The 41,355-nt window shown below is 74.0% G+C and carries 44 protein-coding genes, 1 pseudogene and 1 riboswitch; of the genes and pseudogenes, 28 read left to right on the plus strand and 17 right to left on the minus strand.

The window, feature by feature from the left end:
* The first annotated feature begins 95 nt into the window (after positions 1–95).
* The gene (locus tag ACFHW0_RS24255) at positions 96–752 is read left to right on the plus strand and encodes an MOSC domain-containing protein (protein ID WP_416611094.1); all 657 of its coding nucleotides are present in this window, start codon (positions 96–98) and stop codon (positions 750–752) included.
* Positions 753–824: 72 nt separating this feature from the next.
* Here the strand turns inward: ACFHW0_RS24255 and ACFHW0_RS24260 are convergent, their stop codons facing one another.
* The 3 genes from ACFHW0_RS24260 to ACFHW0_RS24270 all read right to left on the minus strand — a co-directional run bounded on the left by ACFHW0_RS24260 (position 825) and on the right by ACFHW0_RS24270 (position 3,706).
* Positions 825–1,760, minus strand: coding sequence for a phytanoyl-CoA dioxygenase family protein (locus ACFHW0_RS24260; protein WP_121400220.1), 936 nt, complete (start codon positions 1,758–1,760; stop codon positions 825–827).
* A 189-nt stretch (positions 1,761–1,949) separates the two neighbouring features.
* Positions 1,950–2,810: a hypothetical protein gene (locus ACFHW0_RS24265; RefSeq protein WP_416611096.1), complete on the minus strand. Its 861-nt coding sequence runs from the start codon at positions 2,808–2,810 to the stop codon at positions 1,950–1,952.
* A gap of 98 nt (positions 2,811–2,908) precedes the next feature.
* Positions 2,909–3,706 (minus strand): enoyl-CoA hydratase-related protein, encoded by a 798-nt coding sequence (locus ACFHW0_RS24270; RefSeq protein WP_416611098.1) that lies wholly within the window; start codon positions 3,704–3,706, stop codon positions 2,909–2,911.
* A 20-nt stretch (positions 3,707–3,726) separates the two neighbouring features.
* Here ACFHW0_RS24270 and hemW point away from each other — a divergent pair, with 20 nt between their 5' ends.
* Positions 3,727–4,950, plus strand: coding sequence for a radical SAM family heme chaperone HemW (gene hemW, locus ACFHW0_RS24275; protein ID WP_416611099.1), 1,224 nt, complete (start codon positions 3,727–3,729; stop codon positions 4,948–4,950).
* Between the two features lie 40 nt (positions 4,951–4,990).
* On the opposite strand, the gene ACFHW0_RS24280 is transcribed toward hemW, so the two are convergent.
* The gene (locus tag ACFHW0_RS24280) at positions 4,991–5,653 is read right to left on the minus strand and encodes a DUF4870 domain-containing protein (RefSeq protein WP_416611101.1); all 663 of its coding nucleotides are present in this window, start codon (positions 5,651–5,653) and stop codon (positions 4,991–4,993) included.
* 242 nt (positions 5,654–5,895) lie between these two features.
* Here ACFHW0_RS24280 and hrcA point away from each other — a divergent pair, with 242 nt between their 5' ends.
* From hrcA to ACFHW0_RS24295, 3 genes are all read left to right on the plus strand, one after another.
* The gene (gene hrcA, locus ACFHW0_RS24285) at positions 5,896–6,918 is read left to right on the plus strand and encodes a heat-inducible transcriptional repressor HrcA (RefSeq protein WP_416611103.1); all 1,023 of its coding nucleotides are present in this window, start codon (positions 5,896–5,898) and stop codon (positions 6,916–6,918) included.
* 73 nt (positions 6,919–6,991) lie between these two features.
* Entirely contained in the window at positions 6,992–8,137 is a 1,146-nt protein-coding gene (gene dnaJ / locus ACFHW0_RS24290; RefSeq protein ID WP_192581261.1) for a molecular chaperone DnaJ, read from the plus strand.
* Between the two features lie 48 nt (positions 8,138–8,185).
* Positions 8,186–8,920, plus strand: a complete 735-nt coding sequence (locus tag ACFHW0_RS24295) for a 16S rRNA (uracil(1498)-N(3))-methyltransferase (RefSeq protein WP_416611105.1) — start codon at positions 8,186–8,188, stop codon at positions 8,918–8,920.
* Positions 8,921–9,045: 125 nt separating this feature from the next.
* On the opposite strand, the gene ACFHW0_RS24300 is transcribed toward ACFHW0_RS24295, so the two are convergent.
* The gene (locus ACFHW0_RS24300; RefSeq protein ID WP_416611107.1) at positions 9,046–9,807 is read right to left on the minus strand and encodes an SDR family NAD(P)-dependent oxidoreductase; all 762 of its coding nucleotides are present in this window, start codon (positions 9,805–9,807) and stop codon (positions 9,046–9,048) included.
* Between the two features lie 95 nt (positions 9,808–9,902).
* Between ACFHW0_RS24300 and ACFHW0_RS24305 the strand changes: the two genes are divergently transcribed.
* The 8 genes from ACFHW0_RS24305 (at position 9,903) to ACFHW0_RS24340 (ending at position 17,390) form a co-directional block, all read left to right on the plus strand.
* Positions 9,903–10,262 carry a histidine triad nucleotide-binding protein gene (locus tag ACFHW0_RS24305; protein WP_088998892.1) on the plus strand — a complete coding sequence of 120 codons (360 nt, stop codon included), beginning with the start codon at positions 9,903–9,905 and terminating at the stop codon, positions 10,260–10,262.
* A complete protein-coding gene (locus ACFHW0_RS24310; RefSeq protein ID WP_416611109.1) occupies positions 10,259–11,635 on the plus strand; it encodes a serine hydrolase domain-containing protein in 1,377 nt (458 codons plus the stop codon). Before ACFHW0_RS24305 ends, ACFHW0_RS24310 begins: the two co-directional genes overlap by 4 nt.
* A 216-nt stretch (positions 11,636–11,851) precedes the next feature.
* On the plus strand, positions 11,852–12,907 hold the full coding sequence (locus tag ACFHW0_RS24315; RefSeq protein WP_311413805.1) for a PhoH family protein: 1,056 nt from the start codon (positions 11,852–11,854) through the stop codon (positions 12,905–12,907).
* Positions 12,908–12,922: 15 nt separating this feature from the next.
* On the plus strand, positions 12,923–13,396 hold the full coding sequence (gene ybeY, locus ACFHW0_RS24320) for an rRNA maturation RNase YbeY (protein ID WP_121400228.1): 474 nt from the start codon (positions 12,923–12,925) through the stop codon (positions 13,394–13,396).
* Positions 13,372–14,784, plus strand: coding sequence for a hemolysin family protein (locus ACFHW0_RS24325; protein WP_416611151.1), 1,413 nt, complete (start codon positions 13,372–13,374; stop codon positions 14,782–14,784). Before ybeY ends, ACFHW0_RS24325 begins: the two co-directional genes overlap by 25 nt.
* Positions 14,777–15,163 (plus strand): cytidine deaminase, encoded by a 387-nt coding sequence (locus ACFHW0_RS24330; protein ID WP_101412356.1) that lies wholly within the window; start codon positions 14,777–14,779, stop codon positions 15,161–15,163. Before ACFHW0_RS24325 ends, ACFHW0_RS24330 begins: the two co-directional genes overlap by 8 nt.
* On the plus strand, positions 15,160–16,056 hold the full coding sequence (gene era / locus ACFHW0_RS24335; protein WP_121400230.1) for a GTPase Era: 897 nt from the start codon (positions 15,160–15,162) through the stop codon (positions 16,054–16,056). Before ACFHW0_RS24330 ends, era begins: the two co-directional genes overlap by 4 nt.
* Positions 16,057–16,232: 176 nt before the next feature.
* The gene (locus ACFHW0_RS24340) at positions 16,233–17,390 is read left to right on the plus strand and encodes an acyltransferase family protein (protein WP_416611113.1); all 1,158 of its coding nucleotides are present in this window, start codon (positions 16,233–16,235) and stop codon (positions 17,388–17,390) included.
* Here the strand turns inward: ACFHW0_RS24340 and ACFHW0_RS24345 are convergent.
* A complete protein-coding gene (locus ACFHW0_RS24345; RefSeq protein ID WP_416611115.1) occupies positions 17,377–18,207 on the minus strand; it encodes a DUF4097 family beta strand repeat-containing protein in 831 nt (276 codons plus the stop codon). The two genes, ACFHW0_RS24340 and ACFHW0_RS24345, sit on opposite strands and share 14 nt — an antisense overlap.
* Positions 18,208–18,307: 100 nt before the next feature.
* Here ACFHW0_RS24345 and recO point away from each other — a divergent pair, with 100 nt between their 5' ends.
* The 4 genes from recO (at position 18,308) to ACFHW0_RS24365 (ending at position 20,642) form a co-directional block, all read left to right on the plus strand.
* On the plus strand, positions 18,308–19,150 hold the full coding sequence (recO, locus tag ACFHW0_RS24350) for a DNA repair protein RecO (protein WP_416611117.1): 843 nt from the start codon (positions 18,308–18,310) through the stop codon (positions 19,148–19,150).
* Between the two features lie 8 nt (positions 19,151–19,158).
* Positions 19,159–19,962: an isoprenyl transferase gene (locus tag ACFHW0_RS24355; RefSeq protein WP_121400234.1), complete on the plus strand. Its 804-nt coding sequence runs from the start codon at positions 19,159–19,161 to the stop codon at positions 19,960–19,962.
* A gap of 64 nt (positions 19,963–20,026) precedes the next feature.
* Entirely contained in the window at positions 20,027–20,212 is a 186-nt protein-coding gene (locus tag ACFHW0_RS24360; protein WP_311413809.1) for a hypothetical protein, read from the plus strand.
* Positions 20,213–20,420: 208 nt separating this feature from the next.
* Positions 20,421–20,642, plus strand: coding sequence for a thioredoxin reductase (locus ACFHW0_RS24365; RefSeq protein ID WP_416611119.1), 222 nt, complete (start codon positions 20,421–20,423; stop codon positions 20,640–20,642).
* A gap of 193 nt (positions 20,643–20,835) precedes the next feature.
* Here ACFHW0_RS24365 and gndA read toward each other — a convergent pair whose 3' ends face one another.
* Complete coding sequence (gndA, locus tag ACFHW0_RS24370; protein WP_416611153.1) at positions 20,836–22,278, minus strand: NADP-dependent phosphogluconate dehydrogenase; 1,443 nt, start codon at positions 22,276–22,278, stop codon at positions 20,836–20,838.
* 465 nt (positions 22,279–22,743) lie between these two features.
* Here gndA and ACFHW0_RS24375 point away from each other — a divergent pair, with 465 nt between their 5' ends.
* Entirely contained in the window at positions 22,744–22,989 is a 246-nt protein-coding gene (locus ACFHW0_RS24375) for a hypothetical protein (protein WP_416611121.1), read from the plus strand.
* 154 nt (positions 22,990–23,143) lie between these two features.
* Here the strand turns inward: ACFHW0_RS24375 and ACFHW0_RS24380 are convergent, their stop codons facing one another.
* The 3 genes and pseudogenes from ACFHW0_RS24380 to ACFHW0_RS24390 form a co-directional block, all read right to left on the minus strand.
* Entirely contained in the window at positions 23,144–23,944 is an 801-nt protein-coding gene (locus ACFHW0_RS24380; RefSeq protein WP_416611123.1) for an energy-coupling factor transporter transmembrane component T family protein, read from the minus strand.
* A 64-nt stretch (positions 23,945–24,008) separates the two neighbouring features.
* Positions 24,009–25,421 (minus strand): annotated as a pseudogene (locus ACFHW0_RS24385) (ABC transporter ATP-binding protein); the annotation flags it as partial.
* A 124-nt stretch (positions 25,422–25,545) separates the two neighbouring features.
* Positions 25,546–26,139: an ECF transporter S component gene (locus ACFHW0_RS24390; protein ID WP_121400241.1), complete on the minus strand. Its 594-nt coding sequence runs from the start codon at positions 26,137–26,139 to the stop codon at positions 25,546–25,548.
* 73 nt (positions 26,140–26,212) lie between these two features.
* A riboswitch (TPP riboswitch) is annotated at positions 26,213–26,318 on the minus strand.
* A gap of 193 nt (positions 26,319–26,511) precedes the next feature.
* Here ACFHW0_RS24390 and ACFHW0_RS24395 point away from each other — a divergent pair.
* From ACFHW0_RS24395 to ACFHW0_RS24420, 6 genes are all read left to right on the plus strand, one after another.
* Positions 26,512–27,519 (plus strand): permease, encoded by a 1,008-nt coding sequence (locus ACFHW0_RS24395; RefSeq protein WP_416611155.1) that lies wholly within the window; start codon positions 26,512–26,514, stop codon positions 27,517–27,519.
* A complete protein-coding gene (locus ACFHW0_RS24400; RefSeq protein ID WP_416611125.1) occupies positions 27,516–28,292 on the plus strand; it encodes a TIGR03943 family putative permease subunit in 777 nt (258 codons plus the stop codon). The genes ACFHW0_RS24395 and ACFHW0_RS24400 overlap by 4 nt, the downstream gene beginning before the upstream one ends.
* Before the next feature lie 55 nt (positions 28,293–28,347).
* On the plus strand, positions 28,348–29,178 hold the full coding sequence (locus tag ACFHW0_RS24405; protein ID WP_416611127.1) for an alpha/beta fold hydrolase: 831 nt from the start codon (positions 28,348–28,350) through the stop codon (positions 29,176–29,178).
* Between the two features lie 55 nt (positions 29,179–29,233).
* Positions 29,234–29,998: a sugar isomerase domain-containing protein gene (locus ACFHW0_RS24410; protein WP_416611129.1), complete on the plus strand. Its 765-nt coding sequence runs from the start codon at positions 29,234–29,236 to the stop codon at positions 29,996–29,998.
* Between the two features lie 121 nt (positions 29,999–30,119).
* Positions 30,120–30,620 (plus strand): DUF6328 family protein, encoded by a 501-nt coding sequence (locus tag ACFHW0_RS24415; RefSeq protein ID WP_416611131.1) that lies wholly within the window; start codon positions 30,120–30,122, stop codon positions 30,618–30,620.
* 115 nt (positions 30,621–30,735) lie between these two features.
* Entirely contained in the window at positions 30,736–32,769 is a 2,034-nt protein-coding gene (locus ACFHW0_RS24420) for an acyl-CoA dehydrogenase family protein (protein ID WP_416611133.1), read from the plus strand.
* Between the two features lie 159 nt (positions 32,770–32,928).
* On the opposite strand, the gene ACFHW0_RS24425 is transcribed toward ACFHW0_RS24420, so the two are convergent.
* The 7 genes from ACFHW0_RS24425 to ACFHW0_RS24455 form a co-directional block, all read right to left on the minus strand.
* Positions 32,929–33,534, minus strand: a complete 606-nt coding sequence (locus ACFHW0_RS24425; protein ID WP_416611135.1) for a hypothetical protein — start codon at positions 33,532–33,534, stop codon at positions 32,929–32,931.
* A 158-nt stretch (positions 33,535–33,692) separates the two neighbouring features.
* Positions 33,693–34,085: a Fur family transcriptional regulator gene (locus tag ACFHW0_RS24430; RefSeq protein ID WP_199729578.1), complete on the minus strand. Its 393-nt coding sequence runs from the start codon at positions 34,083–34,085 to the stop codon at positions 33,693–33,695.
* Between the two features lie 2 nt (positions 34,086–34,087).
* Entirely contained in the window at positions 34,088–34,387 is a 300-nt protein-coding gene (locus tag ACFHW0_RS24435; protein WP_088998913.1) for an ArsR/SmtB family transcription factor, read from the minus strand.
* A gap of 43 nt (positions 34,388–34,430) precedes the next feature.
* Positions 34,431–35,297, minus strand: coding sequence for a metal ABC transporter permease (locus tag ACFHW0_RS24440; RefSeq protein WP_416611137.1), 867 nt, complete (start codon positions 35,295–35,297; stop codon positions 34,431–34,433).
* 1 nt (position 35,298) lies between these two features.
* Positions 35,299–36,060, minus strand: coding sequence for a metal ABC transporter ATP-binding protein (locus ACFHW0_RS24445; protein WP_416611139.1), 762 nt, complete (start codon positions 36,058–36,060; stop codon positions 35,299–35,301).
* A complete protein-coding gene (locus tag ACFHW0_RS24450; protein ID WP_416611141.1) occupies positions 36,057–37,088 on the minus strand; it encodes a metal ABC transporter substrate-binding protein in 1,032 nt (343 codons plus the stop codon). The genes ACFHW0_RS24445 and ACFHW0_RS24450 overlap by 4 nt, the downstream gene beginning before the upstream one ends.
* Positions 37,089–37,142: 54 nt before the next feature.
* The gene (locus ACFHW0_RS24455; RefSeq protein WP_416611143.1) at positions 37,143–37,400 is read right to left on the minus strand and encodes a hypothetical protein; all 258 of its coding nucleotides are present in this window, start codon (positions 37,398–37,400) and stop codon (positions 37,143–37,145) included.
* Between the two features lie 27 nt (positions 37,401–37,427).
* Between ACFHW0_RS24455 and ACFHW0_RS24460 the strand changes: the two genes are divergently transcribed.
* The 4 genes from ACFHW0_RS24460 (at position 37,428) to dusB (ending at position 41,096) form a co-directional block, all read left to right on the plus strand.
* Positions 37,428–37,769 carry an antibiotic biosynthesis monooxygenase family protein gene (locus ACFHW0_RS24460; RefSeq protein ID WP_416611145.1) on the plus strand — a complete coding sequence of 114 codons (342 nt, stop codon included), beginning with the start codon at positions 37,428–37,430 and terminating at the stop codon, positions 37,767–37,769.
* Positions 37,770–37,895: 126 nt separating this feature from the next.
* Positions 37,896–38,369, plus strand: a complete 474-nt coding sequence (locus tag ACFHW0_RS24465) for a hypothetical protein (RefSeq protein ID WP_416611157.1) — start codon at positions 37,896–37,898, stop codon at positions 38,367–38,369.
* Between the two features lie 114 nt (positions 38,370–38,483).
* Positions 38,484–39,863, plus strand: coding sequence for a glycine--tRNA ligase (locus tag ACFHW0_RS24470; protein ID WP_101412337.1), 1,380 nt, complete (start codon positions 38,484–38,486; stop codon positions 39,861–39,863).
* Positions 39,864–39,923: 60 nt separating this feature from the next.
* Positions 39,924–41,096 (plus strand): tRNA dihydrouridine synthase DusB, encoded by a 1,173-nt coding sequence (gene dusB / locus ACFHW0_RS24475; RefSeq protein ID WP_416611147.1) that lies wholly within the window; start codon positions 39,924–39,926, stop codon positions 41,094–41,096.
* Positions 41,097–41,355: the final 259 nt, after the last annotated feature.

Consider the following 41,355-nt stretch of genomic DNA (forward strand, 5'->3'; position numbering starts at 1 on the left):
CCCGCACCAGGACCATGCGAGGAAGGGCTCTCGTCGACGAGGGCCCTTCCCTCGCGTGTCGGAGGGCGTCCCGGCCGCGGGCTAGGCTGACCGCCATGACGGGCAGGCTGGCTTCGGTGAACCTCGGGGGCGTGACCGAGGCGGATTGGGCGGGCGACGCGAGCGGTCGCAGCGGCATCGACAAGCGGCCGGCCGACGGCCCGGTGCTGCTGCGCGCGGACGGGGTGGTTGGCGACTTCATCGGCGAACGTGCCCGTCACGGCGGCCCGGACCAGGCGGTCTACGCGTACGCCGAGGAGGACGCGTCCTGGTGGGCGGGGGAGATGGGCGGCAGCATCCGCCCCGGCGGCTTCGGGGAGAACCTGACCACGTACGCGGTGGACGTGACGGGCGCCGTGATCGGCGAGCAGTGGGCGATCGGGTCGGCGCTGCTCCAGGTCACCAAGCCGCGCACGCCGTGCACCACCTTCGCCGGCTTCTGGGGCGCGCCCGATCTGATCAAGCGGTTCACGGCGCGGGCGACGCCCGGGGCGTACCTGCGGGTGCTGCGCGAGGGGGAGGTGGGCGCGGGGGACCCGGTCGAGGTGGTGGACCGGCCCGCGCACGGGGTGACGATCGGCGAGGTGTTCCGGGCCCTGAGACTGGAGCCGGAGCTGCTGCCCCGGCTGCTCGACGCGCCCGGCCTGCCGGACGGGCTCCGGGAGAAGGCGCGCCGCCGGCTCGCCGGCCGGGAGCTGACGGCGGGCGGGTGAACGGGAACGGGCCCCGTCCCGTGGGGGAGGGGGCCCGTCCGACGTCGGCCCGGCGCGCGCCGGGTGACCGGCTCAGCGCAGCCAGGGCACGCTGCGGTCGAGCAGACCGCGCTGCTTGAGCTCCTTGCGCAGCGGGATCTCGTCGTCGATGTAGCCGTCCCAGTTGATGCCCCAGTAGTTGGCGGTGTGGGTGCCCTCACCGCAGAGCTGGCGCTGCACCGGCGTGCGGTTGGCCCACCACTCGCCGTCCTTGTCGATGTGCAGCTCGTCCAGCGGCCGGATCCACCGGTAGGTGTAGCCGACGAAGAGCATCTTGCGGGTGATGGTCGACAGGTTGGTCGACCGCGAGTGCCACTGGCGGCGGTCGAAGATGAAGGCGTCACCGGGGTTGGCGGTGATCTCCACCGTGCCCTCCGGGTCCGGGTTGTGCACGGAGGTGTCCTCCGGGCGGGGCAGCGAGTTCCACAGGTGGCTGCCCGGGATCACCTTGGTGGCGCCCCGGCCCTTCTCCGACAGGTCGGACAGGACGTAGGCCACCTTGAGCGAGAACATCGGCCGGGGCAGGTTCGGGTCCATCGTCTCCGGGTCGGAGTTCTGCCGGTACCCGTCCTGGTGCCACCCCCAGTAGGGCTTCTCCGGCTCCGCCGCCGGCGGGGTGACGTCCAGGTGGTTGTGGTGGGTGTAGATGTTCCAGCCGGCCAGGCCCCACATGTACGGGAAGGCGATCGGGTGGGTCAGCAGGTCGCCGAAGAGCTCGTCACGCTCCAGGAAGCCCAGCAGGTGCAGGGTGCCGTCCTTGGTGGTGGTGCCCTTCGCCTTCTCCTCGGCGTAGACGCGGTCCACCGCCGCCTCCAGCGCCGCCCGGTGGTCCTCCGTCAGCACGTTGCGCAGCAGGAGGAAGCCCTGCTCGTGGAACTCCTTGCGGTCGGTGTCACTGATCGGTTCGTAACCGGTCCGGTCGCCGTAGTCGAACACCTCGACGTACCCCTCCCCATGAGGCGAAACCATTGCTGGCACAGGCCGCCGATCGTAACCCGCTGGTTCCGGGGCGGGACACTGCCCAGCACGATATGCGACCGTTGTCCGGACTCTGGGGAGCGGCGCGGTGACGATTGGTCACAGCTGTGGAGCGTGCCGGAGGTTATCGCCGGGAATGCCGGTTTGCGCGGTGACTGCCGGTAAGGAGATCGGGGGCCACTACGCCTCGGCGAAGACCTCCGCGACGACCCGCCCGCTGGCCGGCGTGTCGTCGGTCCGGTTCCAGGTGCCGTCGCGGGCCGTCCACTCCAGGTCGCCGAAGCGCACCCGCTTCACGCCGTGGTCCTGGGCGTGGGAGACCAGCCAGTGTGCGTACCGCCAGCCCCGGCGCTCGTCGGCGGCCGGGACCGTCAGGCCCGTCAGGTCCGCCGCGGTGCTCGCGTCGGCCAGGCCCCAGTCCAGCAGGAGGCCGCGGGTCAGCGCGCTCGCCGCGGCCTCGCCGCGCATCGCCGGGTCGCGCCCCACCGTGCAGGCGACCGCGCCGGTGGCGTGCCCGACCAGGGCCCGGGTCAGCACCTCGGACTCGTCCGCCCACTTCTGGTACGCCTCCGGGAAGGCCGAGCGCTGCACCTTCTGCGCCGCGTCGGTGACCCGCATCTGCTCCCAGCCGCGCACCTTCTTCAGCCCGGCGTAGAACTTCCCGGCCGCGTAGCGGGGGTCGCGGATCTGCTCCGGGGTGCCCCAACCCTGGCTCGGGCGCTGCTGGAACAGCCCGATCGAGTCGCGGTCGCCGCCGGCGAGGTTGCGCAGGCCGGATTCCTGGTAGGCGGTGGCCAGCGCCACGACGACGGCCCGCTCGGGCATCTTCCGCTGGATGCCGATGGCGGCGATCGTCGCCGCGTTGGCCATCTGGTCAGGGTCCAGGGCCACCCGCCCGTCCGCCTGCACGGTGCAGGTCCGGCTGGCCAGGGGGAGGCGCAACTGCCCGCCCATCTGCCGGATGACGATCCAGATCCCGACCGCGGCGAGGACGACGAGGACGACGCCGCCCGCCACGACTGCCCGAGTACGCACCCACACCCCCTGATCGACAGTCCGACAAGCGTACGTCCCTCGTGGTGCCTCCCGGGTCGTCCGACCGGTTCTCCACGACCGTCCGACGCGACGCGCGCCCGGCGTTACCGGTCGGCGCCCTCGGCGGCGGGCAGCCAGCTCGCCGGCCGCTTCTCCCGGAACGCCAGGACGCCCTCGCGTCCCTCCTCCGACAGGAAGTACCCGGTCGAGAGGGTGGACAGGCCGGCGATCTCCGTCCGCAGGTCCGCGGCGGGCGGCCGGCGCAGCAACTGCTTCGCCCCGGCCAGCGCCCCCGGTGCCCCCCGCACCAGAGAGTCGCAGTACCCCGCAACCGCCGCGTCCAGTCCGTCCGCCGGCACGGCGGCGGTGACGAGGCCGATCTCGGCCGCCCGCCGGCCGTCGAAGGTGTCGCCGGTCAGGTAGAGCTCGGCCGCCGCGCGGGGGTGCAGGCGGGGCAGCACGGTCGCGGAGATCACCGCCGGCACCACGCCGATCCGCACCTCGGTGAAGGCGAACGTCGCCTCCCGCGCGCACACCGCCAGGTCCGCCGCCGCGATGAGACCGAGGCCGCCCGCCCGGGCCGGGCCGGCCACCTTCGCCACCACCGGCTTCGGGCACTCCCAGACGGCCGCGAGCACGTCGCCGAGCATCCCGGCCGGCACGGTCCCGCTGGCGTACGCGGCGGCCGTCTCCTTCAGGTCCGCCCCGGAACAGAAGACCGGGCCCGTGTGGTCGAGCACGATCACGCGTACGGCGTCGTCGGCGACCGCCTCAGCGAGGCCGGCCAGCAGCTGGGTCATCAGCGGTGTGGAGAGCGCGTTGCGGTTGTGCGGGCTGTCCAGGGTGAGGGTGGTCACCCCACGGGCCGTGGCGGCCCGCACGAGCACGTCGGGAGAGGTCATGGAAGGGCACACTAGTGGCCATGCCCGGCGTCCTTCCAGAAGGCGAAACCGTCCCCGTCGACGGCTCGCTGCCCGCCACCGCCACCCGAGCCGTCGGCGCGCGCGGCTTCGGCGTGTACGTGCACGTGCCGTTCTGCGCCAGCCGCTGCGGCTACTGCGACTTCAACACGTACACGGCCGCCGAACTGGGCGGCGGGGCGGGCCGGGAGGACTACGCCGACACCGTGCTGGCCGAGCTGGCCCTCGCCCGCCGGGTGCTGGGCGACGCCCCGCCGCCCCGGGTCGACACGGTCTTCGTCGGCGGCGGCACCCCGACCCTGCTCCCCGCCGACGACCTGGCCCGGATCCTCGACGGCATCGACCGCACCTGGGGGCTCGCGCCCGGCGCCGAGGTCACGACCGAGGCCAACCCGGAGTCGGTCACGCCGGAGTCGCTGAAGGCGCTGCGGGCCGCCGGCTACACCCGGATCTCGCTGGGCATGCAGTCCGCCGCGCCGGGGGTGCTGGCGATCCTCGACCGTACGCACAGCGCCGGCCGGGCCGTCGCCGCCGCCCGCGAGGCGCGCGACGCCGGGTTCGACCACGTCAACCTGGACCTGATCTACGGCACGCCCGGGGAGACCGAGGCGGACTTCGCCGCCTCCCTCGACCAGGTCGTCGCCGCCGGGGTGGACCACGTCAGCGCGTACGCCCTGATCGTGGAGGACGGCACGCGGCTGGCCGCCCGGATGCGGCGCGGCGAGCTGCCGTACCCCTCCGACGACGTCGCCGCGGACCGCTACCTCGCCGCGGAGGCCGCCCTCGGCGCGGCCGGTCTGTCCTGGTACGAGGTGTCGAACTGGGCCCGCGACGAGGCGGCCCGGTGCCGGCACAACCTGCTCTACTGGACCGGCGCCGACTGGTGGGGCCTCGGCCCGGGGGCGCACAGCCACGTCGGCGGCGTGCGCTGGTGGAACGTCAAGCACCCCACGACGTACGCGAAGCGGCTGGCCGCGGGCGGTTCGCCCGGCCTGGCCCGCGAGGTGCTCACCGCCGACGAGGCGCACATGGAGGACGTCATGCTCCGGCTGCGCCTCGCCTCCGGGCTGCCCCTGGCCGCCCTCGACGACGCCGGTCGGGCCGGCGCCGCGCGGGCCCTCGCCAGCGGGCTGCTGGCCGCCGACGAGCACGCGGCCGGTCGGGCCGTGCTGACGCTGCGGGGCCGGCTGCTCGCCGACGCGGTCGTCCGTGACCTGCTGCCCTGAACCGCGTGCCGGGGCCGGCCGGGGGAGCGGCCGACCCGGGTCACCTGGTGAAGCCGTAGGTCATCGGGTAGCGGTAGAGCACGCCCTCGTTGGCCTTGACCCCGCCGATGATGCCGAAGATCAGCGGCACCAGCCAGACGAGCATCGGGACGAAGAACAGCACCCCGCAGGTGATCAGCGTGACCACCCAGCTCAGCACCCCGACGATCGTCCAGGTCAGCTGGAAGTTCAGCGCCGCGACGGCGTGCGCCCGGGCGGTCGGCGACTGCTGCCCCCGGGCCATCAGCGCGATGAGCGGCGCCAGCCAGCCGAGCAGGCCGCCGCCGACGATCACGCCGACCGCGCCGCCGAAGTGGGCGATCAGGGCCCAGTTCTTGTCGTCGTTGCTGGCGTAGCCGCCCGTCGGCGGTCCGTAGCCGCCACCGGCCGGATAGCCGGCCCCCGGCGGGCCGTAGCCGCCGGGCGGAGGGAAGCCGCCGGGCGGGGGATAGTCACCGGGCGGGGGGTAGCCGCCCGACGGCGGCTGGTCGCCGGTGGGCGGTGGATAGTCACCGGGTGGAGGATGGCTGCCCGGGCCCGGCGCCCCGGACAGTGGTGCGGTGGGGTCGCCGGAGCCGGCGTGGCCGGGAACCCCCGACGGAGCGGTCGGATCCGGCGGGAAGCCCGGGTCCCCCGCTCCGGGAGGGCGAGGTGGTTCAGTCATGGAGGTCACGGTAGGGGCAGCCGGCAAGGCGGCACCAGCGTGACACCGGCCGGGACGCCGGGAAGACCGGTCCCCGGGGCCGTCGGGCGGCCTCGCGCGGTCGCCGATCGGACTGATCGCCCCAGGTCGATCATCGCGCCGGCGGCCCCGCCGACGTAGACTGGCACTCGCTACAGTCGAGTGCCAGCAGCCCGCCCCGGCCCCCGCGTGCCGGGGCCGACGTGCGACAGGAGGTGGGGAGAATGGGTCTCGACGACCGCAAGCTCGCCGTACTGCGCGCGATCGTCGAGGACTACGTCGCCACGCAGGAGCCCGTCGGCAGCAAGGCGCTGGTCGAGCGGCACCAGCTGGGAGTCTCACCGGCGACCGTCCGCAACGACATGGCCGTGCTGGAGGAGGAGGGCTACATCCGCCAGCCGCACACCAGCGCCGGCCGGGTGCCCACCGACCGGGGCTACCGGCTCTTCGTGGACCGGCTGTCCCGGGTGAAGCCGCTCAGCCCGGCCGAGCGCCGGGCGATCGAGCGTTTCCTGGTCGGCGCCGTCGACCTCGACGACGTGGTGCACCGCACCGTCCGGCTGCTGGCGCAACTCACCCGGCAGGTCGCCGTGGTGCAGTACCCGAGCCTGGCCCGCTCCTCGGTGCGTCACCTGGAGCTGGTGCCGATCTCCACCACCCGGCTGATGCTGGTCATGATCGCCGACACCGGCCGGGTCGAGCAGCGGCTGGTCGAGCTGCCCGTGCCGATCCCCGCCGACGACGTCACGGACCTGCGCCGGCTGGTCAACGAGAAGCTGGTCGGCACCCGGCTGTCGGAGACCCCGCCGCTGGTGCAGGCGCTGGTCGAGGAGTCGCTGCCGCACCTGCGGCCGGCGATGACCACCCTCTCCACCGTGCTGCTGGAGACGCTGATCGAGCGGCACGAGGAGCGGATCGCGCTGGCCGGCACGGCCAACCTCACCCGGGGCGGCCTGCTCGACTTCCAGGGCTCCCTGCGTCCGATCCTGGAGGCGCTGGAGGAGGAGGTCGTCATGCTCAAGCTCATCGGCGAGGCGGAGCCGAGCACGACGCGGGTGCTGATCGGCGACGAGAACGAGATCGACAACCTGCGCGCCGCCTCGGTGGTCAGCACCGGCTACGGGCCGGGCGCGACCAGCGTCGGCGGCCTCGGCGTGCTGGGGCCGACCCGGATGGACTACCCCGGCACCATCGCCACGGTGCGGGCCGTGGCACGCTACGTGGGCGAGCTGCTGGCCCAGAACTGACCAGTCAGGGCCGACGGCCGGCTCCGGCCGCCGACCGGCGCAACGCGAGACGAACATGAGGACACGGAACGCAGTGGCCAGGGACTACTACGGCATTCTCGGGGTGAGCCGGGAAGCCTCCGACGACGAGATCAAGCGCGCCTACCGCAAGTTGGCGCGGCAGTTCCACCCGGACGTGAATCCGGATCCGGAGGCACAGGAGAAGTTCAAGGACATCAACGCCGCGTACGAGGTCCTCTCGGACGACCGGAAACGGCAGATCGTCGACCTGGGCGGCGACCCGCTCGCCCCCGGCGGCGGGGGCGCGGGTGGCCCGGGCGGCCCCGGCGGCGCCGGACCGTTCGTCGGCTTCCAGGACATCATGGACGCCTTCTTCGGCGGCGCGGCCGGCGGTTCGCGGGGTCCGCGACCGCGGACCCGGCCCGGCGCCGACGCGATCCTGCGGCTGGAGCTGGACCTGCACGAGACCGCGTTCGGCGTCGAGGCGCCGATCACCGTCGACACCGCCGTGCTCTGCACCACCTGCTCCGGCGCCGGCACGGCGGCCGGCACCCACCTGGCCACCTGCGAGGCGTGCGCCGGCCGGGGCGAGGTGCAGTCCGTGCAGCGCACCTTCCTCGGTCAGGTGGTCTCCGCCCGGCCGTGCACGGTCTGCCAGGGCTACGGCACCACCATCCCGCACCCGTGCCCGACCTGCGCCGGCGACGGCCGCGTCCGCACCCGACGCTCGCTGACCGTCAAGATCCCGGCCGGTGTCGAGGACGGCATGCGCATCCGCCTCGCCCAGCAGGGCGAGGTCGGCCCGGGCGGCGGCACGGCCGGCGACCTCTACGTGGAGATCCACGAGCGGCCGCACGACGTCTACTCCCGCAAGGGCGACGACCTGCACTGCCGGGTCACGGTGCCGATGACCGCGGCGGCCCTCGGCACCCGGCTGACCATCAAGACGCTGGACAGCGAGGAGACGGTCGACGTCAAGGCCGGCACCCAGCCGGGCAGCACGCTGCGGCTGCGCGCCCGGGGCGTGCCGCACCTGCGCGGCACCGGCCGGGGTGACCTCTACGTCCACCTCGACGTGCGCACCCCCACCAAGCTCGACGCCGACCAGGAGAAGATGCTGCGCGACTTCGCCAAGACCCGGGGCGAGGAGGTCGCCGAGCTCACCAAGCAGGGCGGCTTCTTCTCCCGGATGCGCGACGCCTTCAACGGCCACGCCTGACCGGGCCTGACCGCCCCGGCGCCCGCCGGGGCGGCTAGCCTGATCGTCGTGTCCGCGCCGCTGTTCCTGGTCGAGTCGCTGCCCACCGCCGACCAGCTCACCCTGGGCGGCCCCGAGGGGCACCACGCCGCCACCGTGCAGCGGCTGCGCGTCGGCGAGGAGTTGCTGCTCGCCGACGGCCGGGGCGGCACCGCGTCCGCGGTGATCACGGCCGTCGGCCGGGGCACCCTCGACCTCGAGGTCACCTCCCGGGGGTACGTCGACGCGTCCGTCCCCCGTCTCGTGGTGGTGCAGGGCATCGCCAAGGGAGACCGGGGCGAGCTGGCCGTGCAGGCGATGACCGAGGTCGGGGTGGACGAGATCGTGCCCTGGGCGGCGTCCCGCTCGGTGACCCAGTGGCGCGGCGACCGGGGCGTACGGGCGCGGGAGAAGTGGGTTGCCACGGCCCGGGAGGCGGCGAAGCAGGCCCGTCGGTCGTGGCTGCCGGTGGTGGCCGGCGCCCCCGACGAGTCGACGACCCGGGTGGCCCAGCGGATCGCCGGCGCCGCCGCGGCGTTCGTCCTGCACGAGGAGGCGGGTGAGCGGCTGACCACCGTCGAGCTGCCCGCCGCCGGTGAGCTCGTGCTGGTCGTCGGCCCGGAGGGCGGCATCGCCCCGGCCGAGCTGACCGCCTTCACCGAGGCCGGCGCCCGCCCCGTGCGCCTGGGCCCCTCGGTGCTGCGTACCTCCACCGCCGGCGTGGCCGCCCTGGCGGTCCTGGCCACCCGCCTCAACCACTGGTGACCGCCGCGTCGCGCCGTGTCCGCACCCCAGCCCGCGTCGATCATGCAGTTGTGGTGGGCAAGATGTGCGTCTTCGCACCCTCGGTCAGGCACCACAACTGCATGATCGCCGGGACCTGACGGGGGTCAGGTGCGGAGGTAGGACGCGCCGTTGAGGTCGACGATGGTGCCGGAGGCCCACTCCGCCTGGGGGGAGGCGAGCCAGTGCACGGCGGCGGCGATCTCCTCGGGGCGGGCCACCCGGTTGAACGGGCTCTGCGCCCGGATGGCGGCGCCCCGCTCCCCGCTCAGGTGTCCGGTGGTCATGTCGGTCTCCACGAAGCCCGGGGCGACCGTCGCGATCGTGATGCCGTACGGGGCGAGGGCCACCGCCAGCGACTGCCCCAGCGCGTTCAGCCCCGCCTTGCTCGCCCCGTACGCCGGCTGCTCCGGCTCGCCGCGGAACGCTCCCCGGGAGGAGACGTTGACGATCCGGCCGCCCCGGTCGCGCATGTGCTGCGCGGCGCACCAGATGACGTTGCCCGCCCCGGTCAGGTTGGTCTCCAGCACCTGCCGCCACCGCGCGCGCCACTGCTCGTAGGAGGCGCCGAAGACCGGGTGCGGGGCGTCCCGCTCGCCGTACACCCCGGCGTTGTTGACCAGCACGTCGAGCCCGCCGAGCAGGTCGGCGGCCTCGTCGACCATGGCCCGTACGGCATCCGGGTCGGTGAGGTCGGCGCGGACCACCACGTGCCCCTCACCGGGCAGTTCGGCGCGTAGCCGCTCGGCCAGCTCCGCCGAGTCCCGGTGGTGGATCGCCACCCGGTCGCCGCCTGCCGCGAACGCGGTCGCCACCGCCCGCCCGATGCCGCGCGAGGCCCCCGTCACCAGTACCGCCCGTGAAGTCACGCCGGCCATCATGCCCGGCCAATCCGTCCGCCGTCGGGAAGGGTCCCCTCCCGCGGCGCGGGCGTCGACGAGGCGCCCTTCCTTACACTGCCCCGATGGGAACCGACTGCCTGTTCTGCCGGATCGTCGCCGGGGAGATCCCGGCCACGATCGTCCGGGAAACCGCCACCACGCTCGCCTTCCGCGACATCGACCCGAAGGCGCCGGTGCACGTGCTGGTCATCCCGAAGGAGCACTACGCCGACGTGGCGACGCTCGCCCAGGGCGATCCCGCGCTGGCCGGGGAGGTGCTCGCCACGGCCGCCGCGGTGGCCGAGGACGAGGGACTGCTCGGCGACGGCTTCCGGCTGATGTTCAACACCGGCGCGTACGGCGGCCAAGAGGTCTTCCACGTGCACGCGCACGTGCTCGGCGGGGCGCCACTGGGCCCGATGCTGGCCCGGAACCTCGCGTGACGGTGATCGAGGACCGCCTGTCCCGGCTGGTGCGCACGGTCCAGGCGCAGGCCCGGGTGCCGGCGGTGTCGGCGGCCCTGCACCGCGCGGACCGCCCCATCTGGACGTGCGCCGTCGGTGGGACCGGCAACGACACCGAGCTGGGGCCGGGCACCCGGTTCCGGATCGGGTCGGTCACGAAGACGTTCACCGCCGTGCTGACGCTCCAGTGCCGCGACGACGGCCTGCTGGACCTGGACGACCCGTTGGGCCGGCACCTGGACCTGCCGGCCCACGGCGAGCTGACGGTGCGCCGGCTGCTGTCGCACACCGCCGGCCTGCAACGCGAGCCGTACGGCGACGTCTGGGACACCCTGCGCGCGCCGGACGTCGACGGGCTGGTCGCCGACCTGGCCCGGGCCGAGCGGGTGCTGCCCCCGGCCCGCCGCTACCACTACTCGAACCTGGGCATGGCGCTGCTCGGCCGGCTCGTCGGCCACCTGCGGGGCGGCACCTGGGCGGAGGTGCTCGGCGAGCGGGTGCTGACCCCGCTGGGGCTGGCCGGGACCTCGACGACGCCCGGGCCGCACGCCGCGACGGGGTTCCTGGTCGACGCCTACTCGGACGAGGCGCACCCCGAGCCGCCGACCGACTTCGGGGCGCTCGGTCCGGCGGCGCAGCTCTGGAGCACCGCCTCCGACATGGCCCGCTGGGCGGCCTTCCTCGCCGATCCGGCGGCGCTGGACCCGGCCGGCGCCGTGCTCGCCCCGGCCACGCTCGACGAGATGCGCTGGCCGGCGACGGTCACCGACGAGACGCTCTGGGCCGGCGGCTTCGGGCTGGGGCTGATCCTGGTGCCGCAGGGCAAGCGGATCATGCACGTCGGCCATGACGGCGCGATGCCCGGATTCCTCGCCGGCGTCTACGGCCGGCGGGGCGGGGAGGGCACCCCCGGCGCCATGGGGGTCGCGGTGCTCGGCTCCTCCGGCACCGCCGGCGAGGTGCTCGACCTGCCGCACCGGCTGCTGGCCGCCGCGGTCGAGCACGATCCCGCCGACGTCACGCCGTGGCAGCCGGGCCCGCCCGCCCCGGAGGGCGTACGCGGGCTGCTCGGCCGCTGGTGGGGGGAGGGTTTCGAGTACGTCTTCTCCTGGCACGACGGCGAGCTGCGGGCCCGGGGCGCCGACGATCCGGCCGGCAAGCCGCCGTCGGTCTTCGTCCCGTTGCCGGAGCGACCGGACGTGTTCCGCACGGTCTCCGGCCGGGAGGCGGGGGAGCTGCTCCGGCTGACCCGGGACGAGCGCGGCACGGTGGTCCTGATGCACTGGGCGACCTACCGGTTCACCCGGCACCAGGAGACCTTCGAGCGGTACGACTTCCGCGCCGGCTCCTGACGGGCGCGCGACCGGACGGGGCGGGGCCGGGGAGCCGCCCCGTCCGGTCCGCCCCTGCCGGGGACGGGGTGACCGGTCCGCTCGTGCCCCACGCGCGGAAATGGGCAGGGTGCCACCGCTGTTGGAAAGATAAGATGGCAGGAACGTCAGCGCGTCGCGCCAGCAGGCCGGCGCCGAGATCGAGAGCAGGTGGCGCAGGGCCCCTCGGCCCGACCTATGACCGGCACCCCACCTCCCGGCCCGCCCCGGGTGCAGACCAGGATCACCGTCCCGGATTCCAAGATCATGGTCAACCTGCTCGGCGCGGGTGACGAGATCCTGCGACTGGTCGAGCGCTCGGTCGACAGCGACGTGCACGTCCGGGGCAACGAGATCACCATCACCGGCGCCCCCGCGGACAACGCCCTCGCCGAGCGGATCTTCAGCGAGCTGCTGGAACTCATCGAGAAAGGCGAGACCCTGACCACTGACGCCGTCCGGCGTACCGTCGGCATGCTCGAGCAGGGCGGCGCCGAGCGGCCCGCCGAGGTCCTGACGCTCAACATCCTCTCCCGACGCGGTCGCACCATCCGTCCCAAGACGCTGGGGCAGAAGCGCTACGTCGACGCGATCGACGCGCACACCATCGTCTTCGGCATCGGCCCCGCCGGCACCGGCAAGACCTACCTGGCGATGGCGAAGGCCGTCCAGGCGTTGCAGGCCAAGCAGGTCAACCGGATCATCCTGACCCGGCCGGCGGTCGAGGCGGGGGAGCGGCTCGGCTTCCTGCCCGGCACGCTCAACGAGAAGATCGACCCCTACCTGCGCCCGCTCTACGACGCGCTGCACGACATGCTCGACCCGGATTCCATCCCCAAGCTGATGGCGGCGGGCACGATCGAGGTCGCGCCGCTGGCGTACATGCGGGGGCGTACCCTCAACGACGCGTTCATCATCCTCGACGAGGCGCAGAACACCACGCCCGAGCAGATGAAGATGTTCCTCACCCGGCTCGGCTTCAATTCCAAGATCGTCGTCACCGGTGACGTCACCCAGGTGGACCTCCCCGGCGGCACGACCAGCGGCCTGCGGGTGGTCCGGGAGATCCTGGAAAACGTCGAGGACGTGCACTTCGCCGAGCTCTCCAGCTCCGACGTGGTCCGCCACCGGCTGGTCGGGGAGATCGTCGACGCGTACGCCCGCTGGGACGAGCGGGAGAACCAGCAGGCGCAGAGCGTGCACGCCGTGCCGGGGCGGTCCGCCCAGGGCGGCCGGGCCGGCCGGCGCCGCTAGACCGAGGGAAGACTGTTGTCCATCGAGATCGCCAACGAGTCGGGTGTCGACGTCGACACCGACGCCGTGCTCGCCGTGGCCCGGCACGCCCTCGACGAGATGGGGGTCAACCCCCTCGCCGAGCTCTCCGTGCTGCTGGTCGACATCGACTACATGACCGAGCTCAACCACCGGTGGATGGGCGGCGACGGCCCGACCGACGTGCTCGCCTTCCCCATGGACGAGGGCAGCGTCGACCACGGGCCCGGCGAGACGTCCGCCGCCGGTGGCGAGCCCGCGCTGCTCGGCGACATCGTGCTCTGCCCGGAGGTGGCGGCCAAGCAGGCGGCCACCGCCGGGCACGCCCCCGCCGACGAGCTGCACCTGCTCACCGTGCACGGCGTGCTGCACCTGCTCGGCTACGACCACGCCGAGCCGGAGGAGGAGCGGGAGATGTTCGCCCTCCAGGCCCGGCTGCTGGCGAGCTGGCGGTCGACCCGGTCCCGGTGATGACCACCCCGACACTGGCGGCCGGCGCCACCGGCCTGCCCGACCTGCAACTGCTGGTCTTCGCAGCCGGCCTCGTGGTGCTTGCCGGCCTCATCGCCATGACCGAGGCGGCCCTCGCCGCGGTCTCGCCCGCCCGCGCCGCCGAGCTGGCCCGCGACGGCGCGCGGGGCGCGCGGACGCTCCAGGCCGTCGCCGGGGACGTGGTCCGCCACCTCAACCTCCTGCTCCTGCTGCGGCTGCTCGCCGAGCTGACCGCCACCACCCTGGTGGCGCTGGTCGCGGTCGACACCTTCGGCGCGGGCTGGCGCGCGGCACTGGTCACCGCCGGCGCGATGACCGTGATCAGCTTCGTGGTGGTCGGGGTCGGCCCCCGGACCATCGGCCGGCAGCACGCGTACGTGGTCGGGCGCTCCGTCGCCCCGCTGGTCCGCTGGCTGGGCCGGGCGCTCAACCCGCTCGCCTCGCTGCTGATCCTGATCGGCAACGCGGTCACCCCGGGGCGGGGCTTCCGGGAGGGTCCGTTCGCCACCCAGGTGGAGCTGCGCGAGCTGGTCGACCTGGCCGAGCAGCGCGGCGTCGTGGAGCACGGCGAGCGGCAGATGATCCACTCGGTCTTCGCGCTCGGCGACACCATCGCCCGGGAGGTGATGGTGCCGCGTACCGAGATGGTGTGGATCGAGGAGCGCAAGACGCTCTCCCAGGCGTTGGCGCTCTTCCTGCGCTCCGGCTTCTCCCGGATCCCGGTCATCGGCGAGAGCGTCGACGACGTGCTCGGCGTGCTCTACCTCAAGGACCTGATCCGGCGCACCCAGGGCGGCGCCCCGGAGGACCGGCAGCTCCCGGTCGCCGAGCTGATGCGCCCCGCCACCTTCGTGCCCGAGTCCAAGCCGGTCGACGACCTGCTCTCGGAGATGCAGGCCGCCCGCAACCACCTGGTCATCGTCGTCGACGAGTACGGCGGCACCGGCGGGCTGGTAACCATCGAGGACATCCTGGAGGAGATCGTCGGTGAGATCACCGACGAGTACGATGTCGAGCGCCCGCCGGTCGAGCACCTCGACGACGGGGCGGTGCGGGTCACCGCGCGGCTCCCGGTGGAGGACCTGGGCGAGCTGTTCGACACCGACCTGCCCACCGACGAGGTGGAGACCGTCGGCGGCCTGCTCGCCCAGTCCCTGGGCCGGGTCCCGATCCCCGGGGCGCAGGTCGAGGTCGCCGGACTCCAGCTGATCGCCGAGGGCACCACCGGCCGGCGCAACCGGATCGACACCGTGCTGGTGAGCCGTGCGGAGTCGACCGACACACAGAACGGCCCGGGTCGTGGCGAGCACGCCGAGCCCCGGGACGACACGAACCGATCCGAGGAGAGGCAACCCGCCGATGCCTGAGTCACCCGCCGTACCGGCCGCCCGGCCCACCCCGTCCGACCCGGTCGAGCTGAGCGCCGAGGACGGCAAGCTGGTCGTCCTGGCGCGGGGCGCGCGTGGCCGGGTGGGCGCCGTGGAGGGCGCGGCGGTCCGCGACCAGGACGGTCGGACGTACGCCGCGGCCAGCGTCTCGCTGCCCTCGTTGACGATCACCGCGCTCCAGCTCGCGGTGGCGTCCGCGGTGGCGGCCGGCGCGACCCGGCTGGAGGCCGCCGTGGTGGTCACCGAGGCGTCGACGCTGGACGGTGCGGGGCACGCGGCGGTACGCGACCTCGCCGCGGACGCGCCGATCCACGTGGCCGCCCCGGACGGGTCCGTCCTGGGCACGGTGGTCGAGTGAGTGATCTCCAGCCGCGCCCCTACCGGGCCGGATTCGCCTGTTTCGTCGGCCGGCCGAACGCCGGCAAGTCGACGCTGACCAACGCGATCGTCGGGCAGAAGATCGCCATCACCTCGAACAAGCCGCAGACGACCAGGCACATCATCCGGGCCGTCCTGCACCGCCCGGAGTCCCAGCTCGTGCTGGTCGACACCCCGGGCCTGCACCGCCCCCGTACGCTGCTCGGCGAGCGCCTCAACGACCTGGTCCGGCAGACCTGGAGCGAGGTCGACGTCATCGGCCTCTGCATCCCGGCGGACGAGCCCATCGGGCGGGGCGACCGGTTCATCACCGGCGAGCTGGCCGAGCTGAAGGCCACCGTGCTGGCGGTGGTCACGAAGACCGACCTGGTGGACCGCAAGCGGCTGGCCGAGCAGCTGCTCGCGGTCAGCGAGCTGGGCGAGTTCGCCGAGGTGGTGCCGGTCAGCGCCGTCTCCGGGCACCAGGTCGACGTCCTGGTCGACGTGATGACCGGCTACCTGCCCGAGTCGCCGCAGCTCTACCCGGACGACATGCTCACCGACGACCCGGAGCAGGTGCTGGTCGCCGAGCTGATCCGCGAGGCCGCCCTGGAGGGCGTCCGCGACGAGCTGCCGCACTCCATCGCGGTGGTCGTCGAGGAGATGGTCCCCGAGGGGCAGCTCATGAAGATCTACGCCGACGTGTACGTCGAGCGGCCCAGCCAGAAGGCGATCGTGATTGGGCACCGGGCGAGCCGGCTCAAGCACGTCGGCACCACCGCCCGCCGGCAGATCGAGGAGCTGCTCGGCACCCGGGTCTACCTCGACCTGCACGTCCGGGTGGCGAAGGACTGGCAGCGGGATCCGAAGCAGCTGCGCAAGCTGGGCTTCTGACGCCGGGGGCCGGGACGCGGCGCGTCCCGGCCCCCGAGCCCGTCCGACGCATGGTCGGTATCGGTCGGACGTATGGAAGATGTCACCTTCTGGTGGGTTCCCTTCTGTTTGCCGCGCTCGGCCCGGAGGGTAGGGGATAGGACAGCCCCCGTATCCCCGGACATAGATGCAGGCTGATGCGAAACCGATACCTGGACCTGCTCCGCTTCCTGGCCATCGTTCGAGTCGTCGTCTACCACGTCACCGGTTGGGCCACGCTGACCCTCGTCTTCCCGGCGATGTCGGTGATGTTCGCGCTCGCCGGCTCGCTGATGGCGGCCTCACTGCACCGGTGGGGACCGGGGGCGGTCGTACGCCGGTTGCGGCGCCTGCTGCCGTCGCTGTGGGTGCTCGCCGCCGTCTTCGTGCCCGCCATGCTGCTCACCGGGTTGCCGCTGAGCCCGAAGGTGCTGCTCTGGCTCTTTCCCATCGCCGACCCGCCGGCCAACGGCTGGGGCGCGATCGCGCTCAGCGTGATCTGGTACCTGCGCGACTACCTCTGGTTCGTGCTCGCCTCGCCGGTGGCCCTCTGGCTGTTCCGGCGCGCCCCGGTGCCCACCCTGATCGCCCCGTACGCCCTGCTCGCGGCGGCCGAACTGGGCCTGCTCCCGGCACTGCCGGTGGCGCTGCACCAGTTCGGGCTCTACTTCGGGGCCTGGCTGCTCGGCTTCGCCCACCAAGCCGGCATGCTGCGCCGCCTGACCAACCGGGTGCTGGTGCCGGTGGCGCTGGCCCTCGCCGCGGCCGGCGCGGCCTGGATCGTCACCCATCCCGGACCGCGCGGGTACGACCTGAACGACAACCCCCTGGGCAACGCCCTCTGGTCGGCGGCCTTCGTCCTCGTGCTGCTCGGTCGGGGGCCGGCGAGCGCGCCCTGGGTGGACCGCAGCGCCGCGTTCGGCCGGGTGGTGACCGTGTTCAACCGGCGGGCGCTCACCGTCTACCTGTGGCACATGCCCTTCGTGGTGGCGCTCACCCCGCTGGTCGACGTGGTGGGCTGGTCGCACCAGGACCCGCTCGGCCTGGCGATCCGGGTGGCGTTGGTCTTCGCGCTGGTCGCGGTGGTGACCGCCCTGGTCGGCTGGGTGGAGGACGTGGCGGCCCGCAGGCCGCCGGAGTTGGTCCCCGGCCGTGCCCGCCCCGCCCCGGCCACCGTCCACGCGCCCGCCGCCGGCAGGGCCGGCGGACCGGCCACCGGTCACCCGGCCGCAGCCGGGCCGGTCAGTGGGCGGGCGGCGGTGCCGGCGCCCCGGGCCGCGCGGGAGCCGGAGACCGTCGAGATCAGCGCTGGGTGACCGTCACGTTGCCGCTGCCCGTGGAGAGGTCGAGCACCAGCGTGGCGGACGGGTCGTCGGTCACGCCCAGTTCGGCGTCGCCGCTGTCGGTGCTGGAGCGGACCCGGTAGCGGCCCGCCGGCACGACCAGCTCGACGTTCCCGCTGGAGGCGTGCACCCGCGCCGAGGCGGGCGTCGTCAGGTCGACGGTGATGTCGCCGGAGCCGGCCTCGGCGTCCACCCCGCCGCCGAGGCGGTGCCCGGTGATGTCGCCGGAGGAGGTGCGCAGCGTGACCGCGGCGGCGACCTCGTCGACCTCGACGTTGCCGGAGCCGGTCTGGGCGCGGACGGGACCGCCGGCACCGGCCACCTCGATGTTGCCGGAGCCGGTCTCCGCGCGGACGGGGCCGCTGGAGGCGGTCACCCGGATGTTGCCCGAGCCGAGCCGCATCTCCACCGGGCCCACCCTGCTCAGGTCGACGTCACCGGAGCCGGTCTCGCCCTTCACGCTCACCCCGTCCGGGGCGGTGACCTCGTAGGAGACGCTGCACCGGGAGCCGCAGTCGGTGTCCAGCACCAGTTCGGTGCCCTTGATCTCGTACGTCGCGTCGGGTTGACCGCCCTGGTAGCGCACCACCCGCTTGATCCGCACCTCGTCCTGCGCGCCGATGGCGCGGACGGTCACGTCGCCGGCCCCCGGCAGCACCCGGATGCTGTTGATCCGGACCGCCTCGGTGTTGTCGTAGTCGAGCCGGCGGAAGGACAGGTTGTCGCACCCGGCGGCGACGATCAGGGTGGTGGCCGCAGCGAGCGCGGCGGCGGTGCGGTGCAGAGCCATGCGAGCACGCTACGAGGCGGGGCCCGCCCCACGCATCGGGGTTCCGCGTGCCGACACCCCGAGCTGACCCTGATTCCGCACCCCGAGAGAGAATGGTCCGATGGCCGGGTACCGCCGACAGCTCTACCGCGACGACGCGGTGGTCCTGCGCGTGCAGAAGCTCGGCGAGTCCGACCGGATCATCACCCTGCTCACCCGCCGGCACGGCCGGCTGCGCGCGGTGGCCCGGGGAGTCCGCCGCACCACGAGCAAGTTCGGTGCCCGGCTGGAGCCGTTCGGCCACGTCGACCTCCAGCTCGCCGGCGACCCGAAGGGCAACCTCGGCAGCTCGCTGCACACGGTCAGCCAGGTCGAGGGCATCGACCTCTACGGCAAGCGGTTCCTCGGCGACTATTCCCGCTACACGGCCGCCAGCGCGATCGCCGAGACCGCCGAGCGGCTCACCCCCGTCGAACGGGAGCCGTCGCTGCGGCTGTTCCAGCTCACCCTGGGCGCGCTGCGGGCGCTCGCCGAGGGCAGCCACGCCACCACCCTGGTGCTCGACGCGTACCTGCTGCGGGGCATGACGCTCGCCGGTTGGGCGCCGGCGCTGACCGCCTGCGCCGTCTGCGGCACGCCGGGGCGGCACCGGGCGTTCTCCGTACCGGCCGGGGGCGCGGTCTGCCCGGACTGCCGGCCGCCCGGCGCGGCCCATCCCGCCCCGGCCACCATCGACCTGATGTCCGCGCTGACCAGCGGCGACTGGCGGGTCGCCGACGCCACCGAGACCGGCGTACGCCGGGAGTGCAGCGGCCTGGTCGCGGCACACCTGCAGTGGCACCTGGAGCGCGCGCTACGCTCGCTGCCGCTGGTCGACCGGGGCGCCCCGGCGACCGGCCCGGTCCCGCCGCCGCGTGGCAGCGGGGCCGGTGTGGACGGCGTGAACAGGGGGAAGACCGAGTGATCCGATCGATGAGGGCCGGGCGTCGCGAGCCGGTGCCGCCGACACCGCACCCGTCGGGCGCCCGCCCGCCGGCGCTGCCCGCCGACGCGGTGCCCAAGCACGTCGCCGTGGTGATGGACGGCAACGGCCGGTGGGCCAAGGATCGCGGGCTGCCCCGCACCAAGGGCCACGAGGCGGGGGAGTTCTCCCTCTTCGACACGGTCGAGGGCGCCATCGAGCTGGGCATCCCCTACCTGTCGGCGTACGCCTTCTCCACCGAGAACTGGCGGCGCTCGCCGGACGAGGTCCGGTTCCTGATGGGCTTCAACCGGGATGTCATCCGCCGCCGCCGCGACCAACTGGTCGACCTGGGGGTGCGGGTGGTCTGGTCCGGTCGGGCCGGCCGGCTCTGGAAGAGCGTCATCTCCGAGTTGCAGACGGCGGAGGAGATGTCCCGGGGGAACTCGACGCTGACCCTCCAGTTCTGCGTCAACTACGGCGGTCAGGCCGAGATCGCCGACGCCGCCGCCGCCATCGCCCGCGACGTGGCGGCGGGCCGGCTGGACCCGGAGAAGGTCAACGAGAAGACCGTCGCGAAGTACCTCTACCACCCGGAGATCCCCGAGGTGGACCTGTTCCTGCGTCCCTCGGGCGAGGAGCGGATCTCGAACTTCCTGCTCTGGCAGACCGCGTACGCCGAGCTGATCTTCCTCGACACGCTCTGGCCCGACTTCGACCGCCGCCACCTCTGGTACGCCTGCGAGCTGTACGCGCAGCGGGACCGCCGCTTCGGCGGCGCGCTGCCCAACCCGGTCGCCCCGCCGCCCGCCTGAGGCTTACCGCCCGCTCGTACGGGGTACCACGGTGGTCAGCAGCCACCGACGGAGGTGAACCCACATGATCCAGAAGCGTATTGCCCAGTGGGCGATGATGGCCGTCGCCGTGCCGTTGGCGGCGGCGGGCGCGCGCCGGCTCAGCCACACGCTGGAGGCCCGCCGCGGCCCGACCGGGGTGAGCCGCCTGCTCACCAAGGGCGCCGACATGCTCCGCCCGCAGAAGGCCAAGCGTCGCCGCTTCTTCTGACCGATCCACCGCCCCGACCCGCCCCCGACCCGCTCGCCGATCATGCAGTTGTGGTGCCCCGCGAAAGCCCCGCACCGGGGCCGTTTCGCCCACCGAAAGTGCATGATCGACCCGCGGGTCGGGTTTCGGGGTTTTGGGGGGTGTGGCAGGGGTGGGTGGTTAGGGTCGGGGTGGGGCCGGGTGGTCGCGGTGAGTCGCGGGGGTGGGGATGCGGGATCTTCGGGACAAGATGATCGTGGCGTTGGACGCCGCCGACCTCGGTGACCCGGTCCGCGCGCGGGTGGCCGAGATCTGTGCCGGGGTCGCCGAGCAGCACTGCCGGGAACTCGGCCACGCGGCGCAGCCGCGCTCCGGGGAGATCGGCGAGCTGGCCAGCGGCGATCCGGCGCTCACCTGGGCGCCCACCGAGACCGGGCAGCGGGCCTGGTGACGGCCCCCGCGCCGGCCCGGCCCGAGAAAGCGACGGCCGGATCCGAACGACGGCCTGTGGTGTGGTGACCGCCCCCTCGCCGGTCCAGAGCCCGCAGGGCCACGGAGCGGGACGCGCTGGCCGTGCAGGTGCGCGAGCCGGCGCCCGGGAGACGCGCGCCGCCGTCGCCTGACGCCCACGGGAGCGGGCGGGGTCAGGCCTCGATCTCGGCGCGGTCGGTGGGCCAGCGGGTGTGGAACGTGCCCTCGCGGTCCACACGCTGGTAGGTGTGCGCCCCGAAGTTGTCCCGCAGCGCCTGGATCAGGGCGGCGGGCAGTCGCTGGGCGCGCAGCGCGTCGAAGTACGCCAGCGACGAGGCGAACGCGGGGACGGGCACCCCGGCCCGGGCGGCCTCGGCCACCACCCGCCGCCAGCTCGGCACGCCGTCGTTCACGGTGTCCGCGAACCACGGCGCCACCAGCAGCGTCGGCAGGTCGGGCCGCTCGTCGTACGCCTGACGGATGCGGTCGAGGAAGCGGGCGCGGATGATGCAGCCGCCCCGCCAGATCGTCGCGGTGCCGCCCAGGTCGATACCCCAGTCGTACTCCCGGGAGCCGGCGCGGATGTGGTCGAAGCCCTGCGCGTACGCGACGATCTTCGAGGCGAGCAGGGCGCGGCGGACGTCCTCGACGAAGGCGTCGGAGTCCTCGACCCGCCACGTCGCGCCCGCGTCCGCGAACGCCCGGCGGGCCGCCTCGCGCTGGTCGGCGTGCCCGGAGAGCGACCGGGCGAAGGTCGCCTCGGCGATGCCGGTGATGGGGATGCCCAGGTCGAGCGCGCTCTGCACGGTCCAGCGGCCGGTGCCCTTCTGCTCGGCGCGATCCAGCACTACGTCCACGAACGCCCGCCCGGTGGCCGCGTCGGTGTGCGCCAGCACGTCCGCGGTGATCTCGATCAGGAAGGACTCCAGCTCGCCGGCGTTCCACCCGCGGAAGATCTCCGCGATCTCCGCCGGCTCCGCGCCCAGCCCGGCCCGCAGCAGGTCGTACGCCTCGGCGATGAGCTGCATGTCGGCGTACTCGATGCCGTTGTGCACCATCTTGACGAAGTGCCCGGCGCCGTCCGGCCCGATGTGCCGGCAGCACGGCACCCCGTCCACCTGGGCGGCGATCCGCTCGAAGATCGGCCCGAGCGTGCGGTACGACTCCGCGGATCCGCCCGGCATGATGCTCGGGCCGCGCAGGGCGCCCTCCTCGCCACCGGAGACCCCGGTGCCGACGAAGTGCAGGCCGTGGGCCCGTAGCGCCTCCTCCCTCCGGCGGGTGTCGGCGAAGTGCGCGTTGCCGCAGTCCACGACGATGTCGCCGGCGTCGAGCAGCGGGACCAGCTCGTCGACCACGGCGTCGGTGGGCCCGCCCGCCTTGACCATCACGATGACCGCCCGGGGCCGCTCCAGCGACGCGACGAAGTCGGCCATCGACTCGGCGGGCAGGAACGTCCCCTCGTCCCCGTGCTCCGCCACGAGGCTGCGGGTGCGCTCGGGCGAGCGGTTGTGCACCGCCACGGCGAAGCCGTTGCGGGCCAGGTTGCGGGCCAGGTTCCGGCCCATCACCGCCAGCCCCGTCACGCCGATCCGTGCCGTCGCCCGCCCGGCCATCCGTCCGCCCTCCGCCGTCGACACCCGCCGGTGCGACCGTACCGCGGGCGGGGCGGCCCGGAGGTCGTGTCGGGCAGCCCGTCACCGCCACGTGGCGGCCGCGCCGAGGGGCGTGCGGGGCTGGCCGACGAGCCGCCGCCGGGCGGTCGCCGCGGGTCGTGACCGGCCGGCCGGGGGCCCGGCCGGTAATTCGGGTGCGCGCGAACGGCCGGGCGGTTAGCGTGTGGGCATGCGCAACTGACGCCCCACTTCCGAGCCGACCCGCCGCTGTCTCGCCGCGGGTCCGCGTGCTCCCGGGCGTCCGCATTCCGCACCTGCCGTCGAGGCGGCGGTGTTCCTCGTGGTCGATCCCGGGCAGCAGTCCCGATCCCGCCCGACCGTCGCGCGACGGTCGCCGAACGAGGCGGGCCCCGTTACCGGACGTCGCTCCGGTGCGGCAGGGCCCGCAGACCGAGGAGGCACCGGATGCCAGCCAGGCGCAACCCGAAGAAGTCCCGTACCACCGTCCCCACGCCGTCCGTCGCGGACCTGACGCCCGTCAACCTCGACGAGGTGGCGGTCGCGCCGGTCCCGCCGGTCGTGCCGGCACTGCCGGTCGACCGGCCCGCCGCGCCGAAGGCCGGTCCGCCGGTCTCCGGCGCCGGCCGTTCCGGCCCGCTGCGTGGCCAGAAGGCCGGGCAGGCCCGCCGGTACGCCTTCCGGCGCAGCTGACGGTGCCGGCCGGGTGGAGCCGTCGTCACCGGCGACTCCACCCGGCCCGTCCGTCGCTCGGCCACCCGGGCCGGCGACTCCACCCGGTCCGTCCGTGGCCCGACCAGCCCGGCCGCCGACTCCACCCGGTCCGTCCGCCGATCAACGGACGCCGTCAGCCGATCAACGGGCGGAAGGTGCCGAGCAGCACGCTGACGGTCAGCGCGGCCCCGGCGAGCACCGCCGCGCCGGCGATCAGCAGGCCGTCGGCGGCGACGAAGCGCTGTCGCCGGGCGACGGTGCGCGGGACCCCGGCGTCGAAGCCCCGGGCGTCCATCGCGACGGCCAGCCGGGTGCCCCGGCGGATCGCCCCGACGAGCAGCGCGAAGGCCGTCGACACGAACAGCCGCAGCTTCGCCAGCGGGTTGCGGCCGGCCTCGACCCCTCGGGCGCGACGGGCCATGGAGATCATCTGCCACTCCTGCCCCAGCAGCGGCACGAGCCGGAACGCGGCCAGCGCCCCGATGGCGAACCGGGCCGGCGCCTTCGCGTTCTGGATCAGCGCGTCCGCCAGGTCGGTCGGGTCGGTGGTGGCGAAGACGATCACGCCGGGCAGCGCCACCGCGAACATGCGCAGCACCAGACCGAGCGCGGTGAGCAGCACCCCGGAGGTGACCACCGCCGGGCCGGCCTCGACCAGCACCCGGCCGGAGCGCTCGGCGGCGAAGAGCACCAGCGTCACCACCACGCCGACCGCGCCGACGAGCAGCGGCCAGGCCCGTCGCGCCAACACCCGCAGGCGGACCCCGAACAGCGGCAGCAGGGCCAGCTCGACGGCGATCGCGATGGCCGGGGCCACCGGGTCCAGGGTGGCGATCAGGATGAACGAGAACACCAGCGCCGCGGCGAGCTTGGCCACCGGGTTGCGCCGGGCCAGCAACGCCTCCGGCGCGGCGACCGGCTCGAAACTGATCACGCCCGCTCCTGGGTGAGGTGGCGGTCTGGGTGGGTGACCGGTGCGGCGGTCCCGTTGCTGGTCACGGGCGTTCCAGGGTGAGGCGGCGATCTGCCAGGGCGGCGACGAACTCCGAGTCGTGGGTGACGGCGACCAGGCCGTGACCGGCGTCGCGCAGCTCGGCGAGGAGGTCCACCAGCTCCAGCCAGGTGCGCCGGTCCTGGCCGAAGGTCGGTTCGTCGCAGACGAGCAGGCGGGGCGCGGTGGCCAGGGCGGTCGCCACGCTCAGCCGCCGTGCCTCCCCGCCGGAGAGGGTGTACGGGTTGGCCGCCGCGAGCTTCGTCAACCGCAGCCGGGACAGCAGGCCGTCGACCGTGGACCGGACCGTCGCCTCGGGCTGGCCGGTGCGGCGCGGGCCGAGCGCCAGCTCGTCGAACACGGTGTTGGTGACGAACTGGTGCTCCGGGTCCTGGAAGACCGAGCCGATCCGGCGGGCCAGTGCCGGGGCGCGCCAGCGGTGCGGGGGCGTGTGGGCGTCGCCACCGGCCAGTGCCGTGGTCGCCGCGACCCGGCCGACCCCGGGCTTGAGCAGGCCCCCGAGCAGCAGCGCGAGGGTCGACTTGCCGGCCCCGTTGGGCCCGAGGACGGCGAGCGCCTCGCCGGCGTGTACCGCCAGGTCGACGGCGGCCAGCCGGGGCGGCAGGGCGAGCCGGTCGGCGGTGAGCAGCACGTCGCCGGCCGGCGTGGTCGCGTGGCGGGGCGGTACCGGGCGCCCGGGCACCCAGACGCCCTCGTCGGCGAGCGCGTCGCCGTGCGTACCGAAGACGGCCTCGGGCGTGCCGTCGGCGCGGACGCCGCCGCCGGGTTCGAGCACGACCACCCGGTCGACCAGGGGCAGTGCCTCGGCGACCCGGTGCTCGACCAGGATCAGTGTGGTGTCGGCGTCCAGCGCGCCGGCCACCGCCGCCCGGATCAGCGCCGCGCCGGTCGGGTCGAGGTTGGCGGTCGGCTCGTCGAGCAGCAGCAACCCGGGGCGCAGGGCCAGCACCCCGGCCAGGGCGAGCCGCTGCTGCTCGCCGCCGGAGAGCGCGGCGGTGGGGCGGTCCCGGGGGTACGGGAAGCCGACCCGGGTCAGCGCCTCGTCGACGCGGGGCCAGATCTCCCCGGCCGGGGTGCCGCGGTTCTCCAGCCCGAACGCCACGTCGTCACCGCTGCGGGCCATCACGAGCTGGGTCTGCGGGTCCTGGAAGACGATGCCCACCCGCTCCCGGCCCTTGCGGGGGTCGAGCCCGTCGATCTCGACGGTGCCCTCCTGCTCACCCGAGTCCTCGGGCAGCAGCCCGGCCAGCGCGGCGAGCAGGGTGCTCTTGCCGGCCCCCGAGGGGCCCAGCAGCAGCACCCGCTCGCCGACCTCGACGCGCAGGTCGACCCCCCGCACGGCCCACGCCCGCCGCCCGGCGTGCCGCCACCCGAACCCCCGCAGCGTCACCGCCCCCACCGCAACCCCTCCCTCCCGGCCCGCCCGCGGGCGTCGATCATGAGGTTGGCGGCAGCCACGGAGATCCACATCACCGTCAACCTCATGATCAACCTCGATCTCGGTGGTGGGAGGGGGAGCGGGGTCAGACGGGGGTGCGGTCGCGGGCGGCGGGGAAGCGGTCCAGGGCGCCCGTGGTGGCCAGGGCGCGGGTGAGGGCCCAGCCGCCGGCGCCGGCGACGACGGTGGCGCTGACGATGGTGAGCAGGGCGTACGGGATCCGGTAGCTGCCCAGGGCGTACTCGCTGTTCCAGACGAAGAAGTCGAACAGGGCGGCGCCGAGGCCGGTCAGCGCGCCGGCGATCAGCGCGGTGGGCAGCCGGAACGAGCGGTACCGGAACGCGGCGAAGGCCAGCTCGGCGCCGAGCCCCTGGATCAGGCCCTGCACGATGGTGACACCGCCCCACTCCGAGCCGAGCAGCGCGGAGACCGTCGCCGCCACCGCCTCGCAGAAGAGCGCCGCGCCGGGCTTGCGGATCACCAGGCCGCCGAGGACGGCCGGGACCAGCCAGACGCCGTACATGATCGCCTGGCCGGCGGGGAAGAACGCGAACGCCGGGTCGACGGCCCGCCACAGCAGGCCCCAGGCCCAGAAGATGACGCCGAAGGCCACCGCGATCACGGCGGCGACGACGACGTCGACGGTACGCCACCGGGTGGCGGTGTTGTTGTCTCGCATGATTGCTCCCAGTCCCGAACGAGAACCAGGAGAAGACGCACGCCGCGCCCGGAACGTGCCGGACGTCGACGCGGCTGGAGGTCGACCGAACTCCCTGCGCTGGCATTACCCAGATCAGGTTCGAGGGTCTGCGGGCGGTGCCCGCACTCTCAGCGCTGTGCGCTCCCCTGTCGGATGTGAAGTTGTGGCCCGACGCTAACACCTTTGAAGATCATCGGGCAAAGTGATCTCTGCGCAGCTCACCAGCGCGTTCGATCGACGCCCCGATCCCGGCCCGGTACTCTCGGGCGGCCACTGGGAATCCGGCAGAGAGACACGTACGTGACATCCGAGGCTGACCGCCGCGCGCCGGACGGGCCGCACCCCGGCGCGGTGGACGGGGCCGCCCCGGGCGTACGCGAGGAGACGCCGGCGGCCCCTCGCGACCCGGACCGGCGGGTCGGGTCGGTGGAGGTCCTCGCCGGCCTGCTGATCCTGCTGGTCGTCTTCCGCGAGCCGCTCGCCCGCGCCCTCTCCGCGCCCCGGTTGCAGACCTGGACCACCGTCTTCGTCTCGGTCATGGTGCAGGCGGTGCCGTTCCTGGTCTTCGGGGTGCTGCTCTCCGCGGTGATCGCCGTCTTCGTGCCCCGGTCGTTCTGGGCCCGGGCGCTGCCGCGTCATCCCGCGCTCGCGGTGCCGGTGGCCAGCGCGGCCGGCGTGGTGCTGCCCGGCTGCGAGTGCGGGGCGGTGCCGATCGCCGGGTCGCTGATCCGGCGTGGGGTCACCCCGGCGGCCGCACTGGCGTTCCTGCTCGCCGCCCCGGCGATCAACCCGATCGTGCTCACCGCCACCGCGGTGGCCTTCCCCGACGACCCGGCGATGGTCCTCGGCCGGGCCGTCGCGAGCCTGGTCGTCGCGATGGTCATGGGCTGGCTGTGGCTGCGCCTCGGCCGGGCCGACTGGATCCGGCTGCCGCGCCGGCCGGAGCTGGACGACGGCCCGCGCGGGCGGGCGTTCTGGGGGGCGGTCCGGCACGACGTCACGCACGCCGGCGGGTTCCTGGTGATCGGCGCGGCGGCCGCCGCCACGATCAACGTCGTGGTGCCGGAGCGCTGGTTGCAGACCCTCGCCGACGAGCCGGTGCTCTCGGTGCTCGCTCTGGCCGCACTCGCGGTGCTGCTCTCCCTCTGCTCCGAGGCGGACGCCTTCGTCGCCGCCTCGCTGTCACAGTTCTCGCTGACCTCCCGACTGGTCTTCCTGGTGGTGGGGCCGATGGTCGACCTCAAGCTCATCTCGATGCAGGCCGGGGTCTTCGGCCGGCGGTTCGCGCTGCGGTTCGCCCCGACCACCTTCGCGGTGGCCGTGGCGGTGGCCGTCGCGACCGGGGCGGTGCTGCTGTGAACCGGCAGGCGCAGGCGGTCGTCCTGCTGCTGCTCGGGGGCGCGGTGGTCCGGGCCAGCCTCACCGACCTGCACCTGCGCTACGTCAAGGAGGGGCTGCGGCCCTTCCTGATCGCCGCCGGCCTGCTGCTGGTGGCCGCCGCGGTCATGACCCTCTTCTACGAGCTGCGCCCGCTCCTGCGGCGCACGCCCGCCGCCCGCCACGGCGGCCACGACGCGCCGGGCGACCACGGCGGGCACGACGGCGACGGCGGGCACGACGGGCACGGCCACCACGAGCCGCGGGTCGGCTGGCTGCTGATCCTGCCCGTGCTGGGCCTGCTCCTGGTCGCCCCGCCGGCCCTGGGCTCGTACGCGGCCGGGCAGGCCGGCACCGCCGTCACCACCCGGCAGCAGCCGTCCGACTACCCGCCGCTGCCCGACGGCGACCCCGTGCGGGTGGCCGTGCTCGACTACGCCTCCCGGGCCCTGTTCGACCGGGGCGCCTCGATCGGCGGGCGCCGGGTCCAGCTGACCGGCTTCGTCACCACCGGCCCCGACGGCCGGCCGCTGCTGGCCCGGATGGTGCTCTCCTGCTGTGCCGCCGACGGGCGGCCGGTCAAGCTGGGGCTGACCGGCGCGGCCCCCGACGGGCTCGCCGACGACACCTGGATCGAGGTGACCGGCCGCTACAGCGACCGCATCGCCCGCGACCCGGTCAACGACGCCGAGATTCCCTACCTGGACGTGGAGTCCTGGCGGCAGGTGCCCGTCCCCCGGCAACAGTACGAGTGACCCGGGGCCCGGCAGTCCCGGGCGGCCGGGTGCGGCGCTGGGTAGGCTCACGATCATGCGGATCGAGGCCCGGGGGTTCACGTTCGACGTCCGCGTCGGCGGACCGGAGGGCGGCACGCCCGTCCTGCTGCTGCACGGCTTCCCCCAGCACGGCGGGGAGTTCGACGACGTGGTGCCCGCGCTGCACGCCGCCGGCCTGCGCACGTACGCGCCGGACCAGCGCGGCTACTCGCCGGGCGCGCGGCCCGAGGCGGTCGAGGCGTACCGGCTGCCGGAACTGGTCGCCGACGCGGTGGGCCTGCTCGACGCGCTGGGCGTCGACGCGGCGCACCTGGTGGGGCACGACTGGGGCGCGATCGTGGCCTGGGCCGTCGCGGCCCACCACCCCGGCCGGGTGCGTACGCTGATCGCGGTCTCCGTGCCGCACCCCGGCGCCATGGCGTGGGCGCTGGCCGAGGACGCGGGGCAGAAGGCGCGCTCGGCGTACATGACGGTGTTCCGCAAGCCGGGCACGGCGGAGAAGGCGCTGCTGGCGCTGAACGCGACCGGGCTGCGCCGGATGCTGCACGGGGTCGGCGGCGACGCGCGGGTGGCCGCGTACGCGGACCCGATGCGCGAGCCGGGCGCGCTGACCGCCGCCCTGAACTGGTACCGCGCGATGTCCCGCCGGGACCTGGCCGCCACCGGGCCGGTGACGGTGCCGACCACGTTCGTGTGGAGCGGTCGCGACATCGCGATCGGCCGGACCGCCGCCGAGGCGTGCGCCGAGCACGTGACCGGGGACTACCGCTTCGTCGAGCTGCCCCGGGTGAGCCACTGGATCCCCGACGAGGCGCCCGCCCCGCTGGTCGAGGCGATCCTGGCCCGGGTGCACGACCCGGTCTGACCTTCCCCGCGACGCCGGCCGGCGGACGCCGGCCCACCCCTGACGGAGGTACGACATGGACCGAGCAGACACGACCGTGAAGGCCGAGGACTTCCTGGCCGTGGTGACCGACACGATGAACCGGGTGGCCGAGAGCCAGCGCGAGGCGGTGGGGCGGGCCGCCGACCTGATCGCCGAGGCGGTACGCGCCGACGGCGTGGTCCACGCGTTCGGCACCGGCCACTCCGAGGCGCTGGCCATGGAGATCGCCGGGCGGGCCGGCGGGCTGGTCCCCACGAACCGGATCGCCCTGCGGGACGTGGTGCTCCGTGGCGGCGCCCCGGCGGACGTGCTCGGGCCGCTGCTGGAGCGCGACCCGGCGGTGGCGCACCGCCTCTACGAGCTGGCCCCGATCGGCCCCCGGGACGTCTTCGTGCTCGCCTCCAACTCGGGCGTGAACGGCGCGATGGTGGAGTTCGCGTCGCTGGTCAGGGAGAAGGGTCACGGGCTGATCGCGGTCACCTCGGCGCAGCACTCCGGGCAGATGACCTCGCGCCACCCGTCGGGGCGCAAGCTCGCCGACTTCGCCGACGTGGTGCTCGACAACGGCGCCCCGTACGGCGACGCGACGCTGCCGCTGCCCGGCGGCGGGGCGGTCGGCGCGGTCTCGTCGATCACCGCGGCGCTGCTGGCGCAGCAGATCACGATCGAGGTGGTGGCCCGGCTGCTGGCGGCGGGGGAGCGTCCCCCGGTCTACCTGTCGGCCAACATCGCCGGGGGCGACGAGCACAACAACGCCCTGGAGGCCCGGTACGCCGGCCGGATCCGGCGCGGCTCCTGACCGGACGGGACCGGCGCCCCGGGCAGTGACGTGAGTCGGTTTCGCGCGTCGGCCGGTGGGGCATCAGCGATGCTGCCGCCGGCCACCCCCGCCGGCAGTACCGTCTGACCGGAGGTAGCGCGTGTCCAAGGAAACCGAGAAGCAGCGCTGGCAGCGCAACTTCGCCGACCTGCTCCAGGAGCTCCGGGTCGCCCAGACCGGCGTGCAGATCCTCTTCGCCTTCCTGCTCACCCTGCCGTTCAGCAACGGCTTCACCCGTACGAGTGGCTTCCAGAAGGACGTCTACATCGTCGCGCTGCTGTCGGCGGCCGCGGCCACCGCGATGATCATCTCTCCGGTGGCGTTCCACCGCGCGCTGTTCCGGCAGGGTCGCAAGCCGGAGCTGGTCCGGTTCGCCCACCGGATGGCCAGCGGCGGGCTCGCCTTCATGCTGATCTCGATGGTCAGCGCGGTGCTGCTGATCACCGACTTCGTGCTGGACCGGAGCATCGCCCTGGTGCTCAGCGGCCTCATCGGCCTCTGGTTCCTCACCTTCTGGGTGTTCCTGCCGTTCTCCCGGCGGAACTGGGGCGAGGACGACACCGACGACGACGAGGACGAGCCGCGGTCCCTCAGCGACTGACCGAGGTCGACGCAGCTCGATATTTACCGATCGCTACCCCTGGGTAACACCCGGGGGTAGCGTGCTGTTCGTCGAGCACGTTGACGCATCCGGACCGAGGTTCGAGGGGGCCGCCGTGACCACGACAGAGAACAGCCGACCCGCGCCCGACGGATCAGGCGCCGACCGGTCGACGCCGGCCACCGCCGACGACCCGCCGGCGGCCGGCGCGGCCGGGCCCCTGCCGACGGAGGCCGGCCGGGTCTCCGAGAAGGAGGCCCGACAGGTCGCCGAGGCGGCCCGGGAGTCCTCCTGGGACCGTCCCAGCTTCGGCAAGGAACTCTTCCTCGGCCGGTTCCGGCTCGACCTGATCGACCCCTGGCCGCGCTCCGACCCGGAGGACGTCGCCCGCGCCGACGAGTTCCTCGGCCGGTTCCGCGAGTTCCTGGTCTCCGAGGTGGACGGCGCCGCGATCGAGCGGGACGCGTCCATCCCGGACGAGGTGTTCCAGGGCCTGGCCCGCCTCGGCGCCTTCGGCATGAAGATCGACCGGTCGTACGGCGGGCTCGGGCTCAGCAACCTGCACTACTGCCGGGCGCTCATGCTGGCCGGCTCGGTCAGCCCGGCGATCGGCGCGCTGCTCTCGGCGCACCAGTCGATCGGGGTGCCGCAGCCGTTGAAGATGTTCGGCACCGCCGAGCAGAAGCAGCGCTTCCTGCCCCGGCTCGCCGCCGGCGAGGTCTCCGCGTTCCTGCTCACCGAACCGGACGTCGGCTCCGACCCGGCCCGGCTGGGCACCACCGCCGAGCCCACGCCCGACGGCACCGGCTACCGGCTCAACGGCGTGAAGCTGTGGGCCACCAACGGCAGCGTCGCCAGCCTGCTCGTGGTGATGGCCCGGGTGCCCGCCGCCGAGGGGCGGCGCGGCGGGATCACCGCCTTCGTCGTCGAGGGCGACACCGAGGGCATCACGGTCGAGCGGCGCAACGCCTTCATCGGCCTGCGCGGCCTGGAGAACAGCCTGACCCGCTTCCACGACGTCTTCGTGCCGAAGGAGAACGTCATCGGCGGCGAGGGCAAGGGCCTGAAGATCGCGCTGACCACCCTGAACACCGGGCGGCTGTCGCTGCCGGCGATGTGTGTCGGCGCCGGCAAGTGGGCGCTGAACGTGGCCCGGGAGTGGGCCGTCGACCGGGTGCAGTGGGGGCGGCCCGTCGGCGAGCACGAGGCGGTGGCCCAGAAGCTCTCCTTCATCGCCGCGACGACGTACGGCATGGAGACCATGCTGGACCTCTGCTGCCTGCTCGCCGACGACGACCGCAACGACATCCGGATCGAGGCGGCGCTGGTCAAGCTCTACGCCAGCGAGATGGCCTGGAAGATCGCCGACGAGCTGGTGCAGATCCGGGGCGGTCGCGGCTACGAGACGGCCGACTCGCTCGCCGCCCGGGGCGAGCGACCCGCCGCCGTCGAGCAGATGCTGCGCGACCTGCGGATCAACCGCATCTTCGAGGGCTCCACCGAGATCATGCACCTGCTCATCGCCCGCGAGGCGGTCGACGCGCACCTGTCGGTCGCCGGCGACATCATCGACCCGGACGCGGGGCTCGGCCGCAAGGCCAGGGCCGGGGCGAAGGCCGGCGCGTTCTACGCGAGGTGGCTGCCCACCCTCGCCGTCGGCAGGGGACAGCGCCCGTCGGCGTACGCCGAGTTCGGCCCGCTCGCCGGCCACCTGCGGCAGGTGGAGCGCGCCTCGCGCAAGCTGGCCCGCTCGACGTTCTACGCGATGTCCCGCTGGCAGGGGAAGATGGAGCGCAAGCAGGCGTTCCTCGGCCGGGTGGTGGACATCGGCGCGGAGCTGTTCGCCATGTCCGCGGTCTGCGTACGCGCCCACGCCGAGCGGGAGACCCGGCCCGAGAACGTGGAGCTGGCCGACCTGTTCTGCCGGCAGGCCCGGGTCCGCATCGACGCGCTCTTCACCGCCCTGTGGGACAACACCGACTCCGTCGACACGGTCGCCGCGAAGCGGATCCTGGCCGGGCGCTACGCCGCCCTGGAGGACGGCGTGATCACCCCCGCCGACGACCTGCCCTGGGTGGCCCCCTGGTCCCCCGGCCCCTCCACGACGGACGACGCCCGCCGCCGCCTCCCACCCACCCCTCCCCGCTGACCTGCCCCGCCCCCCGCCCCCCGGCCCCCCGGCCCTGCGTCGATCATGCAGTTGTGGTGCCCCGCAAAAGGGGCGAGTGCGGGTGCTCCGGGCACCACAACTGCATGATCGCGGGGGCGGGGGCGGGGGCGGGGGTGGGGGTGGGGAGCGGGGGTGGGGTTAGCGGGTGCTGCGGAGGCCGAGGTGGCGTAGTTCCAGGGCGGCCAGCGCGTCGACGGTGGCGTCGTCGCCGCGGCGCCACGACTCAGCCACGTCGGGCGCGATCCTGGTCAGCCGACCCAGCGGCTGGGTGGCCAGCGCGCGCAGCGCCAGCAGGTCACGGCCGGCGGGGGCGGCGGCCAGCTTCGCCGCCGAGCCGGCCCGGCGCATCCAACGCACCCGCAGCGGCAGCCAGCCGAAGAGCACCAGGCCGAGCGGGAAGACCAGCACGGCGACGGCCAGCGCGAGGGCGAGCTGGTCGACCAGCTCCTGCTGGTCGCGGCCCGCCTCGGCGAGCGAGCGGGCGGCGGTGGCGGCCCGCTCGAACGGCGCGGTCAGCTCGTCGCCGACCAGTGGCACCCGGTCGACCTTGCCGCCCGCCTCGGCCAGGTTGTCGGCGAGGCCGCTGCCGGCCCCCTCCAGCTTCTGCCCCGGTACGGCGAGCTTCTGGACCAGGTCGTGCAGCCACAGCGCGCCACGGATCGCGCCGTACACCCAGGCGACGACGAGCAGGTCGGTGATCAACTGTCGGACGGCGGTCGGGAAACGATCGGCGTAGATCTTCACGCCGGACAGCGTGCCACGCGCCTTCGTCCCCGGCACGCGACGCGAACGGCGGCGCACCACCCGGCGCCCGGCGCCCGGCACAACGGTGGACGGCACGACGGGCGGACCCGGCGGTCGGCCCGGACGGGCGGACCCGGCGGTCGGCGCTACGGGCGGGGTCAGCCCGCGCAGGCCGGGCAGGTGCCGAAGATCTCCAGGGTGTGGCTGACGTCGGCGTAGCCGTGCTTGGCCGCCACCCGCTCGGCCCAGCTCTCCACCGTCGGCCCCGCGACCTCCACGGTGCGGCCGCAGGACCGGCAGACCAGGTGGTGGTGGTGACCCTCGCTGCACCGACGGTAGAGGTGCTCGCCGCCCGGCGGGCGCATCACGTCGATCTCGCCCGTGTCGGCGAGCCCTTGAAGGGTGCGGTAGACGGTGGTCAGCCCGACCCGCTCGCCGCGCTCGCGCAGCATCGCGTGCAGCTCCTGCGCGCTGTGGAAGCCCTCCAGCTCGCCGAGCAGTGCGCTCACCGCCGAGCGCTGTCGGGTGTTGCGGACCGTGGCACCCGTCATGATCATGATCCCTCCCCGGCGTGGCTCACCGCGTCGGCCACGATGTGTGCGACGTGCTCGTCGACCAGCGCGTACGCGATCTCGCGACCCCGCCGGGAGCCGCGCACCACGCCGGCGCCCCGCAGCACCCGCAGGTGCTGGGAGACCAGCGGCTGCGCGGCGCCGAGCTTGTCGACCAGCTCGTGCACGCAACGCTCGCCCTCGGCGAGCTCGCTGACGATGGCCAGCCGGATCGGCGCCGAGAGGGCACGCAAGAGCTCGCTCGCGCCCTCGAAGGCGTCGTAGCCTGATCCGTCGGTCACCCCGTAACGGTAACCAATCCCACCGACACGCCGCTGGCCAGGATCAGTGGAGCACCACCTCGTGCGGTTCGGGCGCGGGCGCGGCGGCGGGGGTACGCCGACGGCGCAGCACCCGCCACACGGCGCCGAGGACCGCGACCACCCCGAACGAGGCGATCGCCATCAGCACCACCGAGGCGCCGGGGGCGGTGTCGGCGTTCGCCGCCACGTAGACCCCGGAGCCGGCGGCGAAGAGCCCGAGCGCCATCGCCGCCGTCATCGTGCTGCGGAACCCCCGGGTCACCTGCTGCGCGGTGGCCACCGGCACCACCATCAGGGCGCTGATCAGCAGCACCCCGACGGCGCGCATGGCGATCGTCACGGTGACCGCGGTGGCCACGGCGAGCAGCAGGTTGAGCGTGCGCACCGGCAGGCCGGAGACCTTGGCGTACTCCTCGTCGTGGCAGACCGCGAAGAGGGCCGGGCGCAGCGCCAGCATGGTCACCCCGATCGCGACGCCGAGCACCGCGATGGTCGTCAGGTCCTGCGGGGAGATCGTGGTCAGCGACCCGAACAGGTAGGCGTTCAGGTTGGCGCTGGTGCTGTCGGAGAGCCCGACCAGCGTCACGCCGCCGGCGATGCCGCCGTAGAAGAGCAGGGCCAGGGCCAGGTCGCCGGAGGTGCGACCCCGGGCGCGGACCAGCTCGATGGTGATCGCGCCGGCGGTCGCCACGGCCACCGCGACGAGCACGGGGGACCGGTTGAGCAGCAGGCCCGCGCCGACGCCGGTGAGCGCCACGTGCCCCACCCCGTCGCCGATCAGGGCGAGCCGCCGCTGCACCAGGTAGATGCCGAGCGCCGGGGCGGCCAGGCCGATGATCAGCGCCCCGATCAGGGCCCGCTGCATGTAGGGGTACTGGAAGAGTTCCATCTCAGCTGCTCCACAGCCCGGCGGGCTCGTCGGGTCCGTGCGGGTGCACGTGGTCGTGGTCGGGCTCCGCGTGGTGGCCGGCGGGCTCGGGCACCGGGCCGTCGTGGCAGATCCCACCCTGGTGTACGACGACCGCCCGGCTGATCAGCGGCCGCAGCGGCCCGAGCTCGTGGGCCACCAGCAGCACCGTGCCGCCACCGCCGACGAAGTCGTGCAGCGCCCCGGCGAACGCCTCCTGGCTGGCCGCGTCGACCCCGGCGGTCGGCTCGTCGAGGACCAGCAGCTCCGGCTGACCGGCCAGCGCCCGGGCGATCAGGGTGCGCTGCTGCTGCCCGCCGGAGAGGGTGCCGACGGGGTCGCGGGCCCGGTCGGCGAGCCCGACCGCCTCCAGCGCGGCGGTCACCGCCGCCCGGTCCGCCGCGCCGGGCGGGCGCAGCACCCCGCGTCGGGCGAGCCGGCCGGAGGCCACCACCTCGCGGACGGTGGCCGGTACGCCGCTGCCGGCGCCGAGGCGCTGCGGGACGTACCCGATCCGGTGCCACTGCCGGAAACGGCGCAGCGGACGGTCGAAGAGGGTGACCGAGCCGGAGCTGAGCGGCACCAGGCCGAGCGCGGCGCGGACCAGGGTGGACTTGCCGGAGCCGTTGGCGCCGAGCACCGCGACCACCTCGCCGGCGGTCACGGTCAGCGAGACGTCACGCAGCACGGGGCGGCCGTCGTAGCCGACCACCCCGTGCGCGACGGTGATGACTGGGGATGTCACGAGCAGCTCAACGCCGTCCTCAGGGTCGCAAGGTTGGCACGCATCACCGAAAGGTAGTCGCCGCCGTCGGTCGACAGCCCCTCCAGGGGGTCCAGCACCGCGGTCTTCGCGCCGACCTCGGCGGCGATGGTCTCGGCCACCTTCGGGCTGACCAGCGTCTCGAAGAAGATCGTGGTGGCCTTGTGCTCCCGGGCCTCCCGGGCGACCTCGGCCAGGCGCTGCGGGGCGGGCTCGTTCTCGGGGCTGAGCCCGCTGATGCCGATCTGCTCCAGCTTGTAGCGCTCGGTCAGGTAGCCGAAGGCGGTGTGGCTGACCACGATCTCCCGCCGCTGGCAGGTCTTCAGCCCGGCCGTGAACTCGGCGTCCAGCTTCTCCAACTCGGCGCGCAGCGCCCCGGCGCGCGCGGTGTAGTCGGCGGCGCGGCCCGGGTCGGCCCGGCCGAGCCGCTCGGCGAGCTTGTCGCCGACCGTGGCGAGGCGGGTGGGGTCCAGCCAGAGGTGCGGGTCCTTGGTGCCGCCCTCCTCGTGGCCGGGCTCCTCGGCCTTGCCCGACTCCTTCGGCTTGCCCGACTCCTCGGGGTGGGCGTGCTCCTCGCCCTCGTGTGCGTGCTCCTCGCCCTCGTGGTCGTGGTCGTGGTCGTGGCCGCCCGCGGCGGCGTCCATCAGCGGCTGCACGGTCGACACGTCGAAGGCGCGGTCCTTGGCGTTCTGCTCGACGGCCTCGTCCAGTGCCGGCTGGAAGCCCTTGAGGAGCACGACCAGCTCCGCCTCGGCGACCTGGCCGACCTGGCCCGGATTCAGCTCCAGGTCGTGCGGCTCCGCCCCGGGCTTGACCAGGTTGCTCACCTTCACCGCGTCACCGCCGATGCGCTCCGCGAGGAACTGCAACGGGTAGAAGGCGGCCACCACGTCGACCCGCTGCGGGTCGGCGCCGGCCGGGCCGTCGTCGGAACAGGCCGTGACACCACCCAGGGCGAGCAGGGCGGTGGTGGCGACGGCCAGGGTGCGCGGGGCGGTGCGGATGTTCATGCCATGAACTTTCCGCGACAACGATAATGATTGTCAAAAACGCATGCTTGCATGTCAGAACAGCTTCACCAGGCCCGCGGTGACCAGCAGGGTGAGCGCCACCAGCCGGATCACCCGCGTCGGCGCCGTCTGCACCGACCAGGTGGTGACCAGCAGCGCGGCCACGGCCGCGGCGAGCAGCAGGGTGAACAGCCCGCCGATCACGCCGGGGGTGAAGAACGCGACCAGCACCAGCACCAGGGTGACCAGGAACACCGTCGTCGGGTTCGCCCGGGCCAGCCGGGCCGGCAGGGGGCTCTGCGTACGCTGCATCCCACAGACTCTACGAGGAGGAACCCCGTGCTGGTGACGAACCGGTTCGTGGTGGACGTCGATGTCGCCGACGAGTTCACCGAGCGGGCGCACGCCGCCCTCGCCGCGCTCGCGGCCCGCCCCGGTTACCTGCGCGGCCAACTGGTCCGGGCGCTGGACGACCCCCGGCACTGGTGCCTGGTCACCGAGTGGGAGTCGGTCGGCACCTACCGGCGGGCCCTGGGCGGCTTCGACGTCAAGATCACCGCTGTGCCGCTGCTCGCCCAGTCGCTCGACGAACCGTCGGCGTACGAGGCGCTGGCCAGCGCCGCCCCCGGCGGGGACGTCGTCCCGGCCGCCAGCGATCGGGCCGCTGGTCCTTACCGCTGAGCCTGCGGGCACTACATTGCTTGCATGACCGCTCCCGGACCGGCGACCCCGCCGGCGTACCCTCCGCCGCCCGGCCAGCAGTGGGCGCAGCCGCCCGCCGTGCCCGGTCCGCCGGCGGATCCGGGCGTGCCCGCCCCGCCCGCCGGGCCGGGGGTCACCCCGCCGTTCGCGGCGCCGCCCACCGAGGGGCGCAACACCCGGCTCTGGCTCGGGCTGGGCGCGGGGGCGCTCGCCGTGCTGCTCTGCTGCGGCGGCGGCGGCGCGGCCGTGGTGGGTCTGGCCGTGACCGGGGTGCAGGCCGTGCGCGAGCAGGGACGCACCGTCTCCACCGACTACTACCAGGCGCTCGTCGAGCGGAAGTACGGCGCGGCCTACGACCAGCTCTGCGACGACGCGCAGCGGCGCGAGTCACGCCGCGAGTTCGAGCGCCGGGTGGCCGCCGAGCCGCAGATCGCGACCTTCCGGGTGGGCGACGTGGACGCCGTCTCCCTCACCGTGCCCGTCGACGTCACCTACACGGGCGGCCGGCAGGACCGGCAGGAGGTCACCCTCGGGCAGGACCAGCAGACGGGCGGCATGGAGGTGTGCGGGGTGAGCTGACCCGCCCCCGGTATTCTGCTGGGCCCGGGACGGCACGGGTCGTACCGTTGTCCCGAACTGTTCCTTCCGTCCTTACCGCGTCCCCGCCGACCGCCAGTCGGCGTAGGAGGAAACATGCCAGCCGACCGTATCGACGCCGTCGTCAGCCTCGCCAAGCGCCGAGGCTTCGTCTTCCCCTCCAGCGAGATCTACGGAGGCACCCGGTCGGCGTGGGACTACGGTCCGCTCGGCGTGGAACTGAAGGAGAACGTCCGCCGGCAGTGGTGGAAGACGATGGTCCAGCAGCGCGACGACGTGGTCGGCCTCGACTCCGCCGTGATCCTGGCCCGCGACGTCTGGGCCGCCTCCGGCCACCTGGACGCCTTCGTCGACCCGCTGACCGAGTGCCAGTCGTGCCACAAGCGGTTCCGGGCCGACCACCTCGAGGAGGCGTACGAGGCCAAGCACGGCAAGCCGCCGGCCTCGCTGACCGAGCTGAACTGCCCGAACTGCGGCAACAAGGGCACCTTCACCGAGCCGAAGATGTTCAACGGCCTGATGAAGACGTTCCTCGGCCCGGTCGAGAGCGAGGAGGGCATGCACTACCTGCGGCCCGAGACCGCCCAGGGCATCTTCGTCAACTACAAGAACGTGGAGACGGTCGCCCGCAAGAAGCCGCCGTTCGGCATCGCCCAGACCGGCAAGTCGTTCCGCAACGAGATCACCCCGGGCAACTTCATCTTCCGCACCCGCGAGTTCGAGCAGATGGAGATGGAGTTCTTCGTCGAGCCGGGCTCGGACGAGCAGTGGCACGAGTACTGGCTCTCCGAGCGCTGGAACTGGTACCTCGACCTGGGCCTGTCGGAGAGCAACCTGCGCTTCTACGAGCACCCGAAGGAGAAGCTCTCCCACTACTCGAAGCGCACGGTCGACATCGAGTACCGCTTCCAGTTCGGCGGCACCGAGTTCGCGGAGCTGGAGGGCATCGCCAACCGCACCGACTTCGACCTGACCACGCACAGCAAGCACTCCGGCGTCGACCTGTCCTACTTCGACCAGGCCAAGGGCGAGCGCTGGATGCCGTACGTCATCGAGCCGGCCGCCGGCCTCACCCGCGCGGTGCTCGCGTTCCTGCTGGAGGCGTACGACGAGGACGAGGCGCCGAACACCAAGGGCGGCGTGGACAAGCGCACGGTGATGCGCTTCGACCCGCGGCTGGCCCCGGTCAAGGTGGCCGTGCTGCCGCTGTCGCGCAACGAGGCGCTCTCGCCGAAGGCGAAGGGCCTCGCCGCCGACCTGCGCAAGCGCTGGGTGGTGGAGTTCGACGACTCGCAGGCGATCGGCCGCCGCTACCGCCGCCAGGACGAGATCGGCACCCCGTTCTGCGTGACGGTCGACTTCGACACCCTGGACGACAACGCGGTGACCGTCCGGAACCGCGACACCATGGCCCAGGAGCGCATCGCGCTGGACCAGGTCGAGCGCTACCTGATCGAGCGCCTCCCCGGCTGCTGAGCTGCGACGGGGCCCGGCCGGCGCGGAAGTCGCGCCGGCCGGGCCCCGTACACTTGTCCGGTGACCGCGCCGACCGTTCCCGCACTGCGCCCGCTGACCATCGGGCGGCACGAGGTGTGGCCGCCGGTGGTGCTCGCGCCGATGGCCGGCATCACCAACGTCGGCTTCCGGCAGCTCTGCCGGGAACAGGGCGGCGGCATCTACGTCTGCGAGATGATCACCACCGTCGCGCTGGTCGAGCGGAACCCGAAGACGCTGCGCATGATCGCGTTCGGCGACGACGAGCGGCCCCGCAGCCTCCAGCTCTACGGCACCGACCCCGAGATCACCGCCGCCGCCGTGCGGATCGTGGTGGAGAAGGACCTTGCCGACCACATCGACCTCAACTTCGGCTGCCCGGTGCCCAAGGTCACCCGCAAGGGCGGCGGCTCGGCGCTGCCGTGGCGGCGCCGGCTCTTCGCGCGGCTGGTCAGGGCCGCGGTGGACGCCGCGTCACCTGCCGGGGTGCCGGTCACGGTCAAGATGCGCAAGGGCATCGACGACGACCACCTGACGTACGTCGAGGCGGGCCTCGCCGCCCAGGACGCCGGCGTGGCGGCGGTCGCCCTGCACGGGCGTACGGCCGCGCAGCGCTACTCCGGCACGGCGGACTGGGACGCCATCGCCACGCTCAAGCAGGCCCTCGACGTGCCGGTGCTCGGCAACGGCGACATCTGGGAGGCCGACGACGCGCTGCGGATGGTGGCGCACACGGGCGTCGACGGGGTGGTGATCGGCCGGGGCTGCCTGGGCCGCCCGTGGCTCTTCGCCGACCTGGAGGCCGCGTTCGACGGGCGCCCGGAACGCCGCCTGCCCACCCTGGGCGAGGTGGCGCGGACCATGCGCCGCCACGCCGAACTGCTGGTCGACCAGTTCACCGCGGGCTCGCGTACCCCCGCCCGGGGCGAGCGCGACGGCTGCACCGACTTCCGCAAGCACGTCGCCTGGTATCTCAAGGGCTTCCCGGTGGGCAGCGAGCTGCGCCGCGAGCTGGCCATGATCGAGAGCCTGGCCCAGCTCGACGACCTGCTCGGCAAGCTGGACCCGACGGAACCCTTTCCGGTGGCCACGTTGGGCCAACCGCGCGGCCGCACCAACTCGCCCGGCAAGGTCTTCCTGCCCGACGGCTGGCTGGCCAGCCGCGACGACGACACCGTCCCGGAGGGCGCCGAGCTGGCCGACTCGGGCGGCTGAGCCCTCGCCCCACCTCGGCCTCGCCCCGCCTCGGCCTGACTCCGGTCCGGGCGGGCGCTGTCCGGCCTCGGCCTGACTCCGGTCCGGCCCTGCCCCGGCGGCCACAGCCGGGAGAGCCCCCGGCCATGACGAAAGGGCCGGGCCCCTGTGCGGGGTCCGGCCCTTGTCGTGGTGCGGGTGTTGTCGCCGTCAGGCGGTGTAGCCGCGGGTGGCGATCCAGTCGGCGAGGTTGTCGACGCTCATCCGGTAGGAGGCCTGG

The organism is Micromonospora sp. LOL_025, assembly GCF_048060285.1.
Lineage (GTDB): Bacteria > Actinomycetota > Actinomycetes > Mycobacteriales > Micromonosporaceae > Micromonospora.

What these genes read in the sequence shown, in the direction of transcription:
- ACFHW0_RS24255 (WP_416611094.1), top strand. Translation starts at nt 96, where the DNA reads ATGACGGGCAGGCTGGCTTCGGTGAACCTCGGGGGCGTGACCGAGGCG.
- ACFHW0_RS24260 (WP_121400220.1), bottom strand. Translation starts at nt 1,760, where the DNA reads ATGGTTTCGCCTCATGGGGAGGGGTACGTCGAGGTGTTCGACTACGGC.
- ACFHW0_RS24270 (WP_416611098.1), bottom strand. Translation starts at nt 3,706, where the DNA reads ATGACCTCTCCCGACGTGCTCGTGCGGGCCGCCACGGCCCGTGGGGTG.
- hemW (WP_416611099.1), top strand. Translation starts at nt 3,727, where the DNA reads ATGCCCGGCGTCCTTCCAGAAGGCGAAACCGTCCCCGTCGACGGCTCG.
- ACFHW0_RS24280 (WP_416611101.1), bottom strand. Translation starts at nt 5,653, where the DNA reads ATGACTGAACCACCTCGCCCTCCCGGAGCGGGGGACCCGGGCTTCCCG.
- hrcA (WP_416611103.1), top strand. Translation starts at nt 5,896, where the DNA reads ATGGGTCTCGACGACCGCAAGCTCGCCGTACTGCGCGCGATCGTCGAG.
- ACFHW0_RS24305 (WP_088998892.1), top strand. Translation starts at nt 9,903, where the DNA reads ATGGGAACCGACTGCCTGTTCTGCCGGATCGTCGCCGGGGAGATCCCG.
- ACFHW0_RS24315 (WP_311413805.1), top strand. Translation starts at nt 11,852, where the DNA reads ATGACCGGCACCCCACCTCCCGGCCCGCCCCGGGTGCAGACCAGGATC.
- ACFHW0_RS24330 (WP_101412356.1), top strand. Translation starts at nt 14,777, where the DNA reads ATGCCTGAGTCACCCGCCGTACCGGCCGCCCGGCCCACCCCGTCCGAC.
- ACFHW0_RS24340 (WP_416611113.1), top strand. Translation starts at nt 16,233, where the DNA reads ATGCGAAACCGATACCTGGACCTGCTCCGCTTCCTGGCCATCGTTCGA.
- ACFHW0_RS24345 (WP_416611115.1), bottom strand. Translation starts at nt 18,207, where the DNA reads ATGGCTCTGCACCGCACCGCCGCCGCGCTCGCTGCGGCCACCACCCTG.
- recO (WP_416611117.1), top strand. Translation starts at nt 18,308, where the DNA reads ATGGCCGGGTACCGCCGACAGCTCTACCGCGACGACGCGGTGGTCCTG.
- ACFHW0_RS24355 (WP_121400234.1), top strand. Translation starts at nt 19,159, where the DNA reads ATGAGGGCCGGGCGTCGCGAGCCGGTGCCGCCGACACCGCACCCGTCG.
- ACFHW0_RS24360 (WP_311413809.1), top strand. Translation starts at nt 20,027, where the DNA reads ATGATCCAGAAGCGTATTGCCCAGTGGGCGATGATGGCCGTCGCCGTG.
- ACFHW0_RS24365 (WP_416611119.1), top strand. Translation starts at nt 20,421, where the DNA reads ATGCGGGATCTTCGGGACAAGATGATCGTGGCGTTGGACGCCGCCGAC.
- gndA (WP_416611153.1), bottom strand. Translation starts at nt 22,278, where the DNA reads ATGGCCGGGCGGGCGACGGCACGGATCGGCGTGACGGGGCTGGCGGTG.
- ACFHW0_RS24375 (WP_416611121.1), top strand. Translation starts at nt 22,744, where the DNA reads ATGCCAGCCAGGCGCAACCCGAAGAAGTCCCGTACCACCGTCCCCACG.
- ACFHW0_RS24390 (WP_121400241.1), bottom strand. Translation starts at nt 26,139, where the DNA reads ATGCGAGACAACAACACCGCCACCCGGTGGCGTACCGTCGACGTCGTC.
- ACFHW0_RS24405 (WP_416611127.1), top strand. Translation starts at nt 28,348, where the DNA reads ATGCGGATCGAGGCCCGGGGGTTCACGTTCGACGTCCGCGTCGGCGGA.
- ACFHW0_RS24410 (WP_416611129.1), top strand. Translation starts at nt 29,234, where the DNA reads ATGGACCGAGCAGACACGACCGTGAAGGCCGAGGACTTCCTGGCCGTG.
- ACFHW0_RS24430 (WP_199729578.1), bottom strand. Translation starts at nt 34,085, where the DNA reads ATGACGGGTGCCACGGTCCGCAACACCCGACAGCGCTCGGCGGTGAGC.
- ACFHW0_RS24440 (WP_416611137.1), bottom strand. Translation starts at nt 35,297, where the DNA reads ATGGAACTCTTCCAGTACCCCTACATGCAGCGGGCCCTGATCGGGGCG.
- ACFHW0_RS24450 (WP_416611141.1), bottom strand. Translation starts at nt 37,088, where the DNA reads ATGAACATCCGCACCGCCCCGCGCACCCTGGCCGTCGCCACCACCGCC.
- ACFHW0_RS24455 (WP_416611143.1), bottom strand. Translation starts at nt 37,400, where the DNA reads ATGCAGCGTACGCAGAGCCCCCTGCCGGCCCGGCTGGCCCGGGCGAAC.
- ACFHW0_RS24470 (WP_101412337.1), top strand. Translation starts at nt 38,484, where the DNA reads ATGCCAGCCGACCGTATCGACGCCGTCGTCAGCCTCGCCAAGCGCCGA.